Annotated in this window: 51 protein-coding genes and 2 tRNA genes (1 of these 53 running past the window's edge); 36 read left to right on the top strand and 17 right to left on the bottom strand. The window is 70.3% G+C overall.

Annotated elements, in window-relative coordinates:
* Together QFW96_RS24965 and QFW96_RS24960 are read left to right on the top strand one after the other, a co-directional pair.
* Nucleotides 1–1504, top strand: the 3' portion of a protein-coding gene (locus QFW96_RS24965; RefSeq protein ID WP_281458160.1) for an ABC-F family ATP-binding cassette domain-containing protein. Its footprint begins 278 nt before the window's first position; the window shows 1504 of its 1782 coding nt (coding positions 279–1782); its start codon lies off the left edge, out of view; its stop codon occupies nt 1502–1504.
* Nucleotides 1505–1551: 47 nt separating this feature from the next.
* Entirely contained in the window at nt 1552–3207 is a 1656-nt protein-coding gene (locus QFW96_RS24960) for a fatty acyl-AMP ligase (protein ID WP_281458159.1), read from the top strand.
* A 113-nt stretch (nt 3208–3320) separates the two neighbouring features.
* Here the strand turns inward: QFW96_RS24960 and pth are convergent, their stop codons facing one another.
* Entirely contained in the window at nt 3321–3896 is a 576-nt protein-coding gene (gene pth / locus QFW96_RS24955) for an aminoacyl-tRNA hydrolase (protein ID WP_281458158.1), read from the bottom strand.
* 85 nt (nt 3897–3981) lie between these two features.
* The gene (locus QFW96_RS24950) at nt 3982–4599 is read right to left on the bottom strand and encodes a 50S ribosomal protein L25/general stress protein Ctc (RefSeq protein ID WP_281458157.1); all 618 of its coding nucleotides are present in this window, start codon (nt 4597–4599) and stop codon (nt 3982–3984) included.
* A gap of 372 nt (nt 4600–4971) precedes the next feature.
* Here QFW96_RS24950 and QFW96_RS24945 point away from each other — a divergent pair, with 372 nt between their 5' ends.
* Complete coding sequence (locus tag QFW96_RS24945) at nt 4972–5577, top strand: malonic semialdehyde reductase (protein ID WP_281458156.1); 606 nt, start codon at nt 4972–4974, stop codon at nt 5575–5577.
* 237 nt (nt 5578–5814) lie between these two features.
* On the opposite strand, the gene QFW96_RS24940 is transcribed toward QFW96_RS24945, so the two are convergent.
* The 4 genes from QFW96_RS24940 to QFW96_RS24925 all read right to left on the bottom strand — a co-directional run bounded on the left by QFW96_RS24940 (nt 5815) and on the right by QFW96_RS24925 (nt 10474).
* Complete coding sequence (locus QFW96_RS24940) at nt 5815–6786, bottom strand: ribose-phosphate diphosphokinase (protein ID WP_281458155.1); 972 nt, start codon at nt 6784–6786, stop codon at nt 5815–5817.
* Nucleotides 6787–6797: 11 nt separating this feature from the next.
* A complete protein-coding gene (gene glmU / locus QFW96_RS24935) occupies nt 6798–8324 on the bottom strand; it encodes a bifunctional UDP-N-acetylglucosamine diphosphorylase/glucosamine-1-phosphate N-acetyltransferase GlmU (protein ID WP_281458154.1) in 1527 nt (508 codons plus the stop codon).
* Between the two features lie 238 nt (nt 8325–8562).
* The gene (locus QFW96_RS24930; protein WP_281458153.1) at nt 8563–10293 is read right to left on the bottom strand and encodes a GGDEF domain-containing protein; all 1731 of its coding nucleotides are present in this window, start codon (nt 10291–10293) and stop codon (nt 8563–8565) included.
* Between the two features lie 110 nt (nt 10294–10403).
* Nucleotides 10404–10474: transfer RNA gene (locus QFW96_RS24925), tRNA-Gln, on the bottom strand.
* A gap of 529 nt (nt 10475–11003) precedes the next feature.
* Between QFW96_RS24925 and QFW96_RS24920 the strand changes: the two genes are divergently transcribed.
* The 7 genes from QFW96_RS24920 (at nt 11004) to QFW96_RS24890 (ending at nt 20542) form a co-directional block, all read left to right on the top strand.
* A complete protein-coding gene (locus QFW96_RS24920) occupies nt 11004–11972 on the top strand; it encodes an acyl-CoA desaturase (protein ID WP_281458152.1) in 969 nt (322 codons plus the stop codon).
* 348 nt (nt 11973–12320) lie between these two features.
* Nucleotides 12321–12914 (top strand): TetR/AcrR family transcriptional regulator, encoded by a 594-nt coding sequence (locus QFW96_RS24915; protein WP_093415198.1) that lies wholly within the window; start codon nt 12321–12323, stop codon nt 12912–12914.
* Between the two features lie 150 nt (nt 12915–13064).
* Nucleotides 13065–16649 carry a transcription-repair coupling factor gene (gene mfd, locus QFW96_RS24910; RefSeq protein WP_281458151.1) on the top strand — a complete coding sequence of 1195 codons (3585 nt, stop codon included), beginning with the start codon at nt 13065–13067 and terminating at the stop codon, nt 16647–16649.
* 112 nt (nt 16650–16761) lie between these two features.
* Nucleotides 16762–17688: a SurA N-terminal domain-containing protein gene (locus tag QFW96_RS24905; protein ID WP_281458150.1), complete on the top strand. Its 927-nt coding sequence runs from the start codon at nt 16762–16764 to the stop codon at nt 17686–17688.
* A gap of 250 nt (nt 17689–17938) precedes the next feature.
* Nucleotides 17939–18919 carry a nucleoside triphosphate pyrophosphohydrolase gene (locus QFW96_RS24900; protein ID WP_281458149.1) on the top strand — a complete coding sequence of 327 codons (981 nt, stop codon included), beginning with the start codon at nt 17939–17941 and terminating at the stop codon, nt 18917–18919.
* Nucleotides 18912–19664, top strand: a complete 753-nt coding sequence (locus QFW96_RS24895) for a lytic transglycosylase domain-containing protein (RefSeq protein WP_281458148.1) — start codon at nt 18912–18914, stop codon at nt 19662–19664. Before QFW96_RS24900 ends, QFW96_RS24895 begins: the two co-directional genes overlap by 8 nt.
* Before the next feature lie 65 nt (nt 19665–19729).
* The gene (locus QFW96_RS24890) at nt 19730–20542 is read left to right on the top strand and encodes a lytic transglycosylase domain-containing protein (protein WP_281458147.1); all 813 of its coding nucleotides are present in this window, start codon (nt 19730–19732) and stop codon (nt 20540–20542) included.
* 228 nt (nt 20543–20770) lie between these two features.
* On the opposite strand, the gene QFW96_RS24885 is transcribed toward QFW96_RS24890, so the two are convergent.
* A complete protein-coding gene (locus QFW96_RS24885) occupies nt 20771–21148 on the bottom strand; it encodes a tetratricopeptide repeat protein (RefSeq protein ID WP_281458146.1) in 378 nt (125 codons plus the stop codon).
* A gap of 261 nt (nt 21149–21409) precedes the next feature.
* Between QFW96_RS24885 and eno the strand changes: the two genes are divergently transcribed.
* From eno to QFW96_RS24870, 3 genes are all read left to right on the top strand, one after another.
* Nucleotides 21410–22696, top strand: a complete 1287-nt coding sequence (eno, locus tag QFW96_RS24880; protein ID WP_093415190.1) for a phosphopyruvate hydratase — start codon at nt 21410–21412, stop codon at nt 22694–22696.
* Nucleotides 22697–22795: 99 nt separating this feature from the next.
* Entirely contained in the window at nt 22796–23248 is a 453-nt protein-coding gene (locus QFW96_RS24875; RefSeq protein WP_281458145.1) for an FtsB family cell division protein, read from the top strand.
* Nucleotides 23242–23745, top strand: a complete 504-nt coding sequence (locus tag QFW96_RS24870; RefSeq protein ID WP_425524792.1) for a DUF501 domain-containing protein — start codon at nt 23242–23244, stop codon at nt 23743–23745. Before QFW96_RS24875 ends, QFW96_RS24870 begins: the two co-directional genes overlap by 7 nt.
* Nucleotides 23746–23996: 251 nt before the next feature.
* On the opposite strand, the gene QFW96_RS24865 is transcribed toward QFW96_RS24870, so the two are convergent.
* Nucleotides 23997–25610 (bottom strand): acyl-CoA dehydrogenase family protein, encoded by a 1614-nt coding sequence (locus tag QFW96_RS24865; protein ID WP_425524790.1) that lies wholly within the window; start codon nt 25608–25610, stop codon nt 23997–23999.
* Nucleotides 25611–25818: 208 nt separating this feature from the next.
* Between QFW96_RS24865 and QFW96_RS24860 the strand changes: the two genes are divergently transcribed.
* From QFW96_RS24860 to QFW96_RS24830, 7 genes are all read left to right on the top strand, one after another.
* Nucleotides 25819–27279, top strand: a complete 1461-nt coding sequence (locus tag QFW96_RS24860; RefSeq protein WP_281458143.1) for a lytic transglycosylase domain-containing protein — start codon at nt 25819–25821, stop codon at nt 27277–27279.
* Nucleotides 27280–27392: 113 nt separating this feature from the next.
* Nucleotides 27393–28346 carry a Ppx/GppA phosphatase family protein gene (locus tag QFW96_RS24855; RefSeq protein WP_281458142.1) on the top strand — a complete coding sequence of 318 codons (954 nt, stop codon included), beginning with the start codon at nt 27393–27395 and terminating at the stop codon, nt 28344–28346.
* Nucleotides 28347–28549: 203 nt separating this feature from the next.
* Nucleotides 28550–30181, top strand: a complete 1632-nt coding sequence (locus QFW96_RS24850; RefSeq protein ID WP_281458141.1) for a peptide ABC transporter substrate-binding protein — start codon at nt 28550–28552, stop codon at nt 30179–30181.
* A gap of 73 nt (nt 30182–30254) precedes the next feature.
* Entirely contained in the window at nt 30255–31181 is a 927-nt protein-coding gene (locus tag QFW96_RS24845) for an ABC transporter permease (RefSeq protein ID WP_281458140.1), read from the top strand.
* Complete coding sequence (locus tag QFW96_RS24840; protein WP_281458139.1) at nt 31174–32133, top strand: ABC transporter permease; 960 nt, start codon at nt 31174–31176, stop codon at nt 32131–32133. The genes QFW96_RS24845 and QFW96_RS24840 overlap by 8 nt, the downstream gene beginning before the upstream one ends.
* A gap of 11 nt (nt 32134–32144) precedes the next feature.
* The gene (locus tag QFW96_RS24835) at nt 32145–33155 is read left to right on the top strand and encodes an ABC transporter ATP-binding protein (protein WP_281458138.1); all 1011 of its coding nucleotides are present in this window, start codon (nt 32145–32147) and stop codon (nt 33153–33155) included.
* Nucleotides 33148–34146 (top strand): ABC transporter ATP-binding protein, encoded by a 999-nt coding sequence (locus tag QFW96_RS24830; protein ID WP_281458137.1) that lies wholly within the window; start codon nt 33148–33150, stop codon nt 34144–34146. Before QFW96_RS24835 ends, QFW96_RS24830 begins: the two co-directional genes overlap by 8 nt.
* Before the next feature lie 55 nt (nt 34147–34201).
* On the opposite strand, the gene QFW96_RS24825 is transcribed toward QFW96_RS24830, so the two are convergent.
* Complete coding sequence (locus tag QFW96_RS24825; RefSeq protein WP_281458136.1) at nt 34202–34447, bottom strand: cell division protein SepF; 246 nt, start codon at nt 34445–34447, stop codon at nt 34202–34204.
* Nucleotides 34448–34499: 52 nt separating this feature from the next.
* Nucleotides 34500–35966 carry a S10 family peptidase gene (locus QFW96_RS24820; protein ID WP_281458135.1) on the bottom strand — a complete coding sequence of 489 codons (1467 nt, stop codon included), beginning with the start codon at nt 35964–35966 and terminating at the stop codon, nt 34500–34502.
* 70 nt (nt 35967–36036) lie between these two features.
* Here QFW96_RS24820 and QFW96_RS24815 point away from each other — a divergent pair, with 70 nt between their 5' ends.
* Nucleotides 36037–36783, top strand: a complete 747-nt coding sequence (locus QFW96_RS24815) for a uracil-DNA glycosylase (protein ID WP_281458203.1) — start codon at nt 36037–36039, stop codon at nt 36781–36783.
* A gap of 77 nt (nt 36784–36860) precedes the next feature.
* On the opposite strand, the gene QFW96_RS24810 is transcribed toward QFW96_RS24815, so the two are convergent.
* Complete coding sequence (locus QFW96_RS24810) at nt 36861–37217, bottom strand: putative quinol monooxygenase (RefSeq protein ID WP_281458134.1); 357 nt, start codon at nt 37215–37217, stop codon at nt 36861–36863.
* Nucleotides 37217–37666 (bottom strand): DUF3224 domain-containing protein, encoded by a 450-nt coding sequence (locus tag QFW96_RS24805; RefSeq protein ID WP_281458133.1) that lies wholly within the window; start codon nt 37664–37666, stop codon nt 37217–37219. The genes QFW96_RS24810 and QFW96_RS24805 overlap by 1 nt, the downstream gene beginning before the upstream one ends.
* 66 nt (nt 37667–37732) lie before the next feature.
* On the opposite strand from QFW96_RS24805, the gene QFW96_RS24800 reads away from it, so the two are divergent.
* From QFW96_RS24800 to QFW96_RS24765, 8 genes are all read left to right on the top strand, one after another.
* The gene (locus tag QFW96_RS24800; RefSeq protein WP_281458132.1) at nt 37733–38530 is read left to right on the top strand and encodes an AraC family transcriptional regulator; all 798 of its coding nucleotides are present in this window, start codon (nt 37733–37735) and stop codon (nt 38528–38530) included.
* A 209-nt stretch (nt 38531–38739) separates the two neighbouring features.
* On the top strand, nt 38740–39315 hold the full coding sequence (locus QFW96_RS24795; protein ID WP_281458131.1) for a DinB family protein: 576 nt from the start codon (nt 38740–38742) through the stop codon (nt 39313–39315).
* 321 nt (nt 39316–39636) lie between these two features.
* Entirely contained in the window at nt 39637–40959 is a 1323-nt protein-coding gene (locus tag QFW96_RS24790) for an NAD(P)/FAD-dependent oxidoreductase (protein ID WP_281458130.1), read from the top strand.
* Between the two features lie 311 nt (nt 40960–41270).
* On the top strand, nt 41271–42404 hold the full coding sequence (locus QFW96_RS24785; RefSeq protein WP_281458129.1) for an ATP-grasp domain-containing protein: 1134 nt from the start codon (nt 41271–41273) through the stop codon (nt 42402–42404).
* 99 nt (nt 42405–42503) lie between these two features.
* Nucleotides 42504–42577: transfer RNA gene (locus QFW96_RS24780), tRNA-Leu, on the top strand.
* 394 nt (nt 42578–42971) lie between these two features.
* The gene (locus QFW96_RS24775; RefSeq protein ID WP_281458128.1) at nt 42972–43796 is read left to right on the top strand and encodes a hypothetical protein; all 825 of its coding nucleotides are present in this window, start codon (nt 42972–42974) and stop codon (nt 43794–43796) included.
* Between the two features lie 268 nt (nt 43797–44064).
* Nucleotides 44065–45099, top strand: coding sequence for a membrane protein insertase YidC (gene yidC / locus QFW96_RS24770; protein WP_281458127.1), 1035 nt, complete (start codon nt 44065–44067; stop codon nt 45097–45099).
* Nucleotides 45100–45241: 142 nt separating this feature from the next.
* The gene (locus QFW96_RS24765) at nt 45242–46033 is read left to right on the top strand and encodes a Bax inhibitor-1/YccA family protein (RefSeq protein ID WP_281458126.1); all 792 of its coding nucleotides are present in this window, start codon (nt 45242–45244) and stop codon (nt 46031–46033) included.
* 188 nt (nt 46034–46221) lie between these two features.
* On the opposite strand, the gene QFW96_RS24760 is transcribed toward QFW96_RS24765, so the two are convergent.
* The gene (locus tag QFW96_RS24760; RefSeq protein WP_281458125.1) at nt 46222–47442 is read right to left on the bottom strand and encodes an acetyl-CoA C-acetyltransferase; all 1221 of its coding nucleotides are present in this window, start codon (nt 47440–47442) and stop codon (nt 46222–46224) included.
* A gap of 221 nt (nt 47443–47663) precedes the next feature.
* Nucleotides 47664–48587 carry an SGNH/GDSL hydrolase family protein gene (locus QFW96_RS24755; protein ID WP_281458124.1) on the bottom strand — a complete coding sequence of 308 codons (924 nt, stop codon included), beginning with the start codon at nt 48585–48587 and terminating at the stop codon, nt 47664–47666.
* A 243-nt stretch (nt 48588–48830) separates the two neighbouring features.
* Here QFW96_RS24755 and QFW96_RS24750 point away from each other — a divergent pair, with 243 nt between their 5' ends.
* From QFW96_RS24750 to QFW96_RS24740, 3 genes are all read left to right on the top strand, one after another.
* Nucleotides 48831–50198 (top strand): cystathionine beta-synthase, encoded by a 1368-nt coding sequence (locus QFW96_RS24750; protein ID WP_281458123.1) that lies wholly within the window; start codon nt 48831–48833, stop codon nt 50196–50198.
* A gap of 100 nt (nt 50199–50298) precedes the next feature.
* Nucleotides 50299–51480 (top strand): hypothetical protein, encoded by a 1182-nt coding sequence (locus QFW96_RS24745; protein ID WP_281458122.1) that lies wholly within the window; start codon nt 50299–50301, stop codon nt 51478–51480.
* Between the two features lie 103 nt (nt 51481–51583).
* On the top strand, nt 51584–52723 hold the full coding sequence (locus tag QFW96_RS24740; protein WP_281458121.1) for a cystathionine gamma-synthase: 1140 nt from the start codon (nt 51584–51586) through the stop codon (nt 52721–52723).
* Between the two features lie 66 nt (nt 52724–52789).
* On the opposite strand, the gene QFW96_RS24735 is transcribed toward QFW96_RS24740, so the two are convergent.
* Nucleotides 52790–53035, bottom strand: a complete 246-nt coding sequence (locus tag QFW96_RS24735; RefSeq protein WP_281458120.1) for a hypothetical protein — start codon at nt 53033–53035, stop codon at nt 52790–52792.
* A gap of 100 nt (nt 53036–53135) precedes the next feature.
* On the opposite strand from QFW96_RS24735, the gene ilvA reads away from it, so the two are divergent.
* Nucleotides 53136–54347: a threonine ammonia-lyase gene (gene ilvA, locus QFW96_RS24730; RefSeq protein WP_281458119.1), complete on the top strand. Its 1212-nt coding sequence runs from the start codon at nt 53136–53138 to the stop codon at nt 54345–54347.
* 8 nt (nt 54348–54355) lie between these two features.
* Nucleotides 54356–54901, top strand: coding sequence for an Lrp/AsnC family transcriptional regulator (locus tag QFW96_RS24725; RefSeq protein ID WP_281458118.1), 546 nt, complete (start codon nt 54356–54358; stop codon nt 54899–54901).
* A gap of 103 nt (nt 54902–55004) precedes the next feature.
* On the opposite strand, the gene greA is transcribed toward QFW96_RS24725, so the two are convergent.
* Both greA and QFW96_RS24715 read right to left on the bottom strand, forming a co-directional pair.
* The gene (greA, locus tag QFW96_RS24720) at nt 55005–55493 is read right to left on the bottom strand and encodes a transcription elongation factor GreA (RefSeq protein WP_281458117.1); all 489 of its coding nucleotides are present in this window, start codon (nt 55491–55493) and stop codon (nt 55005–55007) included.
* Nucleotides 55494–55684: 191 nt separating this feature from the next.
* Nucleotides 55685–56125 carry a DUF4307 domain-containing protein gene (locus tag QFW96_RS24715; RefSeq protein WP_281458116.1) on the bottom strand — a complete coding sequence of 147 codons (441 nt, stop codon included), beginning with the start codon at nt 56123–56125 and terminating at the stop codon, nt 55685–55687.
* Nucleotides 56126–56343: 218 nt separating this feature from the next.
* On the opposite strand from QFW96_RS24715, the gene mca reads away from it, so the two are divergent.
* Nucleotides 56344–57228: a mycothiol conjugate amidase Mca gene (mca, locus tag QFW96_RS24710; protein ID WP_281458115.1), complete on the top strand. Its 885-nt coding sequence runs from the start codon at nt 56344–56346 to the stop codon at nt 57226–57228.
* On the top strand, nt 57225–57563 hold the full coding sequence (locus QFW96_RS24705; protein ID WP_281458114.1) for a hypothetical protein: 339 nt from the start codon (nt 57225–57227) through the stop codon (nt 57561–57563). Before mca ends, QFW96_RS24705 begins: the two co-directional genes overlap by 4 nt.
* The last annotated feature ends 108 nt before the right edge of the window (nt 57564–57671 follow it).

Genomic DNA, 57671 nt, shown 5'->3' with positions numbered 1-57671 from the left:
CTTCACCGCCGAGCACGAGTGGGCCGCCGACCCGCGGGTCCGGTCGGTCCTGGGCGGGCTCGGCATGACCCGCCTCGGCCTGGACACCCCGGTCAAGGACTTCTCCGGTGGCGAGCGCCGCCGGGTTGCGCTGGCCGCCGCGCTGGTGCGCGACCTGGACCTGCTGGTGCTCGACGAGCCCACCAACCACCTCGACGTCGAGGGCGTGCGCTGGCTGGCCGACCACCTGCTGGAGCGCAAGTGCGCGCTGGTGATCGTCACGCACGACCGCTGGTTCCTCGACACCGTCTGCAACCGCACCTGGGAGGTCGTGGACGGCAAGGTCGAGCAGTACGAGGGCGGCTACGCGGACTGGATCTTCGCCCGCGCCGAGCGCGCCCGCATCGCCCAGGCCACCGAGGAGCGCAGGCAGAACCTGGCCCGCAAGGAGCTCGCCTGGCTGCAGCGCGGCGCCAAGGCCCGCACCTCCAAGCCGCGCTACCGGGTGGAGGCCGCCGAGGCGCTGATCTCCGACGTCCCGGAACCGCGCGACTCCGTCGAGCTGCTGGCCTTCGCCAAGCGGCGGTTGGGCAAGACCGTCCTGGAGCTGGAGGACGTCGACCTGCGCATCGGCGACCGGGCGCTGCTGGAGAACGTGACCTGGCGGATCGGGCCCGGCGACCGGATCGGTCTGGTCGGCGTCAACGGATCCGGCAAGACCACCCTGCTCAAGCTGCTGGCCGGGGAGCGCGAACCGGACGCGGGCAAGCGCACCGAGGGCAAGACGGTGCGGATGGCGCACCTGACCCAGGAGCTGCACGACCTGCCGGGCGACTGGCGGGTGCTGGAGGCGATCGAGGACGTCGCCAAGAGCGTCACGCTCGGCAAGTACGAGCTGTCCGCCTCGCAGCTGGGGGAGCGGTTCGGGTTCGGCAAGGGGCGGCAGTGGACGCCGGTCGGGGACCTCTCCGGCGGCGAGCGGCGTCGGCTGCAGCTGGCGCGGCTGCTCATGGACGAGCCGAACGTGCTGATCCTCGACGAGCCGACGAACGACCTGGACATCGACACCCTGCAGCAGCTGGAGGACCTGCTCGACACCTGGCCGGGCACGATGGTCGTGGTCTCGCACGACCGGTACCTGGTCGAGCGGGTGTGCGACAGCGTCCACGCGCTGTTCGGCGACGGGAAGCTCACCCACCTGCCCGGCGGCATCGACGAGTACCTGCGGAAGCGGCACTCGCTGCTGGCGGCGGAGACCAGCGTCGGCAAGCAGGCCACCGACGCGCCCGCGTCGCGCAGCGGCCTGTCCGGCGCGGAGGAGCACGCGGCGCGCAAGGAGCTCGCGCGGTTCGAGCGGCAGCTCGACAAGCTCGCGAAGCGCGAGTCGGACCTGCACGAGAAGCTCGCCGAGGCGGCCACCGAGCCGGAGCGGCTCGCCGCGCTCAACGCCGATCTCCAGTCGCTGCACCAGGAGAAGGACGACCTGGAGACCCGCTGGATGGAGCTGGCCGACCAGCTCGGGTAGCGCGTCGGGGAATGCCTCGGCGAGTCCCGGATCGTAAGCTGCGTCACATGAGTCGGTTCGTGGAGACCTTGGTGGCGTCGGCTCGGCGGAACTCCGGGGAGGGCGCTCGCGGCCTCACCACCGGAGAACCCGAGGAGCCCCGGTTCCGGACGTGGGCGCAGGTGCACGACGACGCGCTGCGGATGGCCGGCGGGCTGGGCGATCAGCTGCGGCCCGGCGCGGCCGTCGCGATCCTCGCGGCCGATCCCGGTCTGATCGGGACCGCCGTGCAGGCGGTGTGGCTCGGCGGCGGGAGCGTGACGATGCTGCACCAGCCGACCCCGCGCACCGACCTCGGCCACTGGGCCGAGGACACGCTCAAGGTGCTGTCGATGATCGGCGCCGGGCTGGTGCTGCTCGGGCCGCCGTTCGAGCAGCTCGGCGGGGTCCTGGACGACAACGGCATCGCCTACCGCAACCTCGCCGGGCTCGCCGCCTCCGAGGGCGAACCGCTGCCCGGACCGGTCGAGGTCGACGAGGACGCCACCGCGCTGCTGCAGCTGACCAGCGGTTCGACCGCGGACCCGAAGGCCGTGCGGATCACCCACCGCAACCTGCACGCGAACCTGCGCGCGATGGTCACCGCCGCCGAGCTCGACCCGGAGCGGGACGTGGCCGTGTCCTGGCTGCCGCTGTTCCACGACATGGGGATGGTCGGGTGCCTGACGGTGCCGATGGCGATCGGGATGTCCGCGGTCAAGGTCACGCCGTCGGACTTCCTCGCCGGTCCGCTGCTGTGGCCGAAGCTGATCAGCAAGTACCGCGGCACGGTCACCGCGGCGCCGAACTTCGCCTACGCGGTGGTGGGGCGCCGGATGGCGCGCACTGACGAGGAGTTCGACCTGTCCAGCCTGCGGTTCACGCTCAACGGCGCGGAGCCGATCGACCCGGCGGCCGCGCAGGCGTTCACCGACGCGGGCGCGCGCTTCGGGCTCGCCCCGGACTGCATGGTGTGCGCGTTCGGCATGGCCGAGGCGACGCTGGCGGTGTCGTTCGCGCCGCTGCGGCGGGGCGTCGAGACCGACTCGGTCGACGCGGAGGCCCTGGAGAAGCGGCGCGTGGCGGAGCCGGTGGACCCCGGCGCGCCGCAGGCTCGTCGGTTCGCGCTGCTGGGGCGTCCGCTGCCGGGCCTGGAGGTCGACGTCGTCGACGACGAGGGGCGGGTGCTCGGCGACCGGCAGGTCGGGCAGCTGCGGATCCGCGGCGAGGCGGTGACCCCCGGCTACCTCACGGTGAACGGCCCGCGGGAGGTGCAGGACGCCGAGGGGTGGCTGGACACCGGCGACGAGGGGTACCTGGCGGACGGGCAGGTGGTGATCTGCGGGCGTCGCAAGGACGTGATCATCATGGGCGGCCGCAACATCTACCCGATCGACATCGAGCGAGCCGCCTGCGAGGTCTCCGGAGTGCGTCCCGGCAACGCGGCGGCGGTCCGGCTGGAGGCGGGCAGCAGGCGCGAGCGCTTCGCGGTCGTCCTGGAGTCCAAGCAGGCCGGGTCGGAGGAGGCGGAGAAGGCGCTGCGCAAGGAGGTCGTCTCCCGCGTCGTCGACGCCGTCGGCGTGCGCCCGGCCGAGGTCGTCGTCCTCCCGCCGGGAGCGCTGCCGAAGACCCCTTCGGGGAAGCTCCGCCGCGCGGCCACTGCGGACCTGGTGCCGGGTCACTAGGGGACAGTTTTAGCCATAATTGTCCCGACATTTCGGACATTGATCATGGGCAATTATGGCTAAAACTGTCCGGTGCCCGGGAGGGCTCCCGACGGGACGTCAGCGGCGGAACGTCAGTGGAACTCGTTCTGGGCGGCTTCGAGGCCCTTGGTGACCAGGGCTTCCGTCGCGTCCGCGCAGAGGTCGACGAAGTAGGCGAGCTCCTTGCGCTCGACCGTCGAGAAGTCCTTGAGGACGTAGTCGGCCGGATCCATCCGGCCGGGCGGGCGGCCGACCCCGAAGCGGACCCGCAGGTAGTCGCGGGTGCCCAGGGACTTCGAGATGGAGCGCAGGCCGTTGTGGCCGTTCTCGCCGCCGCCCTTCTTGATCCGGACCGTGCCGAAGGGCAGGTCCAGCTCGTCGTGGATGACGATCAGCGACTCGGGTGGGGTCTTGAAGAACTTCACCGCCCCGGCGACCGGGCCGCCGGAGAGGTTCATGAACGAACGCGGCTTGACCAGCACCGACCGGGCGCCGGACAGCCGTCCTTCGACGGCGTCGGCACCGGACTTGTGGGACTTGAACTTGCCGCCGATGCGCGCGGCGAGCTCGTCGGCGACGAGGAAACCGATGTTGTGCCGGTTGCCCTCGTAGCGCGGACCGGGGTTGCCCAGCCCGACGATCACAGAAACCGCGTCCGCAGTGGTCACGGAAGTAAGTCTCCCTCGTGCGGAGGCACGCCCCGCGCCGCCCCCGGTCGAGGGGACGGCGCGGGTGCGCCCGACGTCGTCAGGCTCAGGCCTCTTCGGAGGTCTCTTCCTCGGCGGCGGGCTCCTCGCCCTCGGTGGCCGACTCCTCCTCCATCGAGGCGGCGGCCTCGGAGATGTTCACGACCATGGCCTCCGGGTCGCCCTGCAGGGTCGAGCCCTTCGGCAGCTTGAGGTCGGAGACGTGCAGCTGGGTGCCGATCTCCAGGCCCTCGATGGACAGCTCGACCTGCTCCGGGATGTGCAGCGCCTCGGCCTCGATCTCGACCTCGGTGAGCTCCTGGCTGACCAGGGCGCCGGAGGCGGCGTCGCCGGTGATGACGATCGGGACGTTGACGGTGACCTTCTCGCCGCGCTTGACCAGCAGCAGGTCCACGTGCTCGATGTAGCCCTTGATCGGGTGGGCGGTGATGGTCTTGGTCAGCGCGAGCTCGTCGGCGGAGCCCTGGACCTCGAGGGTCAGAACCGCGTTGTGCCCGTTCTCACGGACGGCGCGGGCGAACTCGACGCTGGGCAGCGACAGGTGCTTCGGGTCGGCGCCGTGGCCGTAGAGGACCGCGGGGATCTTGCCGGCACGGCGGGTGCGGCGGGCCGCTCCCTTGCCGAACTCGTTGCGCTGCTCGACTGCGATTCGTACCTCGGACACGGTGCTGCACTCCTTGATGACGTCGGGCGGAACGTGAGTTGTTCGCTGGCCTGCGGCGGTGGGGCGCGCTTCTGGAGAGATCGACGGGCGCCGGTGGAAAAGCGGCACCAGGGGAGTGCGCGACATCAGTGCGCCGGAGGAGAAATCGACCGACCATCACCGTGCCACCGCGCCGATCACGCCGGGCGGACGTCCCGACCTCGCCGAGGCAACCCGAATAGTCTAAACGGTGCTTGCATAGACGTTTTCGCACGGGTGGACCCCCACCCGATCGGTGACCCGGATTACACGCGGGAGGGTCCGGAAATCGTTGAACGTTCACGGATGTTGCGGTGGGGTGGAGAGACCCGTCCCAGCCCCAGGAGTGATCCGATGACCACCGCCCAGTCCGAGCTCGCGCTCGACCCCCAGGCTCAGGACCTGCTGTTCCGCGAGGCCCGCACCGCCAACACCTTCAGCGACGAGCCCGTCACCGACGAGCAGGTCCAGGCCATCTACGACCTGGTCAAGTGGGCTCCGACCTCGATGAACCAGCAGCCGCTGCGGATCGTGCTGCTGCGCTCCGCCGAGGCCAAGCAGCGCCTGCTGCCGCACCTGATGGAGGGCAACCGGGCCAAGACCGAGCAGGCCCCGCTGGTGGCGATCCTGGCCGCGGACACCGAGTTCCACGAGAACCTGCCGAGGCTCTTCCCGCACAGCCCCGGTGCCAAGGACATCTTCGCCGACCCCGGTTTCCGGGAGCAGAACGCCAAGCTCAACGCCACGCTGCAGGCGGGTTACTTCTTCCTCGGCGTTCGCGCGGCGGGTCTGGCCGTCGGCCCGATGACCGGCCTGGACGCCGCGGGCATCAACGCCGAGTTCTTCCCCGAGGGCGACCGGCAGACCCTCGTCGTCGCCAACATCGGCAAGCCGGGCGAGAACCCCTGGTTCGATCGCCTCCCGCGCCTCGACTACGACGAGGTCGTCACCACCCTCTGACCCTGTGATGGGGGAAGTTTTCATGAAAACCGTCCCCACCCACGACCCTCGAAGTTTTCATGAAAACTTCCCTCCCCGTGGGGACGGAAGGTCCGTGGAGATCCTCATCGTGGGGAAGTTTTCATGAAAACTGTCCCGACACTTCGTCACCGAAGTTCTCATGAAAACTTCCCCACCTCCGGACGGCGAAAGGCCCCGGTCCGCCTGGACCGGGGCCTTTCGCGTCGACGGGGACCGTCAGGCGCGGCCGTCGAAGAGGCTGGTGACCGAGCCGTCCTCGAAGACCTGGTGGATCGCCTCGGCGACGAGCGGGGCGATCGACAGGACGGTGAGGTTGTCGAACCGGCGCTCCTCCGGGATGGGGAGCGTGTTGGTCAGCACGACCTCCTTGGCGCCGCAGGACGACAGCCGCTCCACGGCCGGGCCCGACAGGACCGCGTGGGTGGAGGCGATGATGACGTCGCTGGCGCCGGCCTCGAGCAGCTGCTCGGTGGCCTTGGTGATGGTGCCGCCGGTGTCGATCATGTCGTCGACCAGCACGCACAGCCGGCCCTCGACGTCACCGACGACGCGGTTGGCGACCACCTGGTTGGGCTTGCTGGGGTCGCGGGTCTTGTGGATGAACGCCAGCGGCGTGCCACCCAGGTCGTCGGCCCACTTCTCGGCGACGCGCACACGACCGGAGTCCGGGGAGACCACGGTGATGTTCTGGTCGGTGTAGGTCTCGCTGATGTAGCTGGCGAGCAGCTTCTGCGCCATCAGGTGGTCCACCGGACCGTCGAAGAAGCCCTGGATCTGGTCGGTGTGCAGGTCCACGACCATGATCCGGTCGGCGCCGGCGGTCTTGAACAGGTCCGCCATCAGCCGCGCCGAGATCGGCTCGCGGCCCTTGTGCTTCTTGTCCTGACGGGCGTAGCCGTAGAACGGGATGACCACGGTGATGCGCTTGGCGCTGGCGCGCTTGAGCGCGTCCACCATGATCAGCTGTTCCATGATCGCGTCGTTCAGCGGCGTGCAGTGCGACTGGATCACGAAGGCATCGCAGCCACGAACGGACTCGTCGTAGCGCACGAAGATCTCGCCGTTGGCGAACTGGTACGCGGCCTGGGGCGTGACCGTCACGTCGAGCTGCTTGGCCACCTCCTCGGCAAGTTCCGGGTGGCTGCGGCCCGAGAAGAGCTTGAGGCTCTTCTTCGGGGTTGCAGACATGGCACTCACGGTCATCGTCCCTCCCCGTTCGACGTCTCTGCGTCATCGGTCGGTTCATCGCCCATAGCCCGCTGGGCGGCCTGGTCGGCGGCGGTGCCCGGGCGGCGCTTGGCCACCCAGCCATCGATGTTGCGTTGCCTCCCGCGGGCGACCGCCATCGCGCCCGGGGGGACATCTTGGGTGATCACCGAACCGGCGGCGGTGTAGGCGCCGTCGCCGATCTCGACCGGTGCGACGAACATGTTGTCGGCTCCGGTGCGCGAGTGGGATCCGATCTTGGTGTGATGCTTGTTCACACCGTCGTAGTTGACGAAGACGCTGGCGGCGCCGATGTTGGTCTGCTCGCCGATCGTCGCGTCGCCCACGTAGGTCAGGTGCGGCACCTTCGTGCCGTCGCCGATGTCGGCGTTCTTGGTCTCCACGAACGTGCCGATCTTGCCCTTGGCGCCCAGCGAGGTGCCCGGCCGCAGGTAGGCGAACGGGCCGACGCTGGCGTTCGGGCCGATCTCCGCGCCCTCGCCGTGCGTGCGCACCACGGAGGAGCCGGGGTGGATCGCGCAGCGCGTCAGCGTGGTGTCCGGGCCGATGGTCGCGCCCTCGCCGACGGTGGTGCCGGCGCGCAGCTGCACGCCCGGCTCCAGCGTCACGTCGCGGGCCAGCGTCACGTCGCAGTCCAGCCACACCGTGGCCGGGTCGACGACGGTGACGCCCTCGCGCATCCAGCCGGTGACCAGGCGGCGGTTGAGCTCGGAGCCGAGCCGGGACAGCTGCACCCGGTCGTTGACGCCCTCGACCAGCCACCGGTCGGCGCAGATCAGCGTGCCGACGTCGCGGCCGTCGCCGCGCGCGATGGACAGCACGTCGGTGAGGTAGAGCTCGCCCTGGGCGTTGTCGGTGGACAGCCGCTTGAGCGCGCCGGTGAGGACTTCCGCGTCGAAGGCGTAGACCCCGGAGTTGATCTCGGTGATCGCCGCCTGCTCGGGCGTGGCGTCCTTCTGCTCGACGATGCCGGTGACCTGGCCGTCGGCGTCGCGGGTGATCCGGCCGTAGCCGGTCGGGTCGTCGACGACCGCGGTGAGCACCGTGACGGCGTTGCCGGTGGTGGCGTGCTCGTCGAGCATCGCGCGCAGCGTCTCGGCGTCGAGCAGCGGCACGTCGCCGTAGCTGACCAGCACCGTTCCGGTGAGCCCGTCGGGGAGCTCGGACAGGCCGCAGGACACGGCGTGCCCGGTGCCCAGCTGCTCCTCCTGGACGGCGGTGGTGACCGGGCGGCCCAGCGCGTCGGCGACCGAGCTCAGGTGCTCGGCGACGGCGTCGCGGCCGTGCCCGAGCACGACGACCAGCTGATCCGGATCGATTCCTGCGGCGGCGCGAACGGCGTGCTCGACGAGGGGGCGCCCGGCTAGCCGGTGCAGCACCTTCGGTGTCGCCGATCGCATCCTGGTGCCCTCCCCGGCGGCCAGCACCACGGTGCTGACCGGTTCCGGGTGCGCAGCAGCGCGCTGAGAGGAGGGCTGGGCGGTGTCGCCCTGGAGCATCAGCGCTCTCCCTTGATCTCTAGATGCGGCCTGCCGAGCCCGGAGTCCCGGTGCCGGCCGACGTGCCTGTTGCGTCCAAGCGGGTGAAGGGTAACCGGACCGGTCGCCCCGCACCTCGGGCGCCCCTGCCCTTCCGGCAGCAGCTGAGATGGTACCGCCGCTCGGCTCTGCGGATGCGGACGAAACGGGCCTCTAGCTGGGCGAATGTGATCTTGCCCCGATGTGTTGACAGAGCCCCTCAGCGAGCGTCCGGCGGGATCCAGACGGCTTGATCGATCTCGGAGGGTGGCTCGACCGGGGGAGGCTCGGCGGGGTCGTTGACTCCGGAGAGTGCTGTGACGCGGTTCCCGCCGTTGCGCTTCGACTGGTACATCGCGGCGTCCGCGCGCGCCAGCACCTGCGCGGCCGACTCCTGCGGGCGCATCGCGACCACGCCGATCGACAGCGTCACACCGCGGGAGAGCTCCGGCGGCAACCCGTCGACCGCCTCGACGGTGCGGTGCAGGGCCTGCTCGGCCGCGGAGAGCGTGGCGCCGGGCAGCAGGACCACGAACTCGTCACCGCCGTAGCGGGCGACGAAGTCGTCGGTGCGCAGCGTGTCGCGCAGGTTGCGCGCGACGGTGCGCAGCACGTCGTCGCCCTCGGCGTGCGAGCAGCGGTCGTTGACGCCCTTGAAGCCGTCCAGGTCGACCAGCGCGACCGCCAGCGGCTGCACTTCCGGTGTGCTGAGCAGGGTTTCCAGCCGGTCGTCGAGCGCGCGCCGGTTGGACAGGCCGGTCAGCGGGTCCTCGCGGGCCTGCCGGGTGATCGCGTCGTGCTTGTGGCTCAGCCGCGAGTTCTCCAGGCGCGTGGCCAAAGTGGACACCCGCGTCTCGCGCATCGCCCACAGCTCGGTCTCCAGCTCCAGCGCGTAGTCGCGCAGCGCGTCCCGCGGCCGGTCCGGCGCCAGCTCGGTGAGCAGCGCGAACTCCCGGGCCAGCGAGATCCGCAGGGTCGGTTCGGAGGAGTCGTGGTTGAGGCTGGTCAGCGTCTCCGACAGCACGCGCACGGCGTCGTCGCGGTGATCGCCGCGCACCAGGCAGCGGGACAGCGCGATCGCCATGATGATCTGCTCCCGCGGGTGCATCGAGCGGTCGAGGTGCCGCATCTCCTCCAGCCGCGTGATGTGGTCGGCCGAGGGGGAGGCCAGGGCGTGCGCGGCGCCCAGCACCGGCATCTGCTCGGCGGCGGTCCGGTTGGACACGCGCGGGAACAGCGACTCCCGCCACGGGCCCTCGACGGCGACGGCCAGGGCGGAGGCGGTGGAGAACTGGCTGGCGGCCTCGTCGGACAGGCCGACGCGCTCCAGCCGCAGTCCCCAGCCCAGCTGCATCCGGCAGCGGTTGATCATGTGCACGGCGATCTCGTGCGGCCCGCCGCTCTCGCGGATGCGCTGGTGGGCGCGCGCCATCACCTCGTCGGCCATCTCGTAGACGCCGAGCTGGGTGAGCACCAGGCCGATGTCGATCAGCGAGGTCGCCAGCAGCCGCTCCCAGGAGCGGCGGCCCAGGGTGCGGTCGGGGGCCAGCTCCTCGTCGAGCATGGCCAGGCCGTGCGCGACCTCGGTCAGCGCGGTGTCCTCGGCGCCGACGAGCAGGGCTCGGCGGCCGCGCAGCGCGTGGGCGTCGGCCTGCAGCACTTCGAGACCGTGCCGCTTGGTGTGGCTGAGCAGCTCGTCGAGGAGTTCGTCGGCGCTGTCGACCAGTTCGGCCGTGGTCAGGCGCATGGCGGCGCAGTGCCGCAGCAGCTGGGCGACGATGCGCGGTTCGCCCCGGCGCTGGGCTTCGAGCAGCAGGTTGTCGGCTTCGCGGAGCGTGTTGGACTGGCCGGCCGGGTCGCCGTGCTGGCCGACCGCGTTGAGTTCGCGAGCGCGACCGACCAACCACGCGTCGGACACCTCGCCCAGCGTGGTCACCGGATCTTCGCGCAATGCGGCAGTGTCGTCGCGCAGCGGCGCACACCCCCTGTTCACCTTGTCCCCCGGGCTGCCCGGGCGGTGCGCGTCGCCGCGCACCGCGTCGGGCCCGGGAGGGCTGCTCGCTCCGCCGCCAGGATTCGAACCTGGACCATCGGAACCAAAATCCGAGGTGCTGCCTTTACACCACGGCGGATCGGGCGCGTCGGGCCCCCGGAACCGGGCGTTGCGCACCGGCGCCGCAGCGTGAGCTTACCGGTCGGTGACAACGACCGGTGTCGGCCTGTCGAGATCGTCACGTGGTCGGCGGAATCGGTGTCCGGCTCGGTGTCGCGGCCGGGGTTGCGCCCGGGTCGGGGACGGGGTGCCGGGCGGCAGGGCGGAGCGAGGGGTTGCCGCCGTTGCGGTCGGGGAGTCGGGGGCAGGCGGGGGCTGAGGCTCGGAAGCCCGCACGGCTGGTTCTGGGCAGGCACACCGTGGGGACGGAGATCGACTGCGCCCGGTTGCACGGCGCGATGCGGACGATCGGGTGAACACGAAACCCGAGACACGCCCGGAACGCAGCGACACGCCGCTTTTTTCGTTCGGGGGGTGACGATTTCGCATCGAACAACTTACGCTAGCGTAGGTTACGGTCCCGTAGGGTGGAGGTGTTGCGGAGGCCGTGATCGTCGGGCGTGGAACCGAAGTTTTCCCACCTCCTCAAGCCATTCGAGGTATTGAGCATGACCGCAGCAACCGAGTCGGTGACCCCACCTCAACCCAGTCGTGAGTCCGGACCCAAGCCGCTGACCGCCGGCCGGCGCCCGATGATCGGGCACCTGTCGGTGTACGTGTTCGTCCTGGTCCCGTTCGCGGCGCTACTGCTGGCGGTGCCCGCCGCCTGGGGCTGGGGACTGGGCTGGGTCGACGTCGGCTTGGCCGCTGTCTTCTACTTCTTCTCCGGGCTGGGCGTGACCGTCGGTTTCCACCGCTACTTCACGCACGGCTCGTTCAAGGCGAACCGCGGCGTCAAGTTGTTCCTCGCCATCACCGGGATGATGGCCGTGCAGGGTCCGGTGATCACCTGGGTCGCCGACCACCGCAGGCACCACGCCTACTCCGACCGCGACGGCGACCCGCACTCCCCGTGGCGCTTCGGCTCCTCGCCGGCCGCCCTGGCCAAGGGCTTCTGGTACTCCCACATGGGTTGGCTGTTCGAGCGCGACCTGACCAACCACGACCGCTTCGCGCCGGACCTGCAGAAGGACGCCGAGCTGGTGCGCGTCGACAAGCTGTTCCCGCTGTGGACCGCGCTGAGCCTGGTGCTTCCCGGCATCCTCGGCGGCCTGATCACCTGGTCCGTCTGGGGCGGCGTCACCGCGTTCTTCTGGGCCGGTCTGGTGCGCGTCTCGCTGCTGCACCACGTGACCTGGTCGGTGAACTCGATCTGCCACATGATCGGTGAGCGCCCGTTCAAGAGCCGCGACAAGGCGTCCAACTTCTGGCCGCTGGCGATCCTGTCGTTCGGCGAGTCCTGGCACAACTCGCACCACGCCGACCCGACCTGCGCGCGGCACGGCGTGCTGCGCGGCCAGCTGGACATCTCGGCGCGCACCATCTGGATCTTCGAGAAGCTGGGCTGGGCCTGGAAGGTCCGCTGGCCCAACGAGCAGCGCCTCGCGCGCATCGCGGTCACCGACTACAAGGGCTGACCGCGCCGAACCACGGTGCCCGCGCGGTGATCGCCGCGCGGGCACCTCTGTGTCTCGGGCCTGCACCGCGAGTGCGGCGGAGCCGTTGTTTCAGGTGTGGGACTCAGCCGGCACTGCCGCGGGTTCTGACACGTCGTCTGGCGAGTACGCCGCGACGCCGCGTATTGGCATACATCAGGAGTGGCGCACGGAGTCCAGGCGGCGTGTCAGGTTCCGCTACCCGCACCGCCACGCAAAGTAACCACGACACAGGTCTTAGGGTGGGTCGTTGTGGCAGGACGGAGACGTGGGCGGAACGCGCCCGAGACGGCGGCGCCCACGCGGGCTCCAGCGCGGCCGCGCGCGCGGATGACCGGTAAGGAACGACGCCAGCAGCTGCTGGACGTGGCGCGCGCGCTGTTCGCGGAGAAGGGGTTCGACGGGACCTCCATCGAGGAGATCGCGCACCGCGCCGGGGTCTCCAAGCCAGTGGTCTACGAGCACTTCGGCGGCAAGGAGGGCGTCTACGCGGTCGTGGTCGACCGCGAGATGCGCGACCTGCTGGACCTGATCGTCTCGGCGCTCGACGCCGGGCACCCCCGGGTGCTGCTGGAGCAGGCCGCGCACGCCCTGGTCGACTACATCGACGAGAACACCGACGGCTTCCGCGTGCTGGTCCGCGACTCGCCGGTGGCCAGCAGCAGCGGCACCTTCTCCAGCCTGCTCAACGACATCGCCAGCCAGGTCGAGCACATCTTGGGGCTGCAGTTCTCCGCCCGCGGCTACGACGCCAAGCTCGCCCCGCTCTACAGCCAGGCGCTGGTGGGCATGGTCGCGCTGACCGGCCAGTGGTGGCTGGAGGCGCGCAAGCCCAAGAAGGAGGAGGTGGCCGCTCACCTGGTCAACCTCGCCTGGAACGGGCTGTCCGGGCTGGAGCACAAGCCCAAGCCGATGACCCGGTGACCTGGGGCGGGCTGTTCGTGTCACCCCGGAGTCGTAGTCTGGGGTTCCCACCGCTCGAGTGGCCGCCCCGCTCGAGCGGCCGCCGCCTCGCGCCGGAGTCCCGGGCCGAGGTGTGTCCGCATTCGCTTCACTCCGCTGCGAGGTAGCTCCATGAGCAAGGCCGGTCCCCTGCGCGGACTGCTCGACAACGTGCTGCGCGATCCCGCCCTGCGGCGCCTCATCGACGCCGCGGACAACCCGCGCCTGGTCGTGGAGGGCCCGGCCGCCGCGCGCCCGCTGACCGCCGCCGCGCTCGCCGCCGGGGCCGACCGACCGGTGCTGCTGGTCACCGCCACCGGCCGGGAGGCCGAGGAGTCCGCCGCCGCGATCGCCGACCTGCTCGGGCCCGACGGCGTCGAGGTCTTCCCGTCCTGGGAGACGCTGCCGCACGAGCGCCTGTCGCCGCGCGCCGACACCGTCGGCCGCAGGCTGTCGGTGCTGCGCAGGCTCGCTCACCCCGAGGAACACCCGTGCGGGCAGATCCGGGTGCTGGTCACCACGGTCCGCAGCCTCATCCAGCCGATCGCGCCCGGCCTCGGCGAACTCGCGCCGGTGCGGCTGTCGGTGGGCGTCGAGGTCGACTTCCAGGAGACCGTCGAGCGGCTGGCCGGGCTGGCCTACGACCGGGTCGACATGGTCGAGAAGCGCGGCGAGTTCGCCGTGCGCGGCGGCATCGTCGACGTCTTCCCGCCCACCGAGGAGCACCCGCTGCGGGTCGAGTTCTGGGGCGACGAGGTCACCGAGATCCGCCCGTTCTCCGTCGCCGACCAGCGCTCCCTGCCCGAGGCCCCGGACACCGACCTGATCGCGCCCGCCTGCCGCGAGCTGCTCATCACCGAGCAGGTCGCCGAGCGCGCGGGCAAGCTCGCCGAGCAGCACCAGGCCGACGCGAACCTGGCCGAGATGCTCGGCAAGATCGCCGGTGGCGCCCCGGTCGAGGGCATGGAGGCCCTCATCCCGGCGCTGTGCGAGGGCGAGATGCAGCTGCTCAGCGACCTCGTCCCGGCCGGGACGCACGTGATCCCGGCCGACCCGGAGAAGATCCACGCCCGCGCCGCCGACCTGGTGCGCACCGGGCAGGAGTTCCTCGAAGCGTCCTGGATGGTCGCCGCCGACGGCGGCAAGGCCCCGATCGACCTGGGCGCCTCGGCATACCGGGGTCTCGCCGAGGTCGCCGAGCACACCCGCTCGCTGGGCCTGCCGTGGTGGCCGCTGACCCAGCTGACCAGCGAGGAAGGCGAGGACGACGAGGTCGTCCGGCTGAGCCTCAAGCAGCCCGACGCCTACCGGGGCGAGATCGAACGCGCTTACGCCGACCTGCGCGCGCACACAGCCTCGGGCGGTGCCGCCGTGCTGGTGGTGGCCGGTGCCGGGACCGCGCAGCGCGCCGTGCAGCAGCTGCGCGAGGCCGAGCTTCCCGCCTCGCTGGCCGAGGACGGGCTCGCCGAGGAACCCGCCTCCGGCGTGGTCACCGTGGTGCGCGGCGGCCTGGAGGACGGGTTCGCCGCGCCGGAGATCGCGCTGGTGGTGCTCACCGAGGCCGACCTGACCGGTGGGCGCGGCGGGACCTCCACCAAGGACATGCGGCGGATGCCGTCGCGGCGCCGCAACGCCGTGGACCCGCTGGCGCTCAAGACCGGCGACTTCGTGGTGCACGACCAGCACGGCATCGGCAAGTACGTCGAGATGGTGCAGCGCACCGTCGGCGGCGCGACCCGCGAGTACCTGGTGCTGGAGTACGCCTCCAGCAAGCGCGGCCAGCCGGGTGACCGGCTGTTCGTGCCCACCGACCAGCTCGACGAGGTCACCCGCTACGTGGGCGGCGAGACGCCGACGCTGAACAAGCTCGGCGGCTCGGACTGGAAGAACACCAAGGCCAAGGCGCGCAAGGCGGTCAAGGAGATCGCCGCCGAGCTCGTGCAGCTCTACGCCGCCCGCCAGTCCTCGCCAGGGCACGCCTTCGGCGGCGACACCCCGTGGCAGCGCGAGCTGGAGGACGCCTTCCCCTACACCGAGACCGGTGACCAGCTCGCCGCGATCGACGAGGTCAAGGGCGACATGCAGCGCTCGGTCCCGATGGACCGGGTGATCTGCGGCGACGTCGGCTACGGCAAGACCGAGATCGCGGTGCGCGCGGCGTTCAAGGCCGTGCAGGACGGCAAGCAGGTCGCCGTGCTGGTGCCCACGACGCTGCTCGCGCAGCAGCACCTCAACACCTTCGCCGACCGGATGCGCTCGTTCCCGGTGACCATCAAGGGCCTGTCCCGGTTCACCGACCCGATGGAGTCCGACCAGACGATCAAGGGCCTGGCCGACGGCGAGGTCGACATCGTCATCGGCACGCACCGGCTGCTGCAGACCGGCGTCCGCTACAAGGACCTCGGGCTGGTGATCGTCGACGAGGAGCAGCGCTTCGGCGTCGAGCACAAGGAGCACATCAAGGCGCTGCGCACGCACGTAGACGTGCTGACCATGTCGGCCACGCCGATCCCGCGGACGCTGGAGATGAGCATGGCCGGCATCCGCGAGATGTCGACGATCCTGACCCCGCCGGAGGAGCGGCACCCGGTGCTGACCTACGTCGGCGCCTACGACCCGAAGCAGGTGGGCGCGGCGATCCGCCGCGAGCTGCTGCGCGACGGGCAGGTGTTCTTCGTGCACAACCGGGTCAGCGACATCGAGAAGGCGGCCCGCCAGCTGCGCGAGCTCGTGCCGGAGGCGCGGATCGTCACCGCGCACGGGCAGATGAACGAGGAGCGGCTGGAGAAGATCATCCAGGGCTTCTGGGAGCGCGAGCACGACGTGCTGGTGTGCACCACGATCATCGAGACGGGCCTGGACATCTCCAACGCCAACACGCTGATCGTGGACCGCTCCGACATGCTCGGCCTCGCCCAGCTGCACCAGCTGCGCGGGCGCGTCGGCCGGGCGCGCGAGCGCGGCTACGCGTACTTCCTGTACCCGCCGGAGAAGCCGCTGACCGACACCGCGCACGACCGGCTCGCCACCATCGCCCAGAACTCCGAGCTGGGCGCCGGCATGGCGGTGGCGATGAAGGACCTGGAGATCCGGGGCGCGGGCAACATCCTGGGCGCCGAGCAGTCCGGGCACATCGCGGGCGTCGGCTTCGACCTGTACGTGCGGCTGGTGGGGGAGGCCGTGGACGCCTTCCGCAGGCACGCCGGTGCCGAGCCCGCCGAGGGCGAGGAGGAGCTCACCGACGTCCGGGTGGATCTGCCGATCGACGCGCACATCCCGCACGACTACGTGCCCGGCGAGCGGCTGCGCCTGGAGGCCTACCGGAAGCTGGCCGCCGCGGCCGGCACCGACGACCTGGAGGCGGTGCGGGCCGAGCTCACCGACCGCTACGGCCCGCTGCCGGAACCGGTGGAGCGGCTGCTCAAGGTGGCCCGGTTCCGGCAGATCTGCCGCGAGCACGGGGTTCGCGAGGTGACGCTGCAGGGCTCGTCGCTGCGGTTCGCGCCGCTGGAACTGCCGGATTCCAAGCAGGTCCGCCTCAAGCGGCTCCACCCGAAGGCGGTCTACAAGCCCGCTCTGCGCACGATCTCGCTGCCCCGCCCCACGGAGGGAGCGGCGGGTGGCCGCATGGGAGCCCCGCAACTCCGCGACGAAGCCCTGCTGGAGTGGTGCACGACGTTCCTGGAGACCCTCACCAGCAACCCCGTGCCCGCCTGACGCCGGAAAGCGACCGAGCCTTCCGAGCCTGGAATCAGTCGTCGTGGCGAGATGTCGACTTCGGACTGTGTTGAGGCTTCATCTCTGGGTGATGACGTGAGAGGGTGCCCGCGTGACGATCTCGCTGCGCCGTGGCCGCTTGTTCGCGTCTCTCGCCGTTGCCGGTGTGCTGCTGTCGGGTTGCGGGTCCGGGCCTGGTCAGGCGGGTGCGGCCGCGATCGTCGGTGACCAGCGGATCCCGGTGTCCGAGGTGCAGTCCTGGTTCTCCGAGGTGCTGGCCAAGGAACCGGAGCTGAAGCCGCAGCTGCGCCGGCAGGGCCAGTACGACGAGCTCGGCCGGACCCTGGCCGGGCAGCTGGTGCGCAAGGAGCTCGTCGCGCAGGCCGCGCGCCAGGACGGGTTGACGGTGTCGGAGCAGCAGGTCACCGACATGATCAACCAGTGGGGCGGGCCGCAGGCGACCCGGGGCAAGATCTTCACGCCGGAGAACCTGCACGACATGGCGCGCAGCGAGGCGCTGGTGACCGAGCTGGGGCGCCGCTACTTCGACGGCCTGGCCGTCACCTTCGACTTCACCCAGGCCACGACCCGCGCCGACGCCGAGCGCAAGGCTCAGCAGATGTCCCGGGGCGACGCCGCGGTGCGCGACCTGATCGCCGCCGACGCCGGCGCCGGTGTTCCCGCGGCGGCCGGGCAGCGGCTGCGGGCGGTGGACAGCCCGAAGCTCGCCGCCTCGACGCCGCTGTTCGGCGCCGAACCGGGCACGGTGCTGGCCTTCGAACCGGAACCGAACTCGGGCCAGTGGCTGGTCGCGCTCATCCGCGAGCGCGAGGCGAAGCCGTCACCGAACCCGACGAGCGCCGTCGACGACCAGACGTTGCAGGGAGTGGGCAGCTTCCTGCTGGGCGCCACCGCCGACCGCGTCGGCGTCGAGCTCAGCCCCCGCTACGGCGTCTGGGACCAGATCGGCCTCCAGGCCGCCCCTAACGAGGACGAGACCACGGGCTTCCGCATCGACCCCGAGGACAAGTCCTCCTGATCCCCGAACCCTGGGTCGGCGACGTTTTCATGAAAACTTCCCTCCTCACCAGGCCCCCGTGACGACACGGTTTTCATGAAAACTTCCGTCCCCCCGTGCGTGGGGACGTCGGTTCCCGGGTGTGTTGGTGGGGAGGTTTTCATGAAAACTTCGGTCCCCTCGGGACCCGTGGGGTGGGGAGGTTTTCATGAGAACTTCGTGTGGTGCACGTCGCTGAACCTCGGTGGTCCCCGGTTGGGACAATCGAGGTATGAGCGAGCTCCGGGTGGCCGAAGGTACCGCGATCGTCCTCGTCGACGACCGACTCGACGAAGCGCTGCCCGCAGCCGCGTTGCCGCTGCTCCGCGAGGCCGCTGAGGTCTTCGCCGACGCGGGTCTGTCGGCTGCGGCCAAGGCCGCGCTGGGGGTGCCCGAGGCGCCGGAGGACCTCGTCGCGCGCGCCGCTGGGACGCCGGTCGTGCTCATCACCGGCGAGATCGGCCCCGATGCCGAAACCCTGCGCGCCGCCGGTGCTCTCGTGGTCGGCGCGCCCGCGCCGGACGGCGTCGAGCTGCTGGACGCGGTCACCGTCATGGACCGGCTGCGCTCGCCCGGCGGCTGCCCGTGGGACGCCGAGCAGGACCACGACTCGCTGCGCCAGTACCTCGTCGAGGAGGCCTACGAGCTGCTCGACGCCATCGCCGAGAAGGACCGCGCAGCGCTGCGCGAGGAGCTCGGCGACGTGCTGCTGCAGGTCCTGTTCCACGCGCGCGTCGCCGCCGAGGACCCCGACGACCCGTTCGGCATCGACGCCGTCGCGGCGGGGCTGGTGAGCAAGCTCGTCAGCAGGCACCCGCACGTCTTCGCCGACGACACCACCGTGCTCGACACCGAGACCCAGCACGCGCGCTGGGAGGAGCTCAAGCAGCAGGAGAAGCAGCGCGAGTCCATCGTGGACGGTGTCGCGCTGGGGCAGCCCGCGGTGGCGCTGGCCGCCAAGATCACCCAGCGCGCCGCCCGCGCCGGAATCCCGCTGGAGGCCATGCCTTCCGGCAGCGACACCGGGTCCGCCCTGTTCGCGCTGACCGCGCGCGGCAAGCTCGACGGGACCGACCCCGAGGACGCGCTGCGCTCGGTGTCCCTGGAGTTCGCCGCGCGCATCCGCGCCGCCGAGCGCCGCGCCCGCGAGACCGGTCGCGCCGAGCTCACCGCGACGGACTGGAACGAGCTGCTGAGCGGATCCGATGCCTGACCGCCGGCTGGTGGCGGTCCCGCTGCTGTTAGCGCTGGCCGCCTGCTCACCCGCGCCCTCGACGACGTTCGAGCTCCCGTCGGCGTCCGCGCCGCCGGACCCGGGCATCGACCCGCCGCCGGTCCAGCTCCTCGCCGACGGCGCCCGGACCCCCGACCGGCCCCAGGCGCAGCTGACCGACTGGTCGGAGCGGATGTCCGACGAGCTCAACATCCCGCGCGCCGCGCTGCAGGCCTACGGCTACGCGCAGGTGGCGCTGGGCGCCGAGTCCGCCGAGTGCGGGATGAGCTGGACGGTGCTGGCGGGCATCGGCGCGGTGGAGTCCAGCCACGGCAGGCACGGCGGTTCCCGGCTCGACGAGACCGGCAGGCCCACGCCCCGGATCATCGGACTGCCGCTGGACGGCGGTGAGGGCGTCAAGCAGATCCACGACACCGACGGCGGTGTCCTCGACGGCGACCCGGTGTGGGACAGGGCGGTCGGGCCGCTGCAGTTCATCCCGTCCACCTGGCGCGAGTACGAGAGCGACGCCGACGGCGACGGCGTCGCCGACCCGCAGGACATCGACGACGCCGCGCTGACCGCCGGGCGCTACCTGTGCGCGGTCGGGCACGACATGCGCGACGGCGACCGGTTCTGGTCGGCGCTGCTGGACTACAACCAGTCCCGCAGCTACGGCCAGGAGGTCCTCGACTACGCCGACCACTACGGCAGGACCAGCCGGTCACTCCCGGCCGAGGGCTGATTCCGGAGGGTGGTCGGTGCCCTGAAGTGCTGGAACCCGCGGCTACCTGCAAGTAGCCTGTGCGGGTGATCAGGATCTCGCCAACGGTGCTCGCGGCCCTCGGACGCCTCGCGCTGGTCGTGTCGCTGCTGGCCGCGATGGTCGTCGGCGTCGCCCTGGTCCACCTCCTCGGCACGCCGGAGAAGGCTCCGGTCGCCGCGCCGCCGCGCCCCGAGGACCCCAAGCCCGCGCAGGTCGCGCCCGGCTCGATCGCGCCGCCGGTGCAGGCCCCGCAGGTGGAGCCGCAACCCCAGCCGCAGCCCGGCGTCGACCCGGTGCGCGAGTGGGCGAACCAGGTCTCCGCCGTGGTCGACATCCCGGCCCGCGCCGTCGTCTCCTACGTCAACGCCGACCTGGCGCTGCGCCAGCACCAGCCGAACTGCCGGATCTCCTGGACCACGCTCGCCGGCATCGGCCGCATCGAGTCCAACCACGGCCGCTTCGGCGACCGGCAGCTGCGCGAGGACGCCCGGCCGTCGACGCCGATCATCGGCATCAAGCTCGACGGCGGCCCCAACGTCCGGCTCATCCCGGACAGCGACGGGGGCGCCCTCGACGGCGACGTCGAGCACGACCGCGCCGTCGGGCCGATGCAGTTCATCCCCACGACCTGGAACAAGTGGGCCACCGACGGCAGCGGCGACGGCCGCGGCGATCCGCAGAACCTCGACGACGCGGCCGTCTCCGCCGGGCGCTACCTGTGCGCCGGCGGCCGCGACATGTCCACCGGCTCCGGCTGGTGGCAGGGCGTCATGTCCTACAACAACTCCGTCGAATACGCCCAGAAGGTCTTCGGCCTGGCCGAGACCTACGCAGCAGCAGGCAACCAGCGCCGCTGACCTCCTCGACCCCCGCTCCGCACCGGGCGACCGGATTACGGCAGTGATCCGTCCCCCGATTACGGCCGTTTTCGGTCACCTGATCACGGCGGTACTCCGCGTAGGACACGGATTACGGCGGTTTTCCGGGCCCGGATTACGGCAGTGATCCGGGTGGGGACGGATTACCGCCGTAATCGGGTCACGGATTACCGCCGTAATCGGGTCACCCCGCGGGAGCGCGCGGGTTCAGGAGGAGCGGACGGCGATGTGGGCGTTGATCTCGCCCAGGGCCTCCTGGTAGGCCGGGTCCGGGTACATGGTGGCGGCGAGGCGGATCTGGGCGCGGGCTTCGGTGAGGCGGCCCTGGCGCTGCAGGGTGCGGCCCAGGACGAGACGCGCGTAGTGGTCCGAGGGATCGAACTCCAGGACGCGCAGGAACGCGCGCTCGGCCCGGCGCAGCTGCGCCGAGAAGAAGTACGCCCGGCCCAGCGCCAGCTGCACGCTGGGCTTGTCGGGGTCGGCTTCGACAACGGGTTCGAGGACTTTGAGGGCTTCCAGCGGGCGGCGTTGCGCGAGCAGGTCCTCCGCTCGCCGGAACGCTTCGACGGTGCCTTCTGTCGTCATGGCGCGGACAACGTTAATCCGCGATCGGCTGTTCCGAGACGTCCGACCGGATGGTCTTCCGGTGACGCGGAGGTGTCGCGGACCCGACGCGGGAGAGGAGATCGAGCGGCGCAGATCACCGCATCGCGAGTCTGCGGCGAGCGCGGTATCGGCCCGGTTAGGCTCGTAGTCGGTTGTCGGGGCGGACGGCCGGAGCGCGGCGTGCGGGAACGTCGTGGCGGTTGCTCCCGTCCTATGGATCCAAGCTGGTTAGGAGCACACGTGGCGATCATCGAACAGGTCGGCGCCCGCGAGATCCTCGATTCGCGCGGTAACCCCACCGTCGAGGTCGAAGTGGCATTGGAGGACGGCACGCTCAGCCGCGCGGCGGTCCCCTCGGGCGCCTCGACCGGCGAGCACGAGGCCGTCGAGTTGCGCGACGGTGACGCCGGCCGCTACGGCGGCAAGGGCGTGGAGAACGCCGTCTCGGCCGTGCTGGACGAGATCGGCCCCGAGCTGACCGGCCTGGACGCCACCGAGCAGCGCGTGGTCGACCAGAAGCTGGTGGACCTCGACGGCACCCCGGACAAGTCGCGGCTCGGCGCCAACGCGATCCTCGGCGTCTCGCTCGCGGTCGCCAAGGCCGCCGCGGAGGCCTCCGAGCTGGAGCTGTTCCGCTACATCGGCGGCCCGAACGCGCACGTGCTGCCGGTGCCGATGATGAACATCCTCAACGGCGGCGCGCACGCCGACACCGGGGTGGACATCCAGGAGTTCATGATCGCGCCGATCGGCGCGGACACCTTCGCCGACGCGCTGCGCTGGGGTGCTGAGACCTACCACGCGCTGAAGTCGGTCCTGAAGTCCAAGGGTCTGGCCACCGGCCTGGGCGACGAGGGCGGCTTCGCCCCCGACCTGCCCAACAACCGCGAGGCGCTGGACCTGATCGCCTCGGCGATCGACAAGGCCGGTTACAAGCTGGGCCGCGACATCGTGCTGGCCCTCGACGTGGCCGCCACCGAGTTCTTCGAGGCGGGCACCTACAACTTCGAGGGCAGCAAGCGCACCGCCGACCAGATGGCGGAGTACTACCAGGAGCTCGTCTCCGCGTACCCGCTGGTGTCCATCGAGGACCCGCTGGGCGAGGACGACTGGGACGGCTGGGCCAAGCTGACCAAGCAGATCGGCGACAAGGTGCAGCTGGTCGGCGACGACCTGTTCGTCACCAACCCGGAGCGCCTGGAGGACGGCATCAACAAGGGTGCCGCGAACGCGCTGCTGGTCAAGGTCAACCAGATCGGCACGCTGTCGGAGACCCTGGACGCGGTCAGCCTGGCGACCTCGTGCGGCTACAAGTCCATGATGAGCCACCGCTCCGGCGAGACCGAGGACACCACGATCGCCGACCTGGCGGTGGCCACCGGCTGCGGCCAGATCAAGACGGGTGCCCCGGCGCGCAGCGAGCGGGTCGCGAAGTACAACCAGCTGCTGCGCATCGAAGAGGGCCTCGGCGACGCCGCCCGCTACGCGGGTGACCTGGCGTTCCCGCGGTTCAACGCGGAGAGCTGAGTCGTGCCGGCCGGGCGCGCATCCGATTCGCAGGGGCGCGGCGAGCGGAAGGTTCCGCCGTCGCGCCGACCGGTGCGCGCCCGCCGGGATTCGGCCCAGGTGAAGCAAGGCCAGCGCAAGCCCGCGGGCAAGCCGGGCGCCCCGAAGCGGCGTCCGGCGAGGCCCAGGTCCAGCACTGGCGGCGCGTTCCAGCTCTCCTCGACGCGTCGCGCGGCGGTGCTGGCGCTGCTGGTGTGCGTGATGGCGCTGAGCGTGGCGGTGCCGCTGCGCACCTACCTCAGCCAGCGCGACGAGCTCGCCGCGCAGGAGACGCAGCGCGCCGAGCTGGAGGTCCAGGTCCGCCAGCTGGAGCAGCGCAAGCAGGAGCTCTCCGACCCGGAGCAGGTCGAGGCCGAAGCGCGGGCGCGCCTCGGCTACGTCCGCCCGGGCGAGACGCCCTACATCGTGGAGGTCCCGCAGGCCCCGGCCCCGCCGCCTCCGCGGGCACCCGGTGACGACGGTGTGCCGTGGTACGAGGAGATGTGGAACTCGGTGTTGGGGAAGGAATCGTGAAGGTGGACACGTCGTTGGTCAGCGAGGCCGACCGGGAGTGCGTCCGGCGTCAGCTCGGGCGGCCGCCCCGGGGGCTGCACGCGATCGCGGCGCGCGACGCCTCCGGTGAGCCGACGGTGGTGCAGACCTGGCCGCGGCTGGAGGACGGCACCCCGTTCCCGACGCTGTACTACTTGACGGCCCCGGACCTCACCGCCCACGCCTCGACGTTCGAGGCGGAGGGGCTGATGAAGGAGATGCAGGACCGGCTGGCCGCCGACGAGGAGCTGGCCGAGGTGTACCGGCGCGCCCACGAGTCCTACCTCGCGGAGCGCGACGCCCTGGAGTCGCTGGGCACCGACGTCAGCGCGGGCGGCATGCCGGACCGCGTGAAGTGCCTGCACGTGCACATCGCGCACGCCCTGGCCAAGGGGCCCGGGGTGAACCCGTTCGGCGACGAGGCCGTCGACCTCATCGCCGAGCGCTGGCCGGAGCACCGCTACCTCCTCGGCCGCTGAGAACTCATCGGCGAAGTTTTCATGAAAACTTCGCCGACTCAGGGTCACCGCCCCCACCGGATCCGTGGTCGGTGACGGGGAGGTTTTCATGAAAACCTCCCCGACCCACGAAACGGTCCCCGACTGCGAAGACCGAGGTCATCGGTGGTGTCTTGGTGTGCGGACGGGGAAGTTTTCATGAAAACTTCCCCACCACTGGGGAGTGGTGTCTCGTCGTGGGGGTGGGGACGTTTTCATGAGAACTTCGTCCCTCAGCGACCGGGCGCGATGCGGTCGACGAGGGTCTTGGGGCTCGGGACCGGGGTCGCGCCGAAGGTGCGGCCGGGGTCGCCGAGGCGGGTGGCGATGAACGCGTCCGACACCGATGCGGGCGCGAAGCGCTGGAGCAGTGCCGCCTGCAGGGTCAGGGCCAGGGACTCCGCCAGCGCCCTCGCGCGTTCCGGCCGGGGGTCGGCGAGTTCCGCCCGGACCCGGCGGACGGCTCCGTCGTAGATCGCGTTGTCGCCGCCGGCCGCGTCGAGCTCGGCGAGCATCGCGTCTCGGCTGCTCGGCTGCTTGGCCAGGGCTCGCAGCAGGTCGAGGGCCGTGACGTTGCCCGAGCCCTCCCAGATCGACATCAGCGGCGCCTCGCGGTAGAGCCGCGGCATGCCGGACTCCTCGACGTAGCCGTTGCCGCCCAGGCACTCCAGCGCCTCGGCCACCACGTACGGCGCGCGCTTGCAGACGAAGAACTTCGTCGCGGGCAGCGCCAGCCGCAGCAGGTCCTGCTCCTGCTGCTCCACCGCGGCGGCCAGCCGCATCGCCAGCGTGGTCGCCGCCTCGGACTCCAGCGCGAGATCGGCGACGACCTGCTGCATCAGCGGTTGGTCGGCCAGCCGCGCGCCGAACGCGCTGCGCCGCTGCACGTGGTGGGCGGCTTCGGACAGCGCGATGCGGACGTTGGCCGCCGCGCCCAGCACGCAGTCGAGCCTGGTCATCGACACCATCTCGATGATGCAGCGGACCCCGCGCCCCTCCTCGCCGACGAGGTGCCCGATGGCCCCGGTGTACTCGATCTCCGACGACGCGTTTGACTTGTTGCCCAGCTTGTCCTTGAGCCGCTGCAGCCGGATCTCGTTGCGGCTGCCGTCGGGCAGCACGCGCGGCACCAGGAAGCAGCTCAGCCCGTTCGCCGTCTGGGCCAGGGTGAGGAACAGGTCGTTCATCGGCGCCGAGGTGAACCACTTGTGCCCGACGAGCCGGTAGGTCCCGTCGGCCAGCGGCTCGGCGGTGGTGGTGTTGGCGCGGACGTCGGAGCCGCCCTGCTTCTCGGTCATCGACATGCCCGCGAGCAGCGCCGACTTCTCCTGCGGCGGGCGCAGCCCGAACTCGTAGCCGGGCGCGGTCAGCTTCGGCTCGTACTCGGCGGCCAGCTCGGGAGACCAGCGCAGCGCGGGCACCGAGGAGTAGGTCATCGAGATCGGGCAGCCGTGCCCGGCCTCGGCCTGCGACCACAGGTAGAACCCGGCGGCCCGGCGCAGGTGCGCGCCCGGCCCGTGCGTCCACGGCGCGGCGTGCAGGCCGTGCGCGGTGGCCCGTTCCATCAGCCGGTGCCACGACGGGTGGTACTCGACCTCGTCGATGCGGTTGCCGTAGCGGTCGTGGGTGCGCAGCTGCGGCGGGTTCTCGTCGGCGAGCCTGCCGTGCTCGCGGATCTCGGCCGAACCGGCTTCCAGCGCGAGCGGGGTGAGGTCGCCGACGGCGTAGCGGGTCAGCGCCGAACCCAGCGCGGGGTCGCAGGCGAGCGGGTCGAACCCGGACAGCGGAGCGGACTGGTTGGCGACCTGGTGAGTGCTGAACACGCGCAGCTCGTCGGTGAGCGTCATGCCCCGGAGCCTAGGCGCGAACCGACGTCGAGTTGAACCGCTCGGCCGGATCCGGGAGCGGGGACGTTTCCGCGAAACGCCCCACCGACCGCGAGGCTCGGTCGGGTGAACCGGGTCGTTCGCCGCTCGGCGTACGTTCCGCGGGTGGTGTATCCAGGGATTCGGCTCTGGCGGACTGGCCTCGGACTCGGGTGTGGGGGTTGCACGGGTGGCGAACCGCAAGAACAAGATCCGGCGGAAGGCGAAGACGAGCGCGGTAGTCGGCAACCGGGCTCGGAGGTGGCTGGCGGCGACCGCGATGGCACCGGTCCTGGCGCTGCCCGCGGCCCTGGTCAGCGCTTCCGCGCTGCCGACCGGGACGGATCAGCACGCGCCGGACCTCAAGCAGCTGGGCGTGAGCGGGAACCTGCCGCAGGCGCCGACGCTGAGCCCCCGCCTGCTCGACGAGGCCGCCGACCCGGCGCAGCTGGCCGCCGTGCCGCAGGCCGCGCCCCGGGTGGAGCTGCCGGCCGGCGAACTCGGCATCCCCGAACCCGTGCTCGCGGCCTACATGCAGGCGGCCCGCTCAGTGGAGCAGACGCACGCGTGCGGGATGCACTGGTCGGTGCTGGCCTCGATCGGCCGCATCGAGTCCGGGCACGCCCGCGACGGCGCCATCGACGTCAACGGCACGACCACGCACGCGATCCTCGGCCCGAGGTTGTCGGGCGGCCCGAACGTCGCGGCGATCCCGGACACCGACGCCGGTCGCTTCGACGGCGACCCGTTGTGGGACCGGGCCGTGGGGCCGATGCAGTTCATCCCCTCGACCTGGCGCAAGTTCGCGACCGACGGCAACGAGGACGGCGTCGAGAGCCCGCACAACCTGCCCGACGCGGCGGCCGCGGCCGGCACCTACCTCTGCAGCGGTGGCGGTGACCTCAACGATCCGCGCGAGCTGGCCGCCGCGGTGTTCCGCTACAACCACTCCGAGAGCTACGTCCGCACGGTCATGGTCTGGGCCGACGCCTACCGCCGCGGCGTCACCCCGACCCCGGCCGAGCTCTCCCCGGCCACCGGCGACGTGCTGGCGGGGGAGCGGGTGCGCGCCGAGCAGGACGCGCTGGCCATGCCCGCGCCCGAGCCGCTGATCGTCCCCGAGATCGAACCGGTCCCGCCGGTGGAGGACCCGCAGCCGCTCGCGCTCCCACCGGTCGCGCCCGCGCCGGAGCCGGGCCCGCCGTTCCCGGAACAACCGGCCCCGGAGTCGGGCCCGTCCGAGCCGCCGCTGGTGGCGCCCGTCGAGCCCGCGCCGCCGCAGCTCCCGGGCGACGAGCCGGAGACCAAGCCCGCGCCCACCCCGACGATGCCGCCGAGCTCGGGGACGCCGGAGCCGTCGACGCGGCCGAGCACGTCCCAGCCGCCGACCTCCTCGGAAACTCCCAGTTCCGAGCCGGTTCCCGGTCTCTCGCTGTCGTGGGAGACCTCCAGCTCCGAGACCCCGGAGCAGTGCGATCCGGCGGTGCTCGACCGCGGCGAGTTCTCGCTGCTCGAACCGCAGCCGGGCGAGGACCTGGAGCCCGGCGAGACGCCTCCGCTGCTGGCTCAGCCTGGCAGCAAGGTGTTCACCGACCCCGGCGGCGTCGTCACGCCCTGCACCGTCCCGGAGGACTACCAGCCGACCCAGTGACCCGTCGACCCAGTGACCAGCCGGACCCCGGCGCTTCCTCCGGGGCGGCCCGGTGCCGATAGCGTGGGGGAGCGGCCGGAAACGCCGGTGCGCAGCTGGTCGAGGAGGGTGCGATGGCACGGGTTGCGGCGATCGACTGCGGGACGAACTCGATTCGTCTGCTGATCGCGGACGTCACGGTCCACGACGACGGGCGCAAGGACCTGCGCGACATCTACCGCACGATGCGCATCGTGCGGCTCGGCCAGGGCGTGGACGCGACCGGGCGGCTGGCGCCGGAGGCCATCGAGCGCACCCGGGAGGCGCTGGTCGACTACGCGGCGATGGCCGCGCGCAAGGGCGTCGAGCGGGTCAGGATGGTGGCGACCTCGGCGACCCGCGACGCGGAGAACCGCGAGGACTTCTTCTCGATGGTCCGCGAGACGCTGGGCGTCGACGCCGAGGTGATCACCGGTGACGAGGAGGCGCGGCTGTCGTTCGTGGGCGCCGTCGGCGACCTCGACCCGCTGGACGGCCCGTTCGTGGTCACCGACGTCGGGGGCGGCTCGACCGAGGTCGTGGTGGGCACCTGGGACGGCGCGAACGCCGACATCACCGCCGCCCACTCCGCCGACATCGGCTGCGTCCGGCTGACCGAGCGGTGCCTGCACGACGACCCGCCGACCGACGAAGAAGTCCTCGAAGCGGAGAAAGTCGCACGTCAGATCCTCGACGAGGCATTCGAGCGGGTCGACGTCAGCGAGGCCAGGACGTGGGTCGGGGTCGCGGGAACGGTCACCACGCTGTCGGCCATCGCGCAGGATTTGCCGGAATACGACCCCCAGGCCATTCACCTTTCCCATATTTCCCAGAATAGGGTCGAACAAATCGCCGAACGCCTTCTTTCTTCCACGCACGAAGAGCGCTCGAAGATCGGTTCGATGCACCCGGGTCGGGTGGACGTCATCGGGGGCGGTGCGCTGGTGGTCAAGGTTCTGGCGGAGGAGTTTTCCGAGCGCAGCGGTATCTCGTCGATGACGGCCAGCGAGCACGACATCCTCGACGGCATTGCCCTGTCCATCAGCTAGTTCCCAGATCGTGGACGGTTGGTTTCAATTGCAAAGAATGGGAACTCAGTATCGATTCAGAAAGTGACGGCTTTGTGACACTGCATTGCCGCCGCCCGGTTCTCACTTATGTTTACGCACGTCTGACGCGACGGTGAAGAACCGTCGTGCGTGATGACCCCGGAAAACAAACCTGGGGCGCGCGTGGAAGCGGGAGGACCTACATGCGAAAGGGACGTTTGGCCGCAATGGTCGCGGCCCCGCTGGCGGTGGCATTGCTCGCCACCGGCTGCGGTGGCGGCGGCAGCGGCTCGGGAGAGGACGGCATCATCACCCTGGACTGGGGCGAGCCGGAGAACCCTCTTGTCCCGGCCAACACCACCGAGGAAAACGGTGGTTTCATCGTGAGCTCCATGTTCACGGGTCTGGTGAAGTACCGCGCGAGCGACCTCAAGGTCGAGAACGCGGTCGCCGACAAGATCGAGACCACCGACAACCAGAACTTCACGATCAAGCTCAAGCCGGGCTGGACGTTCCACGACGGGACGCCGGTCAAGGCGAAGAACTTCGTGGACGCCTGGAACTACTCCGCCTACGGTCCCAACGGTTTCCAGGGCGCGAGCTTCTTCGAGCAGATCGACGGCTACGACCAGCTGCAGTCCGAGGACCCGGACGGCGACGAGGGCCCGGCACAGGCCCCGACCCCGCCGGCCAAGGAGATGTCCGGTCTCAAGGTCGTCGACGACACCACGTTCACCGTGAAGCTGAAGGCGCCGTTCACGATCTTCCCGGTCGTGCTGGGCTACTCCGCCTACATGCCGCTGCCCGACGCGTTCTTCGCCGACCCCAAGGGTTTCGAGCAGCACCCGATCGGCAACGGTCCGTTCAAGTTCCAGGACCGCCAGCCGAACGTCGAGCTGAACCTGACCGCCTACGACCAGTACGCCGGCGCTGACAAGCCGCAGATCAAGGGCGCCAAGTTCAAGGTCTACGACAACCTCGACACCGCCTACCAGGACCTGGCCTCGGGCAACCTGGACTTCCTGCGGGCCGTTCCGGTCTCGGCGCTGGTCGGTGACAAGTGGAAGCAGGACCTCGGCGAGCGCGCGAAGCAGAAGCCGGGCCTGCTCACCCAGAACCTGGGCTTCCCGATCTACGACGAGAAGTTCAAGAACCCGCTGGTCCGCAAGGCGATCTCGATGTCGATCGACCGCAAGACGATCACCCAGCAGGTGTTCTCCGGCGGTCGTGACCCGGCGGACGGCTTCGCCACCGCGGCCGTGGACGGCTATCGCCCCGGACAGTGCGGTGAGGCCTGCGAGTTCAACCCGGAGAAGGCCAAGCAGTACCTGGCCCAGGCCGGCGGTTTCCAGGGCACCCTGACCCTGGAGACCAACGCCGACGGCGGGCACGACGAGTGGGTGCAGGCAGTGGCCGCGAGCATCCAGCAGAACCTGGGCATCCCGACCCAGTTCGTGCCGGTGCCGACCTTCGGCGAGTTCCGCCAGAAGGCCAACGCGTTCCAGTTCGACGGCCTGTTCCGGACCGGGTGGAAGGCCGACTACCCGAACCTGGAGACGTTCCTGACGCAGCTGTACCGCACGGACGCGTCCTCGAACGACTACAAGTACTCCAACCCGGCGTTCGACGCCGCGCTGGACAAGGCGAACGCGGCTCCCACGATGGAGGCCGCCACCGCCGCTTACGCCGACGCGGAGAAGCTGCTGGGAGAGGACCTGCCGGTCATCCCGCTGTGGACCCAGCCGGTGCAGTACGGCTTCTCGGAGCGAGTCGCCGCAGGTGAGGTCAAGGCATACCGTGAGCTCGATCTGACCACGGTCCGCCTGAACCCGTAAAACCGAGTGCGCGCCCGGCCCACCGCAACCCGGTGGGCCGGGTCCCGCGCTGCTGTTGATGGAGGAGGCCCGGATGGGTCGCTACGTGTTGCGGCGCCTGCTGCAACTGATCCCGGTCTTCATCGGGACGACTTTTATCATCTACGCGCTGGTGTGGGCGATTCCCGGAGACCCGTTCGCGGGCAAGTGCGGCGACCGCGGCTGTCCTCCCGCCTACATCGCGGAGATGAACCAGAAGTACAACCTGGACGATCCGCTCATCATCCAGTACGTCAAGTACCTGGGGAAGCTGCTGACGGGTGATTTCGGGGAGACCTACTCCGGAGTCGCGATCTCCTCGCTGCTCGAACAGGCCTATCCGATCACCGTGCGGCTCGCCATCGTCGCCCTGATCATCGAGGGCGTCATCGGTCTGGCCGCCGGTGTTCTGACCGGCCTGCGCGGGCGCGGCTTCCTGGACAACCTGGTGCTGGTGTCCACGCTGTTCCTGATCGCGCTGCCGGTGTTCGTCACCGGTTTCGTGCTGCAGATCGTGCTCGGTTCCGAGCTCGGCATCATCAGGACCACGGTCTCCTCCGATCCTTCGATCGGCGAACTCATCGTTCCCGGGTTCGTCCTCGGATCCCTGTCGATGGCCTACGTGTCCAGGCTGACGCGGACCAGCATGATGGAGAACAAGCGCGCCGACTTCGTGCGCACCGCCGTCGCCAAGGGCCTCGCGCCCCGCCGCGTCGTCGGGGTGCACATGCTGCGCAACTCCATGATCCCGGTGGTCACGTTCCTGGGCACCGACCTGGGCGCGCTGATGGCCGGTGCGATCGTCACCGAAGGCGTGTTCAACATCCGAGGAATCGGTGGTCTCGTCTTCAAGGGGATCACCACTCAGGAAGGCACCACCGTGACGGGGATCGTCACCGTGCTGGTGCTGGTCTACCTGCTGATGAACCTGCTGGTGGACGTTCTCTACGCGGTGCTCGACCCGAGGATCCGATATGACTGACCGAACCCCCACCACCCTCGCGGCCGCCGACGCGGCGGCCGCGCACACCGAAGCGGGCGCCTCCGAGGAGGCGAAGAACGAGAAGCCCCGGGGGCTCTGGAGCGACGCCTGGCGCGATCTGCGCCGACGGCCGCTGTTCCTGATCGCCTCGGCGATGATCGTGGTGCTGCTGATCATCGCCGCGTTCCCGCAGCTGTTCACGAGCGTGGACCCGAACTTCCAGGACCTGACCAAGGCCCGCGACACCCCGTCGGCGGACGCCTGGTTCGGCTACGACAACCTCGGCCGGGACCTCTACGCCCGCGCCATCGTCGGCGCCCGCGCGTCGATCCTGGTGGGCCTGGCAGCGACGTTGCTGACGGTGCTGCTCGGCGGCGTCATCGGCATCATCTCCGGCTACTTCGGCGGCATCGTGGACACGCTGATCTCGCGGTTCTCCGAGATCTTCATGGGACTGCCGTTCGTGCTCGGCGCGATCGTCATCCTGACCACGATGAACGCCGAGGTGAAGGTCCCCAGCGGAACCCGGATCGTCACCCAGGTGGTGCTCACCATCGGCGTGCTGTCGTGGCCGGTGTCGATGCGCATCATGCGGTCGGCGACGATCGCGGCCAAGCAGCAGGACTACGTCAAGGCCGCCCGCGCGCTGGGGGCGAGCTCCGGCCGGATCATCTTCCGGCACGTGCTGCCCAACACCCTCGCGCCGGTCATGGTCTACGCGACCATCGCGCTCGGCGGGTTCATCGGTGCCGAGGCGACGCTGTCGTTCCTGGGCATCGGCCTGCGCGAGCCGGTCGTGTCGTGGGGCGTGATGATCGCCGACTCGCGCAACTACATCCAGTCGGCGCCGCACCTGCTGTTCTTCCCGGCCGGTTTCCTGGTGCTCACGGTCCTGGCGTTCGTGATGCTCGGTGACGCCGTCCGCGACGCGCTCGACCCGAAGCAGAAGTAGGAGTGACCGCTGTGTCCGCACACGAACACGAGACCTCGGCGGAACGTCTGCTGGAGGTCGAGGACCTGCACGTCGAGTTCCGCACCCGGGACGGCGTCGCGAAGGTCCTCAACGGCGTGAACTACCACGTCGACGCCGGCGAAACCCTCGCCGTGCTGGGCGAATCCGGTTCCGGCAAGAGCGTCACCGCGCAGACGGTGATGGGCATCCTGGACATCCCGCCGGGCGCGATCACCGGGGGTTCGATCCGCTACCGCGGCGAGGACCTGCTCACCGCCACCGAGGAGCGCAGGCGCGAGCTGCGCGGCGACTCGATGGCGATGATCTTCCAGGACGCCCTGTCGGCGCTGAACCCGGTCTACACGGTCGGTTTCCAGATCGCCGAGCAGCTGCGGACCCGCCGCGGCATGTCCCGCAAGGACGCCACGAACAAGGCCGTCGAGCTGCTGGACCAGGTGAAGATCCCGAACGCCAAGCAGCGCGTGAAGGAGTACCCGCACCAGTTCTCCGGCGGCATGCGGCAGCGCGCGATGATCGCCATGTCGCTGGCCCTGGACCCGACGCTGCTCATCGCCGATGAGCCGACCACGGCCCTCGACGTCACCGTGCAGGCCCAGATCATGGACCTGCTCGACGAGCTGCGCCGCGAGCGCGGCATGGGCCTGATCCTCATCACCCACGACCTGGGCGTCGTCGCCGAGGTCGCGGACCGGATCGTGGTGATGTACGCGGGGCGGATCGTCGAGTCCGCCGACGCGTACTCGCTGTACAAGGCCCCGGGCCACCCCTACACCGACGGCCTGATGCGATCGATCCCGCGACTGGACCTCAAGGGCCAGGAACTGGAGACGATCAAGGGCCTGCCGCCGAACCTGATGGCGGTGCCGCCGGGATGCCCGTTCCACCCGCGCTGCGCGCGGGCGGAGGACAAGTGCCGCACGGAGGTGCCGACCGACCACAACCTCGGGCTGGGCCGGGTCAGCGCCTGCCACTTCGCGGAGGAGATGATGAGCCGTGGCTGAGCCGATCCTCCAGGTCAACGACCTGGTCAAGCACTTCCCGGTGCGCGCGGGCATCCCGCGCCGCACCGTCGGGCACGTGCGGGCGGTCGACGGCGTGTCGTTCGACCTGAACAAGGGCGAAACCCTCGGTGTCGTCGGCGAATCCGGTTGCGGGAAGTCCACGCTGGCGCAGGTGCTGATGCGGCTGGAGAACCCGACCAGCGGCACCGCGACGTTCGAGGGGCGCGACATCTTCAAGATGCGCGGCTCCGAGCTGCGCAAGCTGCGCCGGGACATGCAGATCGTGCTGCAGGACCCCTACACCTCGCTGAACCCGCGGCGCACCGTCGGCGACATCGTCGGCGAGCCCTTCGAGATCCACCCCGAGGTGGCGCCGAAGGGGGAGCGGCGGCGCAAGGTGCAGGAGCTGCTGGAGGTCGTGGGCCTCAACCCCGAGCACGTCCACCGCTACCCGCACCAGTTCTCGGGCGGTCAGCGGCAGCGCATCGGCATCGCCCGCGCGCTGGCGCTCAAGCCGAAGGTGATCGTCTGCGACGAGCCGGTGTCGGCGCTGGACGTGTCGATCCAGGCGCAGGTGATGAACCTGCTGGGCGACCTGCAGGACGAGTTCGGGCTGTCGTACGTGTTCATCGCCCACGACCTGGGCGTGGTCCGGCACCTGTCGGACCGGGTCGCGGTCATGTACCTCGGCAAGATCGCCGAGGTCGGGACCGAGGACGAGATCTACGAGCACCCGCAGCACCCGTACACCCAGGCCCTGCTGTCGGCGGTCCCGGTGCCGGACCCGACCCTGCGCGGCAAGCGCGAGGTCATCCGCCTCACCGGCGACGTCCCGAGCCCGGCCAACCCGCCGTCGGGCTGCCGATTCCGCACCCGCTGCTGGAAGGCCCAGGACATCTGCGCCGAGAAGGCACCGGAGCTGGAGATCCGCACGGGAACCCACCCGGCGGCCTGCCACTTCGCGGAGGAGCACCCCCACGTCGTGGCGTGATGCGACGAGATGCGGGCGCCCCCACCGGTTCTCCGGAGGGGGCGCCCGCGTCGTGTCAGCTCTGGTTCTGGTTCTCGGGGTGGCTGAGCAGGAAGACCTTGGGCGCGACCCGTTGCATCTCGCCGCCGCGGGCGACGACCAGGCCCGCCGCGAAGTCGACGAGCTGCGTCGCCTCGGACCCCGGAACGCCGGTGAGGTCCATCAGCACGGCGTTGCCCTGCCGGTAGTAGTCGCCCACGTAGTAGACGTCCTGGTAGTTCTGCGGGTGCAGCGTCTTGACCACCCGATCAGTGTCACCCACCGACCGGCCCTGTCAATCGCAAGCGACGGCCGTGCCGCGCGATTTTTCCGCGTCAGCGCCCACTGACGAAGTTCGCGAGGTCCTCTGACTGCTGGATCCGGGACGGCTCGTGGACGTACATCATGTGGCCCGCCGGGTAGTAGCGGACGTCGATGTTGTCCCGCAGCTCGTCCGGGACGGGCAGCCGGGCCAGGACGTGCTCGGCCGCGAAGTACGGCGTGGCACCGTCGGTGTAGCCGCAGCCCACGTGCACCCGCAGGTGCGGGTTGGCCTGCATGGCCGCGCCCAGCTTGTCCACGACGGACACCGCCGCGCCCTCGAACTCCTTGTACGACCAGGGCTGGACCCGGCCGGTCAGGGTCTCGTAGGGCAGGTCGCTGCGGTAGTCGAGCTCCTCGCGCAGGTAGTGGTTGATCGCCGCCGAGTAGGCGCCGCGGATGCCGGAGATGCTCGGGTCGTCGGTGAAGCGCTCCACCGCCGCGTCCGGTTCCCAGCCGGTGAACCGGCCGTCCATCCGGCCGACGGTCCTGCGCTCGTCGCGCAGCAGCTCGGTGAAGAACCGGATGTGCTCGATGCGCAGGTTGACGCGGTCCACGTAGTCCTCGGACAGCCCGGACAGCTCGGCGAGCCTGCGCACCACGTCGGCCCGCTCCTCGGGCGTGAGCCGCGCGCCCCGGGCCAGCGCCCACGGGTAGTCCTCGGCGGCGAACTTCTCGGCCTCGTCGAGGACCTCGCGCAGCGGCCGGTCGCCGTGCTTGCCGTGGTGGTGGGCGATGGCGGCGTAGGTCGGCAGGTACAGCGAGTACGGCAGGTCGTTGCCCTCGGTGAACCGGATCGTGCCCATGTCCAGCACGGATGAGATCAGCAGCAGCCCGTTCGGGTACAGCCCGTGCCGCGACTGCAGGTGGTCGGCCAGGGCGGCGGCGCGCAGCGTCCCGTAGGACTCGCCGGCGAGGTACTTCGGCGACATCCACCGGCTGTTGCGGGTGGTCCACAGCCGGATGACCTCGGCGATCGACTCGATGTCGCCCTGGAAACCGTGGAAGTCACCGGGGTTTCCGCCCTCGACGGCCCGCGAGTAGCCGGTGGAGACGGGGTCGATGAACACCAGATCGCTGTGCTTGAGAAGCGTCTCGGGGTTGTCGGCCAGCCCGTACGGCGGGGGCGCGAGGTCGTCGGCGTCGCCGGAGATCACCCGGCGCGGGCCGAGCACGCCGAGGTGCAGCCACACGCTCGCCGAGCCGGGGCCGCCGTTGAACGCGAAGGTCACCGGGCGGTTGGAATCCGGTGCGGCGTCGAGGACGTAGGAGGTCAGGAACACCTCGGCCTTGGGCTTGTGCCCGTCGAACCTGCCGTCGGCGTAGACCTCGTCGCGCAGCACCAGACGTCCCGTGGTGGCGGTGTAGGACAGCTCGGTGCCGTCCACGGTGATCGCGTGATGGGTGCTGACCAGGTCGTCCACCGGCTCGGCCGGGGTGGTTTCGTGCTTCGTCGCCTCGGCGGCCTTCTCCTCTGCCATGCCGCCCACAGTACGTGCCACCGGAGTCGTTTTCTGTCAGTTTTGGACCGTGGAAACGCCTTCGGAGTTGATCTCCTCACCGGCCGGATCGCCCGCTGAAGCGGCCCCGCGCGCCGCCGATCTGACCGAACTGGACGAGCTCGTCACCCGCTGCACGGCCTGCCCGCGGCTGGTCGCGTGGCGCGAGGAGGTCGCCCGCGTCAAGCGCGCCGCCTTCCGCGACGAGGAGTACTGGGGTCGGCCGATCCCGGGGTTCGGGCCGCACGACGCGCGGATCGCGATCGTCGGCCTGGCCCCGGCGGCCCACGGCGCGAACCGCACCGGGCGGATGTTCACCGGAGACCGCTCGGGCGACGTCCTGTTCCGAGCGCTGCACGAGGTCGGCCTGGCCTCCCAGCCCCACGCGGTCTCGCCGCACGACGGCCTGACCCTGCGCGACGTCCGGATCACCGCCCCCGTCCACTGCGCCCCACCGGCGAACAAGCCCACCCCGGCCGAACGCGACACCTGCCGCCCCTGGCTGGTCCGCGAACTGGATCTCCTCCGCCCGACGCTGCGCGTCGTGGTCGTCCTGGGCGCCTTCGGCTGGCAGGCCCTTCTCCCGGTCCTCGCCAACGCGGCCTGGCAGGTCCCGTGCCCGCGCCCGAAGTTCGGCCACCTCACCCACGCCGAACTCCCGGCCACCGACGACGGCCCGCCCCTCCACCTCCTCGGCTGCTACCACGTCAGCCAGCAGAACACCTTCACCGGAAAGCTCACCCCGGAGATGCTCCGCGAGGTCTTCAACCAGGCAAAACACCTGGCGGGAGTCCCGTGAGGCATCCGTCCCCGGGATCGCGGTGCGTCACCAGGGGACAGTTTTAATGAATACTGTCCGGACATTTCGGACATTGATCATGGGTGATTCGAGGAAGAACTGTCGACTTCCGCATCGAGTGGACACCAGTCGGCCCGGAGAACGCCGAGACCCCCGGCGATCGAGGTCGCCTGCCCGGTGAACTCCCCGGCCAGCAGCGGCATCGCCTCGCCGATGGCCTTCCGCGTCTCGGGCAGTTCGAGCGACGCCGCGTGGTGCTCCCGGCTCCGCCACACCTCGGTGACCCAGATGGTGTCGTCATCGGTCGCCGAGGTCGCCACCACGTACGACTCGCACCCGTGCTGCCGCAGGTTCTCCACCCCGCCCACCAGCAGCGCCACGACCTCGTCCCGCTTGCCGGGCTTCGCCTTCATCGAAGCGATGTAACCGAACATCATCGCGCTCCCGCCAGGGAGTAGGTCAGGGTGAGGTCGTAGCCGTCGTCGGAGTGGCCCGCGATGGTGATGTCGGCTTCGCCTCGGAGGGTTTCGAGGCCGCCCGTGCCCATGCCGGGGACGACCTGGAGGTGGGCCGTCACCGAGGCCTTGTCCTGGCTGCCCGAGTGCTGGAAGACGCAGGTGCCTTCGTGACCTGCGATGGAGCCTTCGAAGTGCTCGAAGCAGAGGACCGGTGCCGCGTCGGCCTTGTAGGCGATGAGGTAGGTCAGCGTGCTGGTGCCCTCGATCTCGCCGGTGTAGGTGTACCGGACGTCGGCGCGGGTGAGGCCGCGATTCGGGTAGTAGGCGTCGCCCGCCGTGGTGCCTTCGCCGTCGATGTCGGTGATCAGGTGTTCCGACCACGAGGTGACGCTGAAGCGGCCGGCTGCTTCGTGCTGGTAAATCATGCCCCCGAAGCTAGGTCGGCGATGAATCACCGGTCTTGAACAAACGCGACGGCCTAGGCTGAGCGCATGTCGAAGACCGGGCGGCCGGAGGCGATCGTGCGTCCGAAGGCGGGGGAGCGGGCGTTCGAGGTGGAACGCCTCGACCCGGACCCCGCGCTGGCCGAGTTCGTCGAGTACTACTGGCTGGTCCGCTGGAACGTCACCGAGCACCGCCAGCAGGTCGTGCCGCAGCCGCGGATCCACGTCGCCGCCGAGGACGGCAGGCTCCTCGTGCACGGCGTCTCGCGCGAACCGTTCTTCCGCACGCTGCGCGGCGTCGGCCACGTGCTCGGCGCCGCGTTCCACCCCGGCGGGTTCCGCGCGCTGCTGAAGACCGGGCTCGGGACGATCTCGGGCACCGTCCGACCGGCCGAGGACGTCCTCGGCCACGACGACCGCCCGGCCGCCGCGCAGATCCTGGCCACCAGCGATACCGCGCGGATCGTCCCTGTCTTCGATGCCTACCTGCTGGCCTGCGAACCCGAGCCGGACCCCGTGGGGCGCGAGGTGACCGCACTGGTCGACCAAGCCCAGCGGAGATCGGACATCGTCCGCGCCGAGCAGCTCGCCGAGCACGCCGGGGTGAGCCTGCGCAGCCTGCAGCGCCTCTTCGCCGAGTACGTCGGGGTCGGGCCGAAGTGGGTCGTCCAGCGATCCCGTCTCCTCGACGCCACGGCAGCGGCGCACTCCGGCGAACCGGTCGACTGGGCCGAGCTCGCCGCGAACCTCGGCTTCAGCGACCAGGCCCATCTGACCCGCGTCTTCACCCAGGTCGTCGGCACAGCCCCGGCCACCTACCGCCGAGACCCGGGCACAACCGGCTGAGCGGACGACCTCGGGGCGCTCCTGGGATGAGCTCGGCTCAGGAGCGCGGAGTCGTGGGCGTCGGGCGAGTCGCAAGGCCAGGTGCACCCGGGGCAGACCGACCTCTGTCTCGTAGAGGCACGCCTCCAGGATCGCCCGGAATTCGCCTCGTCCTTGGTGCGACCCGCCGCCGCGGCTGAGTGTCGGTGGGGGCTGGGAGGTTCTCCTGCATGGGTGATGTGAAGGCGGAGTTGCGGCGGTACTTGGTCGAGGGGCGGACGGCCGTGGTGTGGAAGGCCGAGGGGCTTTCCGAGTACGGGCTCCGGCGGCCGATGACGGGGACCGGGACGAACGTGCTCGGGGTGATCAAGCACCTGGCGACGATGGAGCTCGGGTACTTCGGGGAGGTCTTCGGGCGGCCCTCCGGGATCCCGACGCCGTGGATGGAGCCGGACGCCGAGTTCAACGCCGACCTGTGGGCGGCGGCGGACGAGTCGAGCGAGTGGGTGCTCGACCTCTACCGCCGGGCGTGCGCGCACGCGGACTCCACCGTCGAGGCGCTCGACCTCGACGCCGTCGGGTCGGTGCCGTGGTGGCCCAGCGGTGAGGTCACGCTGCACCGGATCCTCGTGCACATGATCGGTGAGACCGCCCGGCACGCCGGTCACCTCGACGTCGTGCGCGAGCTGATCGACGGGTCCGTCGGGCTCAGGGAACCCGGCGACAACATGACCGGCGACGACCAGGAGCAGTGGCGGGAGTACCGCGAGGGCCTGGAGCGGATCGCGCGCGAGGCCGACCGGTAGGCTTGATCAACACGGAGGATTTCCGCTGCGTTGCCGTTCTTTGACAAGTCGGACCAGGACACGGTCAACTTGATCAAGAATCGGTGCGCGCTCGGCCTCACCCGCCGAAGATTCGGTAGGGTGGGCGCAGCCGGCTCGCCCTCGGACAGCGGTGCGGCCCCGGCCCGGTTCACCCTTCCGCGCTTGTTCGTTACAGAGCGCGTACGCAGCGCGTATGGTCGCCTACCGCGCGTTGATCGTGATCGACGCCACTCGCGACTGGCGTCACATTAAGGGGGGTAGCTGCAGCGCCGTCACGGTATGTGGTGCGACGATAAAGCCATGGCTGGTAAATCCGATCCCACGCGGATTCTCATCCTCGGCGGCGGTTACGTCGGCATGTACACGGCACTTCAGCTGCAGAAGAAGCTGGGTCGCCGTGAGGCCTCCGTGACGGTCGTCGATCCTCAGCCGCACATGACCTACCAGCCCTTCCTACCGGAAGCGGCCGCGGGTTCGGTTGAACCCCGCCACGTGGTAGCGCCACTGCGACGAGTGTTGAAGCGGTGCCATGTGATCACCGCATCTGTCACCGAGATCAAGAACGACGAGAAGCTCGTCACGATCGAGAACCCGCAGAGCGGTACCGAGACGCTCGCCTACGACGTGCTCGTCGTGGCGCTGGGCTCGGTATCCCGGCTGCTGCCGATCCCCGGCCTCGCCGAGGAAGGCATCGGGCTCAAGACCGTGGGCGAGGCGACGTACCTCCGCAACCACGTTCTGGCCAAGATGGACGCCGCCGCCAACACCAACGACGAGGAGCTGCGCAAGCGGCTGCTCACCTTCACCTTCGTGGGTGGCGGGTTCGCCGGTGTCGAGGCGCTGGCCGAGCTCGAGGACATGGCCCGCTACGCGAGCCGTGACTACCAGAACCTGAGCCCCGACGACATGTCCTGGGCGCTCGTCGAAGCCGCCGGCCGGGTGATGCCCGAGGTGAGCGAGAAGATGGGCGTCTACGTCGTCAAGGCCCTCGAAGAGCGCGGCATCAAGGTCTACCTGAACACCTTCCTGAAGTCGATCGAGGGCGGTCACGCCGTCCTGTCCGACGGCACCGAGTTCGACACCGACACCCTGGTGTGGAACGCGGGCGTGAAGGCCAACCCGGTGGTCAAGAACAGCGACCTGCCGCTGGACGAGCGGGGCCGCGTCAAGGCTTCGGCCCACATGCAGGTCGAGGGCCTGCCCGGGGTCTGGGCCGCCGGTGACGTCGCCGCCGTGCCGGACCTGTCCAAGACCGACGAGGACCCGAACGCGACCTGCGCCCCGTCCGCGCAGCACGCGGTCCGCCAGGCCGACCAGCTCGCCAAGAACGTGCTGGCCACCCTGCGTGACAAGCCGACCAAGGAGTACCGCCACGCGTACGCCGGCTCGGTCGCCGGACTGGGCCTGTACAAGGGCGTCGCGGACGTCTACGGGTTCAAGGCCAAGGGCTTCGTCGCCTGGTTCATGCACCGCAGCTACCACGTGAGCCGGATGCCCACGTTCAACCGGAAGATGCGGATCGTCATCGACTGGACGCTGGCCTTCCTGTTCAAGCGGGAAGCCGTGTCGATGGGTCAGATCGAGAACCCGCGCGCTGCCTTCGAGCGGGCCGCCGCGAGCTGACGCCTCACCGAGCCGATGGACACCCAGGCCGCGCGTCGACGATGACGCGCGGCCTTCATGTTTCCAAGATCCTCGTCCGAGCGGTGGACAGCCGACCCGCTATCCTTGACAATCAGTAGCGGGAAAACGAAGACTGAGCCGAAGTCTTCACCTGAAAGGATGCGTCACGCGGGGGAAGGGGTGAATCCCTTGACGCTGAAAGAACTGGCAGCGATCTTGCGCAGTGGGGATGCGCAGGACGGCCCCATCGCCGATTTCGAAGCGGATTACGCCGAAGCGTCGAAGGTGTTCCGGAAGAAGGACGACTGACCATGTGCGCGGCCGAGGACCGGCCCGCTGAACCGGGGGAACGGGCCGAGCCCGAACTCCGCCCGACGCCGGTGCTGCTGCAGGGGCAGGACTACTTCGTCCGCGCACCGGACACCCCGCTGGACTTCCAGGAGCGGATGTACCAGGCGGGGCTCGTCGAGGAGGAGCCGGGCGATCCGGTTCCCTGCGTCGTCGTGCTCTCGCGCGCGACCGACATGGAGATGAACGACCTCTCCGTGGCGCTGGCCGAGCACGACATCCGCATGGTGCGCATCGACGCCGATCGGTGTCTGGACCTGCCACTGACGGTCTACGCCGATACTCCTCTGATCGAATTCCAGCGCTGGCTCTTGCGCCCGGTACTCGTCTGGCGGCGACACTTCGACATGACCGCCGTACCCGTTGATCCCGCAACCGTCTACGGGTCCTATGTTCGGGAGCAGTGGCAGGCGGTCGGTGACTGGCTGACCACCCGGGACGATTGGGGACAGGTGAACACGCGGCGGTCCAGGGAAGGGCTCGACCGGCTGACGCAGCTTCAGGGCGCGGCGTCGGTCGGCCTGCGCGTGCCGCGCACCGCCGTGACCACGATGCCCGGGCGCAGCCGCCCCGGTGGCGCGCAGTGCATCGTCAAGACCGCCGGTCACCACATGCTCGAACCCGAACCCGGTGCGCTGCGCGGGCTCTTCCCGCAGCCGCTGGACGTCCGCCGAACCGGCGGCGAGGCGCGCGAACCGGCACCCGTGCTGGTGCAGCAGTTCCTCGACGCCGACGAGGAGCTGCGGGTGTTCGTCGTGGGACGGCGCGCGATCGGGTTCCGGGTGAACAAGCTGGACCCGGCGCAGCTGTGGGTCGACCCGGAGTCGGTCGTGGTCGAACCGGTCGACCTTCCCGAGGAGCTGGTCGCACCGCTGCTGCGGCTGTGCGAGCGCTGGCGGCTGGACGTGGCGGGCTTCGACCTGCTGCGGGTGGCCGGCGAGTGGGTGTTCCTCGAGGTCAACGTCAACTGCGACTGGCGCTGGTTCGAGCAGCGCGCGGACAGCAAGGACGTCTCCGCGGCGGTGCACGACTGGGTGCGGTCGCGGTACGACGAGTTGGCGGAGTCGGCGACGGTGGGCGAATGGGGCAGCTGGTGATCAGACCACGAGTGCGTGGGAGTTTCACGACCGCGGGAACCTTACGGGGCCCGGCCGCGTCGTAGTGGCGTACCGGCACCCGTGCCGGTGCGAAGCCTGGCCCCCGTAGCCCAACTGGCAGAGGCAGACGACTTAAAATCGTCAGAGTGTCGGTTCGAACCCGACCGGGGGCACTTTTCCAATCTAACGGGTCAACTCGTCCCGTACTTCCCCCATCAGCGCAAGCGAGCAATCTCTTCCGGGTGACTTCCGTTGCTGCCGAGGGCTTTTCGCGTTCGACGAACCGCTTCCCCGATGTCGCGCAGCTGCGGGACGCCTCCCGGCTCGCGCTCCGCGAACCGGGTCCGGCGATGTGCCCCCGGTCGCGTTCCGGTATCCGTTCGGTGAATCCTCGGAGGTGCGGACCCCGGTCGGTCCGTCCTGTTCGGACGGTGCGAAGCGCGGCCCGCGGTGGCGATCTGGACGTCGCGAAGCGCCGACGAGGCGGTCGCTGTGGTGCGCCTCATCGAGTGCGGCTGCGGGGTGGGGGTTTCGCAGTGGGTGGGGTAACCGCGACAATGCGCGCTCATGGCCTACGAGCGAGACCCCCGGACCGGACGACCGGTGCCGGGACAGCCAGGACCGCAGCAGCCGGGACCGCCGCAGGGCGGTCCGCAGCCGCCCGGCCCGCCGCAGGGCGGTCAGCCGAGGCCTCCGCAGGTCCCGCCGGGTCAGATGCCGCCCCCGCCACCCGGAGGGCAGCCGCCGGGGCCGCCGCAGGGCGGACCGCCGCCGCAGCAGATGCCGCCGCAGCCGCCGATGGGTGGGCAGCCGCCGCAGTACCCGCAGGGGCAGCCTCCGGTGCAGCAGCCGCCCGCCGGAGTTCCCGGCTACCAGCCGCCGGCCAACAACCCGTACCCGGAGACCCGTGTCGGCGGCTACCGGGACGACCCGTACGCCGACCCGTACGCCGATCCGTACGGCTACCGGGACGACCGGTACGACCGCTACGACGACAGGTACGACGACCGCTACCGCGAGCCGGAGCGCGATCGCTACCGCGACGACTACGACCGCCGCGAGCGGGAGCGCGACCGCGACCGGGACTACGACCGGCGTGACCGGGACGGGTTCCGCGGGCCCAGCGCCGACGCCATCGGGCGCACCGTGCAGGTGCTCAGCGCGCTGATCGCGCTGGTGTTCGTGCTGCACATCATCTTCTCGGTGACGGGTGCGAACCAGGACAACGACTTCGTGGCCTTCACCTACGGCACCGCGAAGTTCTTCGTGCTCGGCCTGGGCGACGTGTTCACGCCCGGTGACGCGACGATCGGTCTGGTGCTCAACTACGGCCTCGCCGCGCTGATCTACCTGTTCGCCGGTCGGATCATCGCCCGAGCGCTACGTCGGTGACGCTGCGTCGACCCGGACCCGGAACTCGCCGGGTCCGGTATAGCGCATGTCACCTGTCCGCGTGACCTGCGCAAACGTTCCGTGACCGCAGTGCGGCGACGCGGGCTGTCAGGGGGCGGACACCGACCCGCGTCGGGGCATGGCACCCTTGAACTGGCCGGACCTGCGTTTCAGGCGGGTTCAGCCGCGCACGCACGGCCCGGGTTGCGCCGGACGGAAACGACGTCGGGCGCTTGCTCTCCAGCGGCCCATGACCAGGAGTAGCTGAGTGGAAAGTTTCTTCTCCTTCATCCTCTACCCGGTTTCGGCGATCTTGTGGTTCTGGCACAAGATCTTCGGAGCCGTGCTCGGGCCGGACAACGGGTTCGCCTGGGCCCTGGCCGTGTTCTTCCTGGTGTTCACCCTGCGCACGGTGCTGATCAAGCCCGCGCTGAGCCAGATGCGGGCCGGCCGCAAGATGGCGAAGTTCGCGCCGCACATCCAGAAGCTGCGCGAGAAGTACAAGAACGACCGCCAGCGCATGGCGCAGGAGATGCAGAAGCTCCAGTCCGAGCACGGGGTCAACCCGCTCGGCGGCTGCCTCCCCGCGCTGCTGCAGATCCCGGTCTTCCTGAGCCTGTTCCACGTCCTGCGGAACTTCCACCCGGGCGCGGAGAGCAACTTCGTCTTCGACAAGGCCGGGGTGGACTCGTTCATCCAGGCGAACATCTTCGGCGCCAAGCTCTCGAACTGGATCACCCAGCCCGAGCAGGAGCTGGCGCTGTTCGGCACCGACCGGACGTCGATGATGATCGTCGCGATCCCGCTGATGGTGATCGCCTCGATCGCGACCTACTTCACCATGCGCCTGTCGGTGAAGAAGCAGACCGACGCCTCGATGGCCAACCCGCAGTCGGCCATGATGGCCAAGTTCATGATGTACATCGCGCCGATCGGTGCGTTGATCTCGGGTTGGTTCCTGCCGATCGCGGTGCTGCTGTACTGGCTGGCCAACAACGTCTGGACGCTGGGTCAGCAGCACTTCCTGACCAAGAAGATCGACGCCGAGCAGGAGCGCGAGCGGCAGAAGGAGATCGAGGCGAAGAAGGCCACGCCTCGCCCGAAGCCGGGCCAGAAGCCGGTGCGCGACGGCGGCAAGCCCGCCTCGGAGGAGGAGGGCGAGTCGGCCACGGCCACCGCGACCGAGGCCAAGCCGTCCAAGCCCGCGCCGGGGCAGCGACCCGGTGGCAAGCCGGGTGGCAAGAAGAACCAGTCGAAGAACCGCCCGGGCAAGCAGGCGTCCAGGGCGAAGAAGCGGCGTTAGATAACTCGCAGGTAAAGGCCGGTGGATCTTGTGTCCACCGGCCTTTTGCGTCGGGTAAAGTCCGGTTTTACCGAAACGGGAACCGATCGGGACCGCCGGTCGTTGGATCTGGTGACGGCGCAAGAACGCCCAGGAGGATGAGTTGCGCACAACGAGCAACCCCGCGTTCCGCAAGCTGCCGGAAATGGCCGGTGGCTACGCGAACTTCAACTACGGCCAGGGCCAGCAGTCGCCCTACGGCCAGGCGCCGGCTGCTCCGCCGCAGACCGCGCGCCCGATGACGATCGACGACGTCGTCACCAAGACCGCGATCACCCTCACCCTGGCGGTGATCACCGCGGCGCTGACCTACCTGGTCGGTCCGCCCGCGGTCGTGCTGGCGCTGCCCGCGGCGCTGATCGCCCTGGTCATCTCGCTGGTCATCGTCTTCACCAAGAAGGTGCGCCCGGCGCTGGTCGTCGCCTACTCGGCGTTCGAGGGCGTGTTCCTCGGCGGCATCAGCTACGTGTTCGGATCGAGCTTCGGCTCGGCGATCATCATGCAGGCGGTCGTCGGCACCCTCGGCGTCTTCGCCGCGATGCTGGTCGTCTACAAGACCGGCGCGATCCGGGTGACGCCGAAGCTGACCAAGTGGATCATCGGCGCGGTCGCGGGTGCGGCGGTGCTGATGCTGGTCAACCTGGTCGCCAGCTTCTTCATGGCCGGTGGCCTGGGGCTGCGCGAGGCGGGTCCGCTGGGCATCGGCTTCAGCCTGCTGTGCATCGGCATCGCGGCGTTCAGCTTCCTGCTGGACTTCGACGCCGCCGACAAGGCGATCCGCAGCGGTGTCGACGCCAAGTTCGCCTGGTACATCGCGTTCGGCCTGATGACCACGCTGGTCTGGCTGTACCTGGAGATCCTGCGCCTGCTGTCCTACTTCACCAGCAGCGACTGACGCAGCTCCCCGCAAGGCCCGAAAAGGCCGCCACCCCCACCGGGGATGGCGGCCTTTTCGCTGCTCGCTCCGCTCGCAACACGGATTACGGCCGTAATCCGTTCCCTGAAAACTGCCGTAATCGGGTCCCTGAAAACTGCCGTAATCGGGTCCCTGAAAACTGCCGTAATCGGGTCACCGCGCGGGGATCAGGAGAGGCGCTCCAGGACCATGGCCATGCCCTGGCCGCCGCCGACGCACATGGTCTCCAGGCCGAACTGCTTGTCGTGGAACTGGAGGGAGTTGATGAGCGTGGTGGTGATGCGGGCGCCGGTCATGCCGAACGGGTGGCCCACGGCGATCGCGCCGCCGTTGACGTTCAGCTTCTCCAGCGGGATGCCCAGGTCCTGGTAGGACGGGATGACCTGCGCGGCGAACGCCTCGTTGATCTCCACCAGGTCGATGTCGTCGATGCTCATGCCGGCGCGCTTGAGGGCCTGCTTGGAGGCCTCCACCGGGCCGAGGCCCATGATCTCCGGCGACAGGCCGGACACGCCGGTCGACACCACGCGGGCCAGCGGAGTCAGGCCGAGCTCCTTGGCCTTGGTGTCGCTCATGATCACCAGGGCGGCGGCGCCGTCGTTCAGCGGGCAGCAGTTGGCGGCGGTGATCCGGCCGTCGGGGCGGAACACCGGCTTGAGGCCGGACACGCCCTCCTTGGTCACGCCCGCGCGCGGGCCGTCGTCGGCGGAGACGACGGTGCCGTCGGGGAGGGTGACCGGGGTGATCTCGCGCGACCAGAAGCCGTTGGCGATGGCCTTCTCGGCGAGGTTCTGCGAGCGGACGCCGAAGTCGTCCATCTCGTCGCGGCTGATGCCCTTCAGGCGCGCCAGGTTCTCGGCGGTCTGGCCCATCGGGATGTAGACGTCCGGGACGACGTCGAGCTCGCGCGGGTCGGTCCAGTTCTCCGCGCCCTGCTCGGCGGTCTGCTGGGTGCGGGCCTCGGCGTCGGCGAAGATCGGGTTGTGGGTGTCGGGCAGCGAGTCCGAGGAGCCCTTGGCGAAGCGGGACACCGTCTCGACACCGGCGCTGATGAACACGTCGCCCTCGCCGGCCTTGATGGCGTGCAGCGCCATCCGGGTCGTCTGCAGGCTCGACGAGCAGTAGCGGGTGATGGTGGTGCCGGGCAGCTGGTCGTGGCCGAGGAGCACGGCGACGACGCGGGCCATGTTGAAGCCCTGCTCACCGCCGGGCAGACCGCAGCCGAGCATCAGGTCGTCGATGTCGTTCGGGTCGAGCTCGGGGACCTTGTCCAGCGCGGCCTTGACGATCTGCGCGGTGAGGTCGTCCGGGCGGATGTCCTTCAGCGATCCCTTCCCGGCGCGGCCGATGGGGGAGCGCGCAGCGGAGACGATGACTGCTTCGGGCATGGGGAACTCCTTCGTTCGCCGGGGCGCGTGCGGTTACTGACGAGTCACTTTAGAGCCGCTGCCCCCATCCTGTCGGTGACGCCACTCACCAACAACCCCCAAACCGACCGGTCGGTACCCCGGGGTCCGGCCGGGGACCCGATTTCCATGGAAGTCGGAACCCCGATTTCCATGGAAATCCGGTCCCTGACTTCCATGGAAATCGGGTCACCCCGGGTCGGTCAGGGGCGGCGGAGGTGGAGTCGGCGGTTGAGGTGGGCGACGACCCGGCTGGTGGGGCGACGGGCCTCGGCCGTCTCCGAGCGGGTCGGGGCCGGGGGCAGCGGACCGCCCTGCCAGGCGCCGACCGCGATGCAGACGACGGGCAGGAGGATCTCCGCGGCGGCCTCGTACCCGGCGCCCGAGGGGTGGAAGCGGTCCGGGGAGAAGAACTCCGCCGGCCGGGCCAGGAACTCCGGGGACAGCAGGTCGGCCAGCGGGACCGCGTAGCCGCCGTTGATCTCCACGGACCGCCGCTGGGCGCGGGCCAGCGCGAGGCTCCAGCGGCTGGCCACCGAGCGCAGCGGCTGCGGGATCGGCCGGATCGCGCCCAGGTCCGGGCAGGTGCCCACGACGACCGGGACGCCCTCCTCGACGATCCGGCGGACCTGCTCGCCCAGCAGTTCGGCGCACCGGGACACCGGCAGCTTCGAGGTCACGTCGTTGGCGCCGATGATGATCAGCACGACGTCCGGAGGACGCCGCAGCACCGCGTCCACCTGCTCGGACAGCTCCTGGGTGGTCGCGCCGACGATCGCGTGCGTGCTCAGCGAGACCGGCCCGTCGAGCTCCTCGGCGAGGCCGCGCGCCACCCCCACGCCCGGCAGCTCGCTCGGGAAGCTCGCGCCCAGGCCCGCCGCCGAGGAGTCGCCGAGCACGGCGAGCTCCAGCGGCCGGACTCCCTCGGGAACCTCGCCGCGCGGCACCGGGCCGACGCCGGAGGGCAGGTGCACGCCGTCAGCGCGCAGCGGTTCTGCGATCGGGGGGCCGATGACCCGCCGCGCGTGTCCGGCCTGGCCGTTGAGCAGGCCGTACGCCGCGCCGGACAACCCGCCCGCCGTACCGGCCGCCAGCAGTGCGAGCCGCAAAGCCTTCGTCACGATCATCTCGGCCCCTCCCTCGCAACCCGCCCCGGGGAATGGGAATGCTCGCCCATCCGACCAGGATCACGCCCGGCGAAACGCCTCATCCCCTCAGTGGAAAGACGCCGCCGGACCGGAAAAACTTCCCTGATCGGTGTGTCGTCGGGAAGGTCCTGTGGGTTAACGCCTGACCAGCCGATTACGCTCGGCATCACATCCGCGCGGAGAGCCGCCGCGCGGGACGATCCCGACGATTGAGGACGAGGCGTGGACTACGTCGAGCACGTCACCGACCTGGTGGGCAACACCCCTCTGGTCAGGCTGAACGCGGTCGCCACCGGCAAGACCCCGGTGCTGGCGAAGGTGGAGTACCTCAACCCCGGCGGCAGCGTGAAGGACCGCATCGCGCTGCGCATGATCGAGGCCGCCGAGGCCTCCGGTGAGCTCAAGCCCGGCGGCACCATCGTGGAGCCGACCTCCGGCAACACCGGTGTCGGACTGGCGATGGTCGCCCAGCGCAGGGGCTACCGCTGCGTGTTCGTCTGCCCGGACAAGGTCAGCGAGGACAAGCGCAACGTCCTCAAGGCCTACGGCGCCGAGGTCGTGGTGTGCCCGACGGCCGTGGAGCCCGAGCACCCGGAGTCCTACTACTCCGTCTCGGACCGCCTCGTCGCGGAGATCGACGGCGCCTGGAAGCCCAACCAGTACGCCAACCCGCAGAACCCCGAGTCCCACGTGCACTCCACGGGCCCGGAGATCTGGGAGCAGACCGAGGGCAAGGTGACCCACTTCGTCGCCGGCATCGGCACCGGCGGCACCATCTCGGGCACCGGCGAGTACCTGAAGAAGGTCTCCGGCGGCAAGGTCAAGATCGTCGGCGCGGACCCGGAGGGCTCGGTCTACTCCGGCGGGCACGGGCGCCCCTACCTGGTGGAGGGCGTCGGCGAGGACTTCTGGCCGACCACCTACGACCGGGGCATCTGCGACGAGATCGTGCCGATCTCGGACGCCGAGTCCTTCGAGATGACCCGGCGCCTCGCCAAGGAGGAGGCGCTGCTGGTCGGCGGTTCCTGCGGGATGGCCGTGGCCGCCGCCCTCAAGGTCGCCGAGAACGCGAGCCCGGACGACGTGATCGTGGTGCTGCTGCCCGACGGCGGCCGCGGCTACCTCACCAAGATCTTCAACGACTCGTGGATGGCCTCCTACGGCTTCCTCTCGCCCGACGAGGCGGGCGGCACCGTCGGCGACGTGCTGCGCCGCAAGGACGGAACCGTCCCCGAGCTCGTGCACACCCACCCCAGCGAGACGGTGGCCGAGGCGGTGGCGATCCTGCGCGAGTTCGGCGTCTCCCAGATGCCGGTCGTGCGCGCCGAGCCGCCGATCATGGCGGCCGAGATCGCGGGCGCGGTCAACGAGCGCGACCTGCTGGACGCGCTGTTCGCGGGCCGCGCGCACCTCGCCGACACCGTGGAGCAGCACATGTCCCCGCCGCTGCCGACCATCGGCGCAGGTGAGGAGATCAGCTCGGCGATGTCGGCGCTGACCGGTGCGGACGGGGCGATGGTGCTGATCGACGGCAAACCCGCCGGAGTCGTGACCCGCCAGGATGTGCTTGGATTCATCGCCGGTCGATGATGACGACTTGACGCTTTGCGCCACTGCGCTCCGCTCCCATCGGATAGCGTGGGGCCGAAGTATGCCCAGGACTTTGGACGCCGCAAGGGAGTAGTACCCGATGAGCTCTCCGCAGCCGCCGGACGGCGGTCAGCAGGGTTCGGACCCGATTTCGAACCGGATGGACCCCCAGGACGAGAACCAGGCTGGCGGTGACTCGACGCAGGTCGTCCGGCCCGTCCAGTCGCAGGGGCAGCAGCCGCCGTCCGAGGCCACCCAGGTGGTCCGGCCGACGGGTCAGCCGCAGCAGGGCGGTGACTCCACCCAGGTGGTGCCGCCGTCGATGCAGCCGCCGCAGCCGATGTACCAGCAGCCCGGTCAGCAGCAGGGCGGTCAGCAGGGGGCGGACGCGACGGCCATGGTGCCGCCGTCGATGCAGCCCCCGCAGCCGATGTACCAGCAGCCGGGCACGCAGAGCCAGCCCGGCGGCTTCCCGGCGCAGCCCCCGCAGCAGCCGGGCACTCCCGGCAGCGGCTTCCCCGCCCCGCAGGCCCAGGCCGGCTTCCCGCCCCCGCAGGCGGGCGGCTTCCCGGGTCAGGGCGCCGAGGCGGGCAACCCGGGGCTCGCCAAGCTGTGCGCGATTCTGGGCATCGTCTTCGGTGGTCTGGGTGTCATCTTCGGCATCATCGGGATCGTGGGCCTCGCGAGCTTGTCCGCGATGTCGTCCCAGATGGAGTCGATGGGCGTCGAGGTCCCGCCGATGGGCCTGATGTACACCCTGACGATCGTCAGCGTCCTGGTCTCGTTGGTCTACCTCGTCGGCGGCATCCTGCTGCTCAAGCGCAACGCGCTGGGCGCGATGATGATCGGCGGCGCGGCGGCGCTCGGCGTGATCGCCAACCTGGTCATGATGATCATGTACCCGAGCGCCAGCGGCGTCATCGGCATGATCTTCGGCATCGCCCTGGCCGTGCTGGCGTTCCTGCCCGCGGTGCGGGAGTGGGCCAACGCCGGTTCCGGTGCCGCGAACGCGCAGCTCGGCGGCTACGGCCAGCCGCAGCCGCAGCAGGGCTTCGGGCAGCAGCCGCCGCAGCAGTTCGGCCAGCCCGGACCGCCGCAGCAGTTCGGTCAGCAGCCCCAGCAGGGCTTCGGGCAGCCGCAGCAGGGCTTCGGCCAGCAGCCCCCGCAGGGCTACCCGCAGCAGGGCGGCTACCCGCAGTCCGGTGGCTTCCCGCAGCAGGGCGGCTACCCGCAGCAGGGCGGCCAGCAGCCGGGCCAGCCCCCGCAGCCGCCGCAGTGGTGAGCTGAGCGCAGCATCGAAGTGCCCCCGACCTGCCCAGGTCGGGGGCACTTCGCTTCGCGGGGCCGAGTCGGCGGAACAGCGCCGGAGCATTACGCTGCTCCGCATGAGTGACGGCTTCGCCACCCGCGCGATTCACGCGGGCCAGGAGGCAGACCCGACGACCGGTTCGGTGATCGTGCCCATCCACGCGACCTCGACCTACGCGCAGGACGGCGTGGGCGGGATGCGCTCCGGCTACGAGTACTCCCGCACCGGCAACCCGACCCGGACCGCGCTGGAGCGCTGCCTGGCCGAGCTGGAGAACGGCAGGCACGCGCGGGCCTACGCGTCCGGCATGGCCGCCACCGACGCGGTGCTGCGGTCGCTGCTGCGCCCGGGCGATCACCTGGTGATCCCCGACGACGCCTACGGCGGCACGTTCCGGCTGATCGACAAGGTGCTGTCGGGCTGGGGCATCTCGTACACGCCCGCGCCGGTCTCCGACGTCGACGCGGTGCGCGCGGCGATCCAGGACAACACCAAGCTGGTCTGGCTGGAGACGCCGACGAACCCGCTGCTCAACATCGGCGACATCGCGGCGCTGGCGCAGGTCTCCGCCGACGCGGGCGTGAAGCTCGTCGTCGACAACACCTTCGCCTCGCCGTTCCTGCAGCAGCCGCTGGAGCTGGGCGCGACGGCCGTCGTGCACTCGACGACGAAGTACCTCGGCGGCCACTCCGACGTGGTCGGCGGTGCCGTGGTGACCTCGGACGACGCGCTGGCCGAGCAGCTCGCGTTCCTGCAGAACGGCGCGGGTGCGGTTCCCGGCCCGTTCGACGCGTTCCTGACCATGCGCGGTCTCAAGACCCTCGCGGTCCGGATGGAGCGCCACAGCGCCAACGCCGAGCGGGTCGTCAGCGCCCTCAACGGCCACCCGAAGGTCGCCAAGGTCCTCTACCCGGGCCTGCCGGACCACCCGGGCCACGAGGTCGCCGCGAAGCAGATGAAGCACTTCGGCGGCATGGTCTCGTTCCTCCACGCCGACGGCGAGGAGGCGGCCCTGGAGGTGTGCGCCCGCACGCGGCTGTTCACCCTCGCCGAGTCCCTCGGCGGCGTCGAGTCGCTCATCGAGCACCCGGGCAAGATGACCCACGCCAGCACGGCGGGCTCGATGCTGCAGGTCCCGGCGGACCTGGTGCGCCTCTCGGTCGGCATCGAGGAGGCCGACGACCTCGTCGAAGACCTCCTCACCGCCCTCGGCTGACCACCGGCTGTCAAGAACCCCGGTTCTCGCGCGACGAGAACCGGGGTTCTTGACGCGTGGAGGGGGTCACCTGGCCAGGGAGGGGTCCGCTGTGCCCGGGGTGGGGGCGTCCGCGGGGTTGTGCGGGGTGATGGGGAGGTCGCTGGGGTGGAGGCAGCCTCCGATGAGCTCGACGACCCCGTCGTGCTCGGTGTAGGTGCCCGGGTCGTCGCAGCCCGAGTCGAGGACGGCCAGGACGGCGGCTCCGGACAGGGCGGCGGCCATGACGGCGCCGGTGAGCAGGGACAACGCGCCGGTGCTCGGTTGCGCCATGATTCCCTCCCGGCACTGCGCTCGGTGACCGTCCCGCCCACCGAGCGTACCGGTACCGGAGCGCTAGTACCGGTAGATCGACGGTGGCACGATTGCCCGTATGCAGCTCGTCGACCTGGACCGAATCCGCGAAGCGGACGCCCTGCTCGCCAAGGTGGCCCGGCGGACCCCGATGGAGCACTCCCGGGTGCTCGGTGAGTACACCGGCGGCGAGGTGTACCTCAAGTGCGAGAACCTGCAGCGCACCGGCTCGTTCAAGCTCAGGGGCGCCTACGTGCGGCTGCTCGGGCTCGCCGCCGAGCGGCGCGCGGCCGGGGTCGTCGCGGCCAGCGCGGGCAACCACGCCCAGGGCGTCGCGCTGGCGGCCCAGCTGCTCGGCATCCCCGCCACCGTCTACATGCCCGAGCGCGTGCCGCTGCCGAAGCTGGCCGCCACCAAGGCCTACGGCGCCGAGGTGAGGCTGCGCGGCGCGGTCCTCGCCGAGACCCTCGCGGCGGCCAAGGAGCACGCCGAGCGCACGGGAGCGGAGTTCATCCACCCCTTCGACCACTCGGACATCATCGCCGGTCAGGGCACCGTGGGCCTGGAGATCCTGGAGCAGCTGCCCGAGGTGAGCACGATCCTGGTGCCCACCGGCGGAGGCGGGCTGGTCGCGGGCGTCGCGGCCGCGGTGAAGGCCAAGCGCCCCGAGGTGAAGGTGCTGGCGGTGCAGGCCGAGCAGGCCGCCGCGTGGCCGGGCTCGCTGGCCGCGGGCAAGCCGGTGCCGGTCACGGACACCCAGACGATGGCCGACGGCATCGCCGTGGGAGAGCCCGGAGCGGTGCCGTTCGCGCACGTCAACGAGCTGGCCGACGGGGTGCTCACGGTCAGCGAGGAGTCGCTGTCCCGAGCGCTGCTGCTGTGCCTGGAGCGCGCCAAGCTCGTCGTCGAGCCCGCCGGCGTGGCCGCCGTCGCCGCGCTGCTGGAGCACCCCGAGCAGGTCACCTCGCCGACCGCAGCGGTGCTCTCCGGCGGGAACATCGACCCGCTGCTGCTGCTCCAGCTCATCCAGCACGGCATGACCTCGGCGGGCCGCTACCTGTCGCTGCGCGTCCGGCTGCCCGACCGGCCCGGTTCGCTGGCGGCGCTGCTGGGCAAGCTCGGCGAGGTCAACGCCAACGTCATCGACATCGAGCACTCCCGCATCTCCGGTGCCCTCGCGCTCGGCGAGGTCGACGTGGAGGTGTCGCTGGAAACCCGAGGTCAGGAACACTGCGAGTACGTGGTCACCCAGCTCGAAGCGGCCGGGTACACGATCCTCGCCCGTCGCTGAGGAGCGCTGTGGCCACCACCAACGGTCCCGACGAACTCGACGCCCGGTTGTTGCTGCTGCTCTCCGACGAGCCGCGGCTGGGCGTGCTGGAGTGCTCCCGGCGCCTCGGAGTCGCCCGGGGCACCGTGCAGGCCCGGCTCGACCGGCTCGTCCAGCGCGGTGTCCTCCAGGGGTTCCCGCCGGAGCTGGACCTGGCGGCGATGGGCTACGGGCTGACCGCCTTCGCCTGGCTGGAGATCGCCCAGGGGCACCGCACGGCCGTCTCCGACCAGCTCGCCGCCATCGACGAGGTCTGCGAGGTGCACGCCACGACCGGGCAGGGCGACCTGTTCGTGCGGATGGTCGCGCGGTCCAACGACGACCTGCAGCGGGTCATCGACGAGGTGGTAGGCGTGCCCGGGGTGCGCCGCACCTCGACGTCGATCGCGCTGTCCACTCCGGTGCCGCCGAGGGTGCGCCCGCTGCTGCGCCGCCTTTCCGGGGAAAAAGGAGCGGGCGCCCCGGAAACCGGGACGCCCGCGGCCCGAGCGCATAAGCCCGGAATCGATTCTTAATTGCGGTGAAACCTCTCAGCTGTTTCGCCCGCATATGCCAGGTGAAGCCAGATCAACAAAGGCGCGCGGGACCGCACGCGAAAGGAGTCCGGATTCGGCGGTATCAGCCGTTGAAGGGCTCGGCCTTGACGAGCGTGACCTTCATGTTGCCGCCGTTGGGCAGTTCGTACTCGCGGCTCTCGCCCTCCTTGGCGTCCAGCAGAGCCTTGCCCAGCGGGGAGCTGGGGGAGTACACCTCGAGGTCGCCGTGGGCGCCCTCCTCGCGGTTGGCGAGCAGGAACTGCTCGGTCTCGTCCTCGCCGTCGTAGCGGACGGTCAGCACCGAACCCGGCTTGGCGATGCCGGACTCCGTGGGCACGTCGCCGACCTTGGCGGTGCGCAGCAGCTCCTGCAGCTGGCGGATGCGAGACTCGATCTGGCCCTGCTCCTCGCGGGCCGCGTGGTAGCCGCCGTTCTCGCGGAGGTCGCCCTCCTCGCGAGCCTCGTTGATCTTCGCGGCGATCACCGGGCGGTTGGCCACGAGCTCGTCCAGCTCACCCTTGAGCCGGTCGTAAGCATCCTGGGTCAGCCAGGTCACCTGGGTCTCGCTCACGGTCACCACTCCTCGTCGACTTCCGGCCCGCTCTCACTGCGAGCCAAATTGCAATTCCGCCCTTTTCTCAGCCAATGCCAAGTAACGGAAAAACACGGCCCTCAGCGGGGGCCGTGCTGCGCTCGACGATAGCACGAATCAGCACGCGAAGGGGTGGGATTCTCCTGGCGTCCGACGTGCACAGGGACGCTTCACCCGGTTGGCCGCGTGTGAGTGGACAAATATTCAGGAACGTTGTAAGTGCAGCCGTACACCTCCCCGACGCCCGCTGGGGCGGATGTACGAAGCACAGTGTCCTGCCGGGTGACGCCGTTCGCCGGATGGATCAGGACTTCGCGCCTGCCGACCTCCTCGCCGGACTTGGCGCGACCGCGAACCACGCAATCGGCGGGCCGCCGCGGATCGTCCCGCTGGACTTCCAGGGTGATCCGAACGGAGTGGTCGTCGATGATCTCGAAGGCGACCTGCTTGCCCTCGATCGGAGCAGAGCCGAGGTTGCGGTAACCCACCACCGAGACGCCCACGAGGACCAGCAGCACCACCGCGACCAGGGCCCAGCGCAGCGCAGGGCGGTTCCGCGCGCTGCGAGCGCGCGATCCGTACCGGTCCGCGGGGACCTGCTGCTGCGTCACGGCGGCCTTTCGACGCGAGTGGTGGATCTGCGGCCGGGACCACACGGGGTGACGGCCGGTCCGTCGGCTCCAACGGGAACAATGGAGCACGACGTCCACGTTGAGTATCCCTGGACCGTTCAGCTGACCGACGGCGGGTCCGCGGACGCGGACGAGCCGCGCGCGGCGGGGACGGCGCGTGGGCGCAAGCTGCTACTAGCGGGAGGAACAAGCGGGCGATGGCGGACAAGCTGCGACTGATGACGGTGCACGCGCACCCGGACGACGAGTCCAGCAAGGGGGCCGCGACCACCGCGCGCTACGCGGCCGAGGGCCACGAAGTGATGGTGGTCACCTGCACGGGAGGTGAAGCGGGCAGCATCCTGAACCCGGCGATGGACCGGCCGGAGGTCGTGTCGAACCTGACCGAGGTGCGCCGCGAGGAGATGGCCAGGGCGGCCGAGATCCTCGGCGTGCAGCACCGCTGGCTGGGCTTCGTCGACTCCGGGCTGCCGGAGGGCGACCCGCTGCCGCCGCTTCCGGACGGCGTGTTCGCGACCGTGCCGCTGGAGGAGTCCACCCGCGAGCTGGTCAAGGTCGTGCGCGAGTTCCGCCCGCACGTGGTCATCACCTACGACGAGAACGGCGGCTACCCGCACCCCGACCACATCCGCTGCCACGAGATCTCGGTGGCGGCCTTCGACGCCGCGGGCGACCCCGACCTCTACGAGGGCACGGGCGAGCCGTGGCAGCCGCTGAAGCTCTACTACTCGCACGGCTTCTCCCGCAGGCGCATGCAGCTGTTCCACGAGTCGCTGCTGGCCGAGGGCAAGGAGTCGCCCTGGACCGACTGGCTGGCGCGCTGGGACGAGCAGAAGCGCCCCGACCCGGACGACCGGGTGACCACGCGCGTGCCGTGCGGGGAATACTTCGAGAAGCGGGACGACGCGTTGCGCGCCCACGCGACCCAGATCGACCCGACGAGCCGCTGGTTCGCGGTCTCGTGCGACGTGCAGCGCGAGCTGTGGCCGACCGAGGACTACGAGCTGGTGCGCTCGCTGGTCGACACCACGTTGCCGGAGGACGACCTGTTCGACGGCGTCCAGGAGAAGGTGTGCGCATGAGTGCTCAGGAGACCGTCGGACTGGTCCTGGCCCAGGGGCTGGGGCCGGGGCAGGACCCGGGCGGCCAGGGCGAGGACTTCGGCAAGTCCTCGCCGCTCGGCCTGGTCCTGCTGATCGTGTTCGCCATCGCCGTGGTGCTCCTGGTCCGTTCGATGACCAAGCACCTCAAGAAGCTGCCCACCGTCTTCGACGAGGAGAAGGCCAACGCCGCGGCTCCGGCCCACGTCAAACGAGCCGAGGCCGAAGCCGCCGAGCAGGCGGAGAAGGCCGCGGACGAGGCGGAATCCTCGGAGGACGAGGGATCTGAGAAGAAGCCCAAGGCGACGACGGAGTAGAACCCCTGCTCACGCGGGACCATCCGGGGATTCCGGGTGGTCCCGCGTCGTGCGTGGGGGGGGGGGGGGGGGGGGGGGGGGGGGGGGGGGGGGGGGGGGGGGGGGGGG

It is taken from the genome of Saccharopolyspora ipomoeae (assembly GCF_029952525.1).
Taxonomy (GTDB): domain Bacteria; phylum Actinomycetota; class Actinomycetes; order Mycobacteriales; family Pseudonocardiaceae; genus Saccharopolyspora; species Saccharopolyspora ipomoeae.
Note: the sequence above shows the minus strand (reverse complement) of the source record. Positions and strands in the feature narration are given on the sequence as shown.

Bases quoted from the DNA above. Each gene is read 5' to 3' on its own strand.
- QFW96_RS24960 (WP_281458159.1), top strand. From the start codon at position 1,552: ATGAGTCGGTTCGTGGAGACCTTGGTGGCGTCGGCTCGGCGGAACTCC.
- QFW96_RS24945 (WP_281458156.1), top strand. From the start codon at position 4,972: ATGACCACCGCCCAGTCCGAGCTCGCGCTCGACCCCCAGGCTCAGGAC.
- QFW96_RS24940 (WP_281458155.1), bottom strand. From the start codon at position 6,786: ATGTCTGCAACCCCGAAGAAGAGCCTCAAGCTCTTCTCGGGCCGCAGC.
- glmU (WP_281458154.1), bottom strand. From the start codon at position 8,324: ATGCTCCAGGGCGACACCGCCCAGCCCTCCTCTCAGCGCGCTGCTGCG.
- QFW96_RS24920 (WP_281458152.1), top strand. From the start codon at position 11,004: ATGACCGCAGCAACCGAGTCGGTGACCCCACCTCAACCCAGTCGTGAG.
- QFW96_RS24915 (WP_093415198.1), top strand. From the start codon at position 12,321: ATGACCGGTAAGGAACGACGCCAGCAGCTGCTGGACGTGGCGCGCGCG.
- mfd (WP_281458151.1), top strand. From the start codon at position 13,065: ATGAGCAAGGCCGGTCCCCTGCGCGGACTGCTCGACAACGTGCTGCGC.
- QFW96_RS24900 (WP_281458149.1), top strand. From the start codon at position 17,939: ATGAGCGAGCTCCGGGTGGCCGAAGGTACCGCGATCGTCCTCGTCGAC.
- QFW96_RS24895 (WP_281458148.1), top strand. From the start codon at position 18,912: ATGCCTGACCGCCGGCTGGTGGCGGTCCCGCTGCTGTTAGCGCTGGCC.
- QFW96_RS24885 (WP_281458146.1), bottom strand. From the start codon at position 21,148: ATGACGACAGAAGGCACCGTCGAAGCGTTCCGGCGAGCGGAGGACCTG.
- QFW96_RS24865 (WP_425524790.1), bottom strand. From the start codon at position 25,610: ATGACGCTCACCGACGAGCTGCGCGTGTTCAGCACTCACCAGGTCGCC.
- QFW96_RS24855 (WP_281458142.1), top strand. From the start codon at position 27,393: ATGGCACGGGTTGCGGCGATCGACTGCGGGACGAACTCGATTCGTCTG.
- QFW96_RS24850 (WP_281458141.1), top strand. From the start codon at position 28,550: ATGCGAAAGGGACGTTTGGCCGCAATGGTCGCGGCCCCGCTGGCGGTG.
- QFW96_RS24845 (WP_281458140.1), top strand. From the start codon at position 30,255: ATGGGTCGCTACGTGTTGCGGCGCCTGCTGCAACTGATCCCGGTCTTC.
- QFW96_RS24840 (WP_281458139.1), top strand. From the start codon at position 31,174: ATGACTGACCGAACCCCCACCACCCTCGCGGCCGCCGACGCGGCGGCC.
- QFW96_RS24820 (WP_281458135.1), bottom strand. From the start codon at position 35,966: ATGGCAGAGGAGAAGGCCGCCGAGGCGACGAAGCACGAAACCACCCCG.
- QFW96_RS24810 (WP_281458134.1), bottom strand. From the start codon at position 37,217: ATGTTCGGTTACATCGCTTCGATGAAGGCGAAGCCCGGCAAGCGGGAC.
- QFW96_RS24805 (WP_281458133.1), bottom strand. From the start codon at position 37,666: ATGATTTACCAGCACGAAGCAGCCGGCCGCTTCAGCGTCACCTCGTGG.
- QFW96_RS24800 (WP_281458132.1), top strand. From the start codon at position 37,733: ATGTCGAAGACCGGGCGGCCGGAGGCGATCGTGCGTCCGAAGGCGGGG.
- QFW96_RS24795 (WP_281458131.1), top strand. From the start codon at position 38,740: ATGGGTGATGTGAAGGCGGAGTTGCGGCGGTACTTGGTCGAGGGGCGG.
- QFW96_RS24790 (WP_281458130.1), top strand. From the start codon at position 39,637: ATGGCTGGTAAATCCGATCCCACGCGGATTCTCATCCTCGGCGGCGGT.
- QFW96_RS24785 (WP_281458129.1), top strand. From the start codon at position 41,271: ATGTGCGCGGCCGAGGACCGGCCCGCTGAACCGGGGGAACGGGCCGAG.
- QFW96_RS24775 (WP_281458128.1), top strand. From the start codon at position 42,972: ATGGCCTACGAGCGAGACCCCCGGACCGGACGACCGGTGCCGGGACAG.
- QFW96_RS24760 (WP_281458125.1), bottom strand. From the start codon at position 47,442: ATGCCCGAAGCAGTCATCGTCTCCGCTGCGCGCTCCCCCATCGGCCGC.
- QFW96_RS24755 (WP_281458124.1), bottom strand. From the start codon at position 48,587: ATGATCGTGACGAAGGCTTTGCGGCTCGCACTGCTGGCGGCCGGTACG.
- QFW96_RS24745 (WP_281458122.1), top strand. From the start codon at position 50,299: ATGAGCTCTCCGCAGCCGCCGGACGGCGGTCAGCAGGGTTCGGACCCG.
- QFW96_RS24740 (WP_281458121.1), top strand. From the start codon at position 51,584: ATGAGTGACGGCTTCGCCACCCGCGCGATTCACGCGGGCCAGGAGGCA.
- QFW96_RS24735 (WP_281458120.1), bottom strand. From the start codon at position 53,035: ATGGCGCAACCGAGCACCGGCGCGTTGTCCCTGCTCACCGGCGCCGTC.
- ilvA (WP_281458119.1), top strand. From the start codon at position 53,136: ATGCAGCTCGTCGACCTGGACCGAATCCGCGAAGCGGACGCCCTGCTC.
- mca (WP_281458115.1), top strand. From the start codon at position 56,344: ATGGCGGACAAGCTGCGACTGATGACGGTGCACGCGCACCCGGACGAC.
- QFW96_RS24705 (WP_281458114.1), top strand. From the start codon at position 57,225: ATGAGTGCTCAGGAGACCGTCGGACTGGTCCTGGCCCAGGGGCTGGGG.